Source organism: Streptomyces sp. NPDC002730 (genome assembly GCF_042888805.1).
In the GTDB taxonomy this organism is placed as follows: Bacteria; Actinomycetota; Actinomycetes; order Streptomycetales; family Streptomycetaceae; genus Streptomyces.
Map to the genome: position 1 here is coordinate 115,344 of NZ_JBIAQG010000011.1, position 54,493 is coordinate 169,836.

At 69.6% G+C, this 54,493-nt stretch carries 55 protein-coding genes, 2 tRNA genes, 1 pseudogene and 1 riboswitch (2 of these 59 only partly in view); of the genes and pseudogenes, 39 read left to right on the top strand and 19 right to left on the bottom strand.

All coding sequences use genetic code 11. The features are described from left to right. A protein-coding gene (locus ACFYXH_RS27085; RefSeq protein ID WP_389567985.1) for a PQQ-binding-like beta-propeller repeat protein crosses the window boundary here: on the bottom strand, positions 1-1,501 show its 5' portion. 704 nt of this gene lie to the left of the window's left edge; only the first 1,501 of its 2,205 coding nucleotides appear in the window; its start codon is at positions 1,499-1,501; its stop codon lies off the left edge, out of view. Between the two features lie 653 nt (positions 1,502-2,154). Here ACFYXH_RS27085 and ACFYXH_RS27090 point away from each other — a divergent pair. From ACFYXH_RS27090 to ACFYXH_RS27110, 5 genes and pseudogenes are all read left to right on the top strand, one after another. Beyond that, the gene (locus tag ACFYXH_RS27090) at positions 2,155-2,697 is read left to right on the top strand and encodes a hypothetical protein (protein WP_389567987.1); all 543 of its coding nucleotides are present in this window, start codon (positions 2,155-2,157) and stop codon (positions 2,695-2,697) included. A 17-nt stretch (positions 2,698-2,714) separates the two neighbouring features. Beyond that, positions 2,715-2,909: a hypothetical protein gene (locus ACFYXH_RS27095; protein WP_389567989.1), complete on the top strand. Its 195-nt coding sequence runs from the start codon at positions 2,715-2,717 to the stop codon at positions 2,907-2,909. Positions 2,910-3,119: 210 nt separating this feature from the next. Then, positions 3,120-3,590 carry a VOC family protein gene (locus ACFYXH_RS27100; protein ID WP_389567991.1) on the top strand — a complete coding sequence of 157 codons (471 nt, stop codon included), beginning with the start codon at positions 3,120-3,122 and terminating at the stop codon, positions 3,588-3,590. A gap of 15 nt (positions 3,591-3,605) precedes the next feature. After that, a pseudogene (locus ACFYXH_RS27105) lies at positions 3,606-4,085 on the top strand (phosphotransferase); the annotation flags it as partial. A 487-nt stretch (positions 4,086-4,572) separates the two neighbouring features. Beyond that, the gene (locus ACFYXH_RS27110; RefSeq protein WP_389567994.1) at positions 4,573-5,526 is read left to right on the top strand and encodes an alpha/beta hydrolase; all 954 of its coding nucleotides are present in this window, start codon (positions 4,573-4,575) and stop codon (positions 5,524-5,526) included. Positions 5,527-5,764: 238 nt separating this feature from the next. On the opposite strand, the gene ACFYXH_RS27115 is transcribed toward ACFYXH_RS27110, so the two are convergent. Then, positions 5,765-5,839: transfer RNA gene (locus tag ACFYXH_RS27115), tRNA-Cys, on the bottom strand. A 170-nt stretch (positions 5,840-6,009) separates the two neighbouring features. Between ACFYXH_RS27115 and ACFYXH_RS27120 the strand changes: the two genes are divergently transcribed. The 4 genes from ACFYXH_RS27120 (at position 6,010) to ACFYXH_RS27135 (ending at position 11,840) form a co-directional block, all read left to right on the top strand. Beyond that, entirely contained in the window at positions 6,010-7,479 is a 1,470-nt protein-coding gene (locus tag ACFYXH_RS27120) for an MFS transporter (protein WP_389567997.1), read from the top strand. Between the two features lie 115 nt (positions 7,480-7,594). After that, a complete protein-coding gene (locus ACFYXH_RS27125) occupies positions 7,595-9,379 on the top strand; it encodes a DEAD/DEAH box helicase (RefSeq protein ID WP_327323879.1) in 1,785 nt (594 codons plus the stop codon). A gap of 376 nt (positions 9,380-9,755) precedes the next feature. After that, positions 9,756-10,397, top strand: coding sequence for a helix-turn-helix domain-containing protein (locus ACFYXH_RS27130; protein WP_362687300.1), 642 nt, complete (start codon positions 9,756-9,758; stop codon positions 10,395-10,397). A gap of 654 nt (positions 10,398-11,051) precedes the next feature. Next, positions 11,052-11,840, top strand: coding sequence for a S16 family serine protease (locus ACFYXH_RS27135; protein ID WP_389568001.1), 789 nt, complete (start codon positions 11,052-11,054; stop codon positions 11,838-11,840). 69 nt (positions 11,841-11,909) lie between these two features. On the opposite strand, the gene ACFYXH_RS27140 is transcribed toward ACFYXH_RS27135, so the two are convergent. Genes ACFYXH_RS27140 through ACFYXH_RS27160 form a run of 5 tightly spaced genes read right to left on the bottom strand, consistent with a single transcriptional unit; the run spans position 11,910 to position 16,084 of the window. Next, complete coding sequence (locus ACFYXH_RS27140; protein WP_389568003.1) at positions 11,910-12,902, bottom strand: glycine betaine ABC transporter substrate-binding protein; 993 nt, start codon at positions 12,900-12,902, stop codon at positions 11,910-11,912. Continuing rightward, positions 12,902-13,732 carry an ABC transporter permease gene (locus ACFYXH_RS27145; protein WP_389568005.1) on the bottom strand — a complete coding sequence of 277 codons (831 nt, stop codon included), beginning with the start codon at positions 13,730-13,732 and terminating at the stop codon, positions 12,902-12,904. Before ACFYXH_RS27145 ends, ACFYXH_RS27140 begins: the two co-directional genes overlap by 1 nt. Then, positions 13,729-14,958, bottom strand: coding sequence for a betaine/proline/choline family ABC transporter ATP-binding protein (locus tag ACFYXH_RS27150; protein ID WP_389568008.1), 1,230 nt, complete (start codon positions 14,956-14,958; stop codon positions 13,729-13,731). Before ACFYXH_RS27150 ends, ACFYXH_RS27145 begins: the two co-directional genes overlap by 4 nt. Continuing rightward, entirely contained in the window at positions 14,951-15,598 is a 648-nt protein-coding gene (locus ACFYXH_RS27155) for an ABC transporter permease (RefSeq protein WP_389568011.1), read from the bottom strand. Before ACFYXH_RS27155 ends, ACFYXH_RS27150 begins: the two co-directional genes overlap by 8 nt. Positions 15,599-15,607: 9 nt before the next feature. Then, complete coding sequence (locus tag ACFYXH_RS27160; RefSeq protein WP_385309179.1) at positions 15,608-16,084, bottom strand: Lrp/AsnC family transcriptional regulator; 477 nt, start codon at positions 16,082-16,084, stop codon at positions 15,608-15,610. A gap of 121 nt (positions 16,085-16,205) precedes the next feature. Here ACFYXH_RS27160 and hppD point away from each other — a divergent pair, with 121 nt between their 5' ends. The 4 genes from hppD to nthA all read left to right on the top strand — a co-directional run bounded on the left by hppD (position 16,206) and on the right by nthA (position 18,642). Next, positions 16,206-17,351 carry a 4-hydroxyphenylpyruvate dioxygenase gene (hppD, locus tag ACFYXH_RS27165; RefSeq protein ID WP_389568014.1) on the top strand — a complete coding sequence of 382 codons (1,146 nt, stop codon included), beginning with the start codon at positions 16,206-16,208 and terminating at the stop codon, positions 17,349-17,351. Positions 17,352-17,493: 142 nt separating this feature from the next. Continuing rightward, positions 17,494-17,775 (top strand): hypothetical protein, encoded by a 282-nt coding sequence (locus tag ACFYXH_RS27170; RefSeq protein WP_327323868.1) that lies wholly within the window; start codon positions 17,494-17,496, stop codon positions 17,773-17,775. Beyond that, on the top strand, positions 17,768-18,058 hold the full coding sequence (locus tag ACFYXH_RS27175) for an SH3-like domain-containing protein (protein WP_389568017.1): 291 nt from the start codon (positions 17,768-17,770) through the stop codon (positions 18,056-18,058). Before ACFYXH_RS27170 ends, ACFYXH_RS27175 begins: the two co-directional genes overlap by 8 nt. Next, complete coding sequence (gene nthA, locus ACFYXH_RS27180; protein WP_389568020.1) at positions 18,055-18,642, top strand: nitrile hydratase subunit alpha; 588 nt, start codon at positions 18,055-18,057, stop codon at positions 18,640-18,642. Before ACFYXH_RS27175 ends, nthA begins: the two co-directional genes overlap by 4 nt. Positions 18,643-18,792: 150 nt before the next feature. Here nthA and ACFYXH_RS27185 read toward each other — a convergent pair whose 3' ends face one another. Continuing rightward, positions 18,793-20,436, bottom strand: coding sequence for a hypothetical protein (locus tag ACFYXH_RS27185; protein ID WP_389568024.1), 1,644 nt, complete (start codon positions 20,434-20,436; stop codon positions 18,793-18,795). Between the two features lie 108 nt (positions 20,437-20,544). On the opposite strand from ACFYXH_RS27185, the gene ACFYXH_RS27190 reads away from it, so the two are divergent. Continuing rightward, the gene (locus ACFYXH_RS27190; RefSeq protein ID WP_389568026.1) at positions 20,545-21,912 is read left to right on the top strand and encodes an FAD-binding oxidoreductase; all 1,368 of its coding nucleotides are present in this window, start codon (positions 20,545-20,547) and stop codon (positions 21,910-21,912) included. 133 nt (positions 21,913-22,045) lie between these two features. Then, entirely contained in the window at positions 22,046-22,426 is a 381-nt protein-coding gene (locus ACFYXH_RS27195) for a VOC family protein (RefSeq protein WP_389568029.1), read from the top strand. A 47-nt stretch (positions 22,427-22,473) separates the two neighbouring features. Here ACFYXH_RS27195 and ACFYXH_RS27200 read toward each other — a convergent pair whose 3' ends face one another. Then, a complete protein-coding gene (locus ACFYXH_RS27200; protein WP_389568031.1) occupies positions 22,474-22,950 on the bottom strand; it encodes an SsgA family sporulation/cell division regulator in 477 nt (158 codons plus the stop codon). Positions 22,951-23,168: 218 nt separating this feature from the next. Here ACFYXH_RS27200 and ACFYXH_RS27205 point away from each other — a divergent pair, with 218 nt between their 5' ends. Both ACFYXH_RS27205 and ACFYXH_RS27210 read left to right on the top strand, forming a co-directional pair. Then, the gene (locus ACFYXH_RS27205) at positions 23,169-24,617 is read left to right on the top strand and encodes an RDD family protein (protein WP_389568033.1); all 1,449 of its coding nucleotides are present in this window, start codon (positions 23,169-23,171) and stop codon (positions 24,615-24,617) included. Between the two features lie 87 nt (positions 24,618-24,704). After that, positions 24,705-25,460 (top strand): RDD family protein, encoded by a 756-nt coding sequence (locus ACFYXH_RS27210; RefSeq protein ID WP_389568036.1) that lies wholly within the window; start codon positions 24,705-24,707, stop codon positions 25,458-25,460. Here the strand turns inward: ACFYXH_RS27210 and ACFYXH_RS27215 are convergent. Next, positions 25,446-25,787 carry a hypothetical protein gene (locus ACFYXH_RS27215; RefSeq protein WP_389568039.1) on the bottom strand — a complete coding sequence of 114 codons (342 nt, stop codon included), beginning with the start codon at positions 25,785-25,787 and terminating at the stop codon, positions 25,446-25,448. The two genes, ACFYXH_RS27210 and ACFYXH_RS27215, sit on opposite strands and share 15 nt — an antisense overlap. 373 nt (positions 25,788-26,160) lie before the next feature. On the opposite strand from ACFYXH_RS27215, the gene ACFYXH_RS27220 reads away from it, so the two are divergent. Together ACFYXH_RS27220 and ACFYXH_RS27225 are read left to right on the top strand one after the other, a co-directional pair. Then, positions 26,161-28,578: an immune inhibitor A domain-containing protein gene (locus tag ACFYXH_RS27220; protein ID WP_389568042.1), complete on the top strand. Its 2,418-nt coding sequence runs from the start codon at positions 26,161-26,163 to the stop codon at positions 28,576-28,578. Positions 28,579-28,700: 122 nt separating this feature from the next. Further along, complete coding sequence (locus tag ACFYXH_RS27225; RefSeq protein ID WP_389568044.1) at positions 28,701-28,997, top strand: hypothetical protein; 297 nt, start codon at positions 28,701-28,703, stop codon at positions 28,995-28,997. Between the two features lie 450 nt (positions 28,998-29,447). Here the strand turns inward: ACFYXH_RS27225 and ACFYXH_RS27230 are convergent, their stop codons facing one another. Both ACFYXH_RS27230 and ACFYXH_RS27235 read right to left on the bottom strand, forming a co-directional pair. Further along, positions 29,448-30,032, bottom strand: coding sequence for an isochorismatase family protein (locus ACFYXH_RS27230; RefSeq protein ID WP_389568047.1), 585 nt, complete (start codon positions 30,030-30,032; stop codon positions 29,448-29,450). A 99-nt stretch (positions 30,033-30,131) separates the two neighbouring features. After that, the gene (locus tag ACFYXH_RS27235) at positions 30,132-31,460 is read right to left on the bottom strand and encodes a nicotinate phosphoribosyltransferase (RefSeq protein WP_389568523.1); all 1,329 of its coding nucleotides are present in this window, start codon (positions 31,458-31,460) and stop codon (positions 30,132-30,134) included. 183 nt (positions 31,461-31,643) lie between these two features. Between ACFYXH_RS27235 and clpS the strand changes: the two genes are divergently transcribed. The 7 genes from clpS to ACFYXH_RS27270 all read left to right on the top strand — a co-directional run bounded on the left by clpS (position 31,644) and on the right by ACFYXH_RS27270 (position 36,461). Next, positions 31,644-31,958 (top strand): ATP-dependent Clp protease adapter ClpS, encoded by a 315-nt coding sequence (clpS, locus tag ACFYXH_RS27240; RefSeq protein ID WP_326650151.1) that lies wholly within the window; start codon positions 31,644-31,646, stop codon positions 31,956-31,958. Then, on the top strand, positions 31,958-32,551 hold the full coding sequence (locus tag ACFYXH_RS27245; RefSeq protein WP_327323854.1) for a DUF2017 domain-containing protein: 594 nt from the start codon (positions 31,958-31,960) through the stop codon (positions 32,549-32,551). The genes clpS and ACFYXH_RS27245 overlap by 1 nt, the downstream gene beginning before the upstream one ends. A 343-nt stretch (positions 32,552-32,894) precedes the next feature. Further along, positions 32,895-34,325: an amino acid permease gene (locus ACFYXH_RS27250; RefSeq protein WP_327328337.1), complete on the top strand. Its 1,431-nt coding sequence runs from the start codon at positions 32,895-32,897 to the stop codon at positions 34,323-34,325. Between the two features lie 125 nt (positions 34,326-34,450). Next, positions 34,451-34,873, top strand: coding sequence for a Mov34/MPN/PAD-1 family protein (locus ACFYXH_RS27255; RefSeq protein WP_385309151.1), 423 nt, complete (start codon positions 34,451-34,453; stop codon positions 34,871-34,873). Between the two features lie 119 nt (positions 34,874-34,992). Further along, entirely contained in the window at positions 34,993-35,109 is a 117-nt protein-coding gene (locus ACFYXH_RS27260) for a putative leader peptide (protein WP_327323852.1), read from the top strand. Between the two features lie 123 nt (positions 35,110-35,232). Then, positions 35,233-35,511, top strand: coding sequence for a MoaD/ThiS family protein (locus ACFYXH_RS27265; protein WP_327323851.1), 279 nt, complete (start codon positions 35,233-35,235; stop codon positions 35,509-35,511). Next, the gene (locus ACFYXH_RS27270) at positions 35,511-36,461 is read left to right on the top strand and encodes a PLP-dependent cysteine synthase family protein (protein WP_389568053.1); all 951 of its coding nucleotides are present in this window, start codon (positions 35,511-35,513) and stop codon (positions 36,459-36,461) included. Before ACFYXH_RS27265 ends, ACFYXH_RS27270 begins: the two co-directional genes overlap by 1 nt. A gap of 177 nt (positions 36,462-36,638) precedes the next feature. Here the strand turns inward: ACFYXH_RS27270 and ACFYXH_RS27275 are convergent, their stop codons facing one another. Next, complete coding sequence (locus ACFYXH_RS27275) at positions 36,639-37,103, bottom strand: type II toxin-antitoxin system PemK/MazF family toxin (protein WP_389568055.1); 465 nt, start codon at positions 37,101-37,103, stop codon at positions 36,639-36,641. Positions 37,104-37,472: 369 nt separating this feature from the next. Here ACFYXH_RS27275 and ACFYXH_RS27280 point away from each other — a divergent pair, with 369 nt between their 5' ends. Next, positions 37,473-38,225, top strand: coding sequence for an MBL fold metallo-hydrolase (locus tag ACFYXH_RS27280; protein ID WP_389568057.1), 753 nt, complete (start codon positions 37,473-37,475; stop codon positions 38,223-38,225). A gap of 70 nt (positions 38,226-38,295) precedes the next feature. Here ACFYXH_RS27280 and ACFYXH_RS27285 read toward each other — a convergent pair whose 3' ends face one another. Then, positions 38,296-39,564: a PTS transporter subunit EIIC gene (locus tag ACFYXH_RS27285; RefSeq protein ID WP_389568060.1), complete on the bottom strand. Its 1,269-nt coding sequence runs from the start codon at positions 39,562-39,564 to the stop codon at positions 38,296-38,298. Positions 39,565-39,831: 267 nt separating this feature from the next. Then, the gene (locus tag ACFYXH_RS27290; protein ID WP_389568062.1) at positions 39,832-41,091 is read right to left on the bottom strand and encodes a PTS transporter subunit EIIC; all 1,260 of its coding nucleotides are present in this window, start codon (positions 41,089-41,091) and stop codon (positions 39,832-39,834) included. 231 nt (positions 41,092-41,322) lie between these two features. Between ACFYXH_RS27290 and ACFYXH_RS27295 the strand changes: the two genes are divergently transcribed. From ACFYXH_RS27295 to rdgB, 4 genes are all read left to right on the top strand, one after another. Continuing rightward, positions 41,323-41,556, top strand: a complete 234-nt coding sequence (locus ACFYXH_RS27295) for a glucose PTS transporter subunit EIIB (protein ID WP_142217368.1) — start codon at positions 41,323-41,325, stop codon at positions 41,554-41,556. A 127-nt stretch (positions 41,557-41,683) separates the two neighbouring features. Continuing rightward, positions 41,684-42,421 (top strand): ribonuclease PH, encoded by a 738-nt coding sequence (rph, locus tag ACFYXH_RS27300; RefSeq protein ID WP_362687204.1) that lies wholly within the window; start codon positions 41,684-41,686, stop codon positions 42,419-42,421. A 93-nt stretch (positions 42,422-42,514) separates the two neighbouring features. After that, positions 42,515-42,904: a hypothetical protein gene (locus tag ACFYXH_RS27305; protein ID WP_389568066.1), complete on the top strand. Its 390-nt coding sequence runs from the start codon at positions 42,515-42,517 to the stop codon at positions 42,902-42,904. Positions 42,905-42,912: 8 nt separating this feature from the next. Then, positions 42,913-43,515 (top strand): RdgB/HAM1 family non-canonical purine NTP pyrophosphatase, encoded by a 603-nt coding sequence (rdgB, locus tag ACFYXH_RS27310; protein ID WP_389568068.1) that lies wholly within the window; start codon positions 42,913-42,915, stop codon positions 43,513-43,515. A gap of 62 nt (positions 43,516-43,577) precedes the next feature. Here the strand turns inward: rdgB and ACFYXH_RS27315 are convergent. After that, positions 43,578-43,662, bottom strand: a tRNA-Leu gene (locus ACFYXH_RS27315). A gap of 268 nt (positions 43,663-43,930) precedes the next feature. Continuing rightward, entirely contained in the window at positions 43,931-44,398 is a 468-nt protein-coding gene (bcp, locus tag ACFYXH_RS27320; protein WP_389568071.1) for a thioredoxin-dependent thiol peroxidase, read from the bottom strand. A 127-nt stretch (positions 44,399-44,525) separates the two neighbouring features. Here bcp and ACFYXH_RS27325 point away from each other — a divergent pair, with 127 nt between their 5' ends. From ACFYXH_RS27325 to ACFYXH_RS27335, 3 genes are all read left to right on the top strand, one after another. After that, positions 44,526-44,846, top strand: a complete 321-nt coding sequence (locus ACFYXH_RS27325) for a DUF3618 domain-containing protein (RefSeq protein WP_389568074.1) — start codon at positions 44,526-44,528, stop codon at positions 44,844-44,846. 82 nt (positions 44,847-44,928) lie between these two features. Continuing rightward, positions 44,929-45,231 carry a co-chaperone GroES gene (locus tag ACFYXH_RS27330; protein WP_153485104.1) on the top strand — a complete coding sequence of 101 codons (303 nt, stop codon included), beginning with the start codon at positions 44,929-44,931 and terminating at the stop codon, positions 45,229-45,231. A gap of 107 nt (positions 45,232-45,338) precedes the next feature. Further along, positions 45,339-45,404: riboswitch (guanidine-III (ykkC-III) riboswitch) on the top strand. A 32-nt stretch (positions 45,405-45,436) separates the two neighbouring features. Then, on the top strand, positions 45,437-45,757 hold the full coding sequence (locus ACFYXH_RS27335; protein ID WP_389568076.1) for a DMT family transporter: 321 nt from the start codon (positions 45,437-45,439) through the stop codon (positions 45,755-45,757). On the opposite strand, the gene ACFYXH_RS27340 is transcribed toward ACFYXH_RS27335, so the two are convergent. Then, positions 45,751-48,144, bottom strand: a complete 2,394-nt coding sequence (locus tag ACFYXH_RS27340) for a transglycosylase domain-containing protein (RefSeq protein WP_389568079.1) — start codon at positions 48,142-48,144, stop codon at positions 45,751-45,753. The two genes, ACFYXH_RS27335 and ACFYXH_RS27340, sit on opposite strands and share 7 nt — an antisense overlap. A gap of 125 nt (positions 48,145-48,269) precedes the next feature. On the opposite strand from ACFYXH_RS27340, the gene ACFYXH_RS27345 reads away from it, so the two are divergent. From ACFYXH_RS27345 to ACFYXH_RS27360, 4 genes are all read left to right on the top strand, one after another. Then, positions 48,270-49,070 carry an ABC transporter permease gene (locus ACFYXH_RS27345; RefSeq protein ID WP_389568082.1) on the top strand — a complete coding sequence of 267 codons (801 nt, stop codon included), beginning with the start codon at positions 48,270-48,272 and terminating at the stop codon, positions 49,068-49,070. 52 nt (positions 49,071-49,122) lie between these two features. Continuing rightward, positions 49,123-49,887 carry an ABC transporter permease gene (locus ACFYXH_RS27350; protein WP_389568527.1) on the top strand — a complete coding sequence of 255 codons (765 nt, stop codon included), beginning with the start codon at positions 49,123-49,125 and terminating at the stop codon, positions 49,885-49,887. 11 nt (positions 49,888-49,898) lie between these two features. Next, the gene (locus ACFYXH_RS27355; protein ID WP_362687183.1) at positions 49,899-50,858 is read left to right on the top strand and encodes an ATP-binding cassette domain-containing protein; all 960 of its coding nucleotides are present in this window, start codon (positions 49,899-49,901) and stop codon (positions 50,856-50,858) included. 82 nt (positions 50,859-50,940) lie between these two features. Next, entirely contained in the window at positions 50,941-51,660 is a 720-nt protein-coding gene (locus ACFYXH_RS27360) for a DUF1707 domain-containing protein (protein ID WP_389568085.1), read from the top strand. 16 nt (positions 51,661-51,676) lie between these two features. On the opposite strand, the gene ACFYXH_RS27365 is transcribed toward ACFYXH_RS27360, so the two are convergent. Further along, positions 51,677-52,912 (bottom strand): SGNH/GDSL hydrolase family protein, encoded by a 1,236-nt coding sequence (locus tag ACFYXH_RS27365; protein WP_389568087.1) that lies wholly within the window; start codon positions 52,910-52,912, stop codon positions 51,677-51,679. A 1,096-nt stretch (positions 52,913-54,008) separates the two neighbouring features. Between ACFYXH_RS27365 and ACFYXH_RS27370 the strand changes: the two genes are divergently transcribed. Continuing rightward, on the top strand, positions 54,009-54,493 hold the start of the coding sequence (locus tag ACFYXH_RS27370) for a DUF445 domain-containing protein (protein WP_389568530.1). The gene runs 931 nt beyond the window's last position; the window shows 485 of its 1,416 coding nt (coding positions 1-485); it begins with the start codon at positions 54,009-54,011; its stop codon lies beyond the right edge, outside the window.

Below are 54,493 nucleotides of genomic sequence, written 5' to 3' on the forward strand. Positions count from 1 at the left end.
GCCAGCTCTTCTCCTGCACCGGGCCGGGGTCGCCGGGCGCTCCCTTCCGGGCGGCGAGATAGAGCGTGCCGTCGGCGACGTCCAGCAAGTGGGCCTGCTGGACGGGCTTGTCGAACTTCCCGAACGCGGCGAGCGGCGTTGTGCGGCCATTGGTGACGTTCACGGTGTGCGGGGACAGCTGGTGGCCGTGCGAACCGCCGGGGAGCAGCGCGTAGATCCGGGCTTCGTCCGAGTGAAGCTGCCAGGCCTGCTTGAGGTCCTTGTTGAGCCACCGCTGCTTTCCGCTCGTGGCGTCCAGGCTCAGGAGCCCCTCGTCGGTAGGCAGTACGACGCTGTCGCCCACTGCCATCGGAGGGACCCTCGTCACCTCGCTCTTGATCGTCCGGCGCCAGGCCTCGCGTGGGTCGATGGTCCGCGGGGGTGGCGTGCTGGACGGGGTGTCCGGGGCTGTGGGGCTTGTGTCCGGGGCGTCGTTGCTGAGCCAGGTCCAGGCGCCGAAGGCTGCGGTGGCTGTGCCGAGGATCGAGCCCCCACCGATGGTGAGGAGTTTGCGGCGGGTCATGCCGGGGCTTGTCGGTGAGGGGACCGTGGCTGCGTATGGATCGCTCCCCGGGGTGGGGAGGCGATGGGGCTGGTACAGCCAGACGTCTGACGCCCGGCGGACGATCTCCGTGAGGAGGGTCTCGGGGAGATGGTCGGCGAATTGGCCCTGGCCGTCGTGGAGTTGGGCGGCAAGTTCCAACGTGGTGGGGCGGTGGGTCGGGTCCTTGGAGAGGCAGCGGGTCAGGATCGGGACCAGGGCATCGGGGGCACCCGTCAGATCAGGATCTGCGTAGCGGACGCGGTAGAGGAGGTCGGCGGGCCGGCCGGTGCCGAAGGGGCCGTGGCCCGTGGCGGCGTACGTCAGGACGCCTGCGAGGGCGAAGAGGTCTCCGGCGGGGGTGTGTTCCTGGCCGGTGGCCTGCTCCGGTGACATGAAGGCGGGGGTGCCGGCCGCTGCTCCCGTACGGGTCAGGCGGTCGTCGCCTGCAGCTCTGGCGATGCCGAAGTCGATGATTTTGGGGCCGTACGCCGTGACCATCACGTTGGAGGGCTTGAGATCGCGGTGCACGACGTCGGAGGAATGCAGCTGAGCAAGGGCTGCGGCGAGGGCTGCGCCCAGTGCTCGGACCGAGGCTTCAGGGAGTGGTCCGGCGATGGAGACGGCGTCGTCGAGGGGCGGGCCGAGGACGTACTCCGTTGCCAGCCAGGGGGTTTCGGCGAGTGGGTCCGCGTCGACGACCGTTGCGCCGTGGTGCCCGCCGATGATCCGGGCGGCGTCGGTCTCGAGGCGAAAGCGGGTACGCGAGGCCGGATCCGATGCGATGCCCGCGTGCATCGTCTTCAGTGCGACGGTGCGGCCGCCGTGAGAGCGGGCCAGGTAGACGGTTCCCATACCGCCGCTGCCCAGGCGGGCGATCAGACGGTACGCGGCGATCGCGAAGGGATCATGGTGCGTCAATGGGGAGAGCACTGGTCAGATCCCGGGAAGCCGGTCATGCGCAGCAGCACATTGCGGCAGGGCTGTGCGCAGTCGTCCCATGTGTGAATCCCCCTAGGTGTCCCCAACAGCATCAGGAGCTTACTCAGCGGCCAGACAGACGTTTGGCCGGGTTGCCTCCGCTCGGAAGGAGTTGTGGATCACCTTGCTGCCCGGGCGGGCTCGGCAGGGAGGGTAGACGTACTCAATTGCATACGTAATCAAGGGCGGTGGCGCGAGTGGTGCGGCTGAGCACCCGAATAAGTGCGGGTGCTCAGGGAAGCTGGTGATCCATACTCATCCGGGCCCGTGTCCTGAGCGGCAGGGTTGGTACGAGATCCCCCACGTGCGGGTGGCATGCCCGCGGAATGAGGTGCGCACCGATGACTCAGCCGCCGTATCAGGGTCCTCAGGACTGGCCCGGGCAGTATGGGCAACCGGGACCGCAGGATGCGCGGCCGGGGGTGCCGCCGGTTCCGCCTCCGCCGCCTCCGCCGCCGGCGCAGGCTCCGCAGTATCCGCCGAACCAGCCTGCGCAGTACGGCGCGCCCTACGGTCCGTACGGTCAGCAGCCTTCGCCGTACGGGACTTATCCGCCTCCTCCGCCCGCCCCATCCGGTGGCCGTAAGACCCCTTTGATCGTCGCTGCGGCAGTCGTGGCCGTCGCCGTCGTCGGTGGTGTCGTCTGGTTTGCCACGTCGGGCGGAGGCGACGACGACAAGCCTTCGGCCAACGGGAGTTCACAGGCCGGCGCGAGCCCGTCCGTCAGCGTGCCGGAGAGCGAGGACCCGGCGGTCGAGCCCAGCGCGACCCCGAGTGAGGAAGAGTCCGACATCGGTGCCAAGCCGACCGGGACCGGCATGGAGGGTATGTGGAGGTCCGACTCCGGCGGCGGGGTCCTCGGGCTGAAGGAGAGCGTGGACACCGAGAAGCCGGACAAGGTCTCGGTCATCCTGGTCTCCGGCGGACTGCAGTGCCGGGGTATCCGGAAGGTCGAGGAGCCCGAGAAGAAGTACCAGATCGCCTTGCTCTGCGAGCGGGACGGCAAGCCCGTCAAGAACGAGGACCGTGCCGGGGACCTCACGTACGGCGGCGGGGACTCGGTCAGCGTCAGCTGGTTCAAGGGCAAGAGCGGTACAGAGACGTTCACGCGTTACGGCGACTGGCCCAAGAGCTGAGATCGCATGAGCGGCGGGTGGATGGCACACGCAAGAGCGTCCGCGCCCCGAAGGTTGAGGGGGAGCTCTCTGGTCGCGCCGTAACAGCCCTGCGCATCACACAGGCCAGGTCGGACGAGGGCGGGGTGTACGTCCCGGGCGTCGGCGATCGGCCGGGCACGGCCATTCCGGTGTACGACCTGACGGCCACCGCGGACGAGGACTCCTGCTGACGCGCGCGCCCGCGCACGGGTGAGAGTGCAGGACGCGCATGCCCGAGCCCGCGCCCGCGCCTGCGGCCGCGGCGCCGGTCCGGTCCGGTCAGGTCCAGCCGGGTTCGATTCGGTCCGGTCCGGTCCGGTCCGGTCCGAGCGATGAGTTTCGCCGGCCCTGGCGGTCTACCTCGGTGAGGCAGTCGCCCCGACCGGCAAAGGAGAACCCTCATGCAGAAGATCACGACCTTCCTGTGGTTCGACAACCAGGCTGAGGAAGCCGCGCAGCACTACACGTCGATCTTTGACGACTCCCGCGTGACCGACGTACAGCGGTACGGAGAAGCCGGACCGGGCGAGCCGGGAACAGCCATGATCGTCAACTTCGAGCTCGCGGGACAGAAGTTCATCGCGCTCAACGGCGGCCCGCAGTTCACCTTCAACGAAGCCATCTCGCTCTACGTGGACTGCGCGTCGCAGGAAGAGGTGGACGCGCTGTGGGCGAAGCTCAGCGCCGGTGGGGAGGAAGGGCCGTGCGGCTGGCTCAAGGACAAGTTCGGACTGTCGTGGCAGATCATTCCGAAGGCGCTGACCGAGCTGCTGAGCGACCCTGATCCGGTCAAGTCCCAGCAGGTCATGAAGGCCATGCTCGGGATGAAGAAGATCGACGTCCAGGGGCTGAAGGACGCGTACGGGCAGTGAACGGGCGCGAGGGGCGCCCAGGCTCTCGCCGAGCGACTGCCCCGGGCCGCGCATGTCCGGGGTGATGCCTTCCGCCGCATGATGGTCTCCGGCCGCGCGGACATGGTGTCCGGGGCGCGGGTGGAGGCCGTCGCGCAACTGCGGTTGAGGTACCGGCTGTCGGCGATGACGGTCGACACGTACGCCGCCGACGGCTGGACCTCGGTGCTGCAGGATGTCGTCATCGGCAAGGAGCTGGGCTCGTACATCGATCTCGTGCGCACCCGTCCGCTGTACGTCGTCGTCCTCGCCCCGGACCAACGGGCCGTCGCTGCCCGGGAGTCGGGCCGTGTCAAGAGCGGTTACGGGGCGGGCTGGACCGGCGAGGCTCTGGACCGGGTGCTGCGGGAGGAGACGCCCCGTCTCGGGCTCTGGCTGGACTCGTCCGAGCGGACGCCGGAGGAGACGGTGGACGCGATCCTGGCGGGGCTGGACCGGGCGCGCGTCCCGGGGTGACGTCGGACGGTGGCGCTCCACATGTCAGCCACAGGCGGCGGGAGCGGCGCGCGGGCGCTGACGCGCAGACATGACGGCGGTCGCCCTGCGCCATGGGGGCACCCGGCGTCGGCGTACTCGGAGGCCGTGACCGGAATCGAACCGGCGTAACTCGCTTTGCAGGTTTGTCTGCGCTGATCAGGGCATAATTCCGGACGCGTTCGCGGGCGTTCAATCCCGCGCAGGCGCCGTGATCACTGAGGCAGAGTGAACGGGTCCGGACGGCCGCGTACGGGGATGAACGAGACGGAAACTGAGACGGGCGCGGCCTACTCCAGGAAGCCGAGCGCACTGTCCGGCCGGCAGTACGGGCACGCCTTCACCCGCTGGCGATCGCGGACGCGACTGCCAAGCGGGTGACACGGCCGCTGCACTTCCCGGCTCGGCAGAGTTTCCTCTGGTGAGATACCGACAGATCTCCGAATAACTCACCGAAAAGAGTCGACTCGTGGCTAAGCACATCCTTGAGCCGGAGGCGCAGGAGTTCGCGGACGCGACTGCCAACCCGCCCTTCCTGTACGAACTCGGTCCGGAGGGTGCCCGCAAGGTGCTCGACGACGTTCAGGCCGCGCCGGTCGCTAAGGTCGAGGTCGGCGAAGACAAGTGGTTCACGGTGCCGGCCGAGGTGGGCGACGTCCGAGTCCGCCTCATCAAGCCGCTGGGAGCCGCGGGCCCCCTGCCCGTCATCCTGTACATCCACGGAGGCGGGTGGGTCCTCGGCAACTCGGGCACCCACGACCGGCTCATCCGCGAACTGTGCGACGGCGCCAAGGCCGCGATCGCCTTCGTCGAGTACGACCGCTCGCCCGAGGCCCACTACCCCGTGGCGATCGAGCAGGCGTACGCGACCGCGCAGTGGATCACCGAGAACGGGGCGAGCGAAGGCCTCGACGCCAGCCGCATGTCGGTGGCCGGCGACTCGGTCGGAGGGAACATGACGGCCGCCGTGGCGATCATGGCCAAGCAGCGGGGTGACGTGAGCTTCGTGCACCAGTCGATGTACTACCCAGTCACGGACGCCGCCCAGGACACCGCAAGCTATCAGGAGTTCGCCGACGGCCCGTTCCTCACAGCCAGGGCCATGGCGTGGTTCTGGGACTCCTACATCCCCGACCACGAGCAGCGCAACGAGATCACAGCCTCACCGCTGCGCGCCAAGCTGGACGAGCTTCGCGACCTGCCCCCGGCCCTCGTGATCGTCGACGAAAACGACGTCCTCCGCGACGAGGGCGAGGCCTACGCTGCCAAGCTCACCCAGGCCGGCGTTCCGACCACGAGTGTTCGCTACAACGGCATCATCCACGACTTCATGATGCTCAACCCGGTCCGCTCCACCAAGGCCACAACGGCAGCCATCGAACAAGCCATCCATGTCCTGCGAAAAGCACTCGGCACCCTCTGACCCATACCCTCGGCCAAGCACTGCCGAGAAAGCCGACACCTTCTCAGTAGGGCCTCGGTCTGCACCAAGCCTCCATAGCCCCGGCGGGGGACCACACTCAGCACGCCCCGTTCGTACAGCGATCTGACGCTAGGTGACGCTGACCGGAGGCCGGAGAAGCGAAGTGGCTCACCATCCGCAAGGCATTTGTGGCACCCCCTTGAGGGTGCCGCCCTGCTGTTGTGCCTGGTGAAGGCAGTGGAGGCCGTGACCGGAATCGAACCGGCGTAACTCGCTTTGCAGGCGAGTCCCTCAACCACTCGGGCACACGGCCGTGTGACTCCAATGCCTCGACCGTAGGCGGGGCGGTGGCACGGCTCAAGGGCCCCGCGCGGGCTGCAACGCGACTGCCATACCGCGTTCATGGTCGTACGACCAACGGACGAGCGGAGTCCCGTCCAGCGACAGGGGCCATCCCGCTCCACGCCCCTTACTCTGAGGCCCATGACCGCCCTGGAACCCAGTGACGCCGAGGTCACGCCGCCGCCCACGGACAGAGCCGAAGCCCCCGCCGCCCCGGACGACGACCGGGGCGGCGTTCTCGGCAGATCGCATCGCGCGCTCAGTGTCGGCATCGTCTCCGTCGTCGTGCTGATCGCCTTCGAGGCGACCGCCGTCGGCACCGCGATGCCGGTCGCGGCGCGGGAGCTGCACGGCATCCCGCTCTACGCCTTCGCCTTCTCCGCGTACTTCACCACCAGCCTCTTCGCGATGGTGCTCTCGGGGCAGTGGGCCGACCGCGACGGGCCGCTGCGGCCGCTCTCCACCGGGATAGCGGCCTTCGGCGCGGGGCTGCTGCTGTCCGGGACCGCGAGTGCGATGTGGCTGTTCATCGTCGGGCGGGCGGTCCAGGGGCTCGGCGGCGGGCTGGTGATCGTCGCGCTGTACGTGGTCGTCAGCCGCGCCTACTCGGAACGGCTGCGGCCGTCGATCATGGCCGCGTTCGCCGCGAGCTGGGTGGTCCCCTCGGTCGTGGGCCCGCTCGCCTCCGGGACCGTCACCGAACACCTCGGCTGGCGCTGGGTGTTCATCGGCATCCCGGTACTCGTCGTCTTCCCGCTGGCGCTCGCGCTGCCCGCGATCCGGCGGATGGCGTCCGGGCCCGCCGATCCCTCCGCGCCGCCGCAGCCCTTCGACGGACGGCGGATCCGGCTGGCGCTGGGCATCTCGGTGGGTGCCGGACTGCTGCAGTACGCAGGCCAGGATTTGAGGTGGCTCTCGCTGCTCCCGGCTGCGGCAGGCGCGGCGCTGCTGGTGCCGGCGGTGCTCGGGCTGCTGCCGCGCGGGACGCACCGGGCGGTGCGCGGGCTGCCGTCCGTCGTGCTGCTGCGGGGTGTCGCGGCCGGGTCCTTCATTGCGGCGGAATCCTTCGTACCGCTGATGCTGGTCGCTGAGCGCGGGCTGTCGCCGACCATGGCCGGGTTGTCGCTGGCGGTCGGCGGGGTGACCTGGGCCCTGGGCTCGTACGTACAGGCCCGGCCGCGTCTCGAGCCGCACCGGGAGCGGCTGATGGTGCTGGGCATGGTGCTGGTCGCGGCGGCGATCGCGACCGCGCCGAGCGTGCTGATCGCCTCGGTTCCGGTGTGGATCGTCGGGGTCGCGTGGGGGGTCGGCTGCCTCGGCATGGGCATGGTGCTCGCTTCGACGAGCGTGCTGCTGCTGAAGCTGTCGGCGCCGGACGAGGCGGGCGCGAACTCGGCGGCGCTGCAGATCTCGGACGGGCTGTCGAGCGTCCTGCTGCTGGCGGCGGGCGGCGCGGCGTTCGCGGCGATCGGCGGGGGAGCGGTGGGGACCGCGCACGTTGCGGTGGGGGCTTCGGGCTCGCACCCGGGGGCGTTCGCGGCGGTGTTCCTGCCGATGGCGGCGGTGGCGCTGGTGGGGGCGTGGGTCGGGACGAGGTGCGATGTGAGCTGAGTCGCACCCTGGGCGGACCCGGCCTCGTTTGGCCGGGCCCGCCCGTCGCTCCCCGGTAGGGTGGCCCGGTTGTCGTATCTGATCCCGTGCTGCCGAGAGCCTTGAACCGGAGACCGTGACTACTACCGCCTCCCACCACCTCTCACCCGCCTTCCCCGGGCGTGCGCCCTGGGGTACCGCCAACAAGCTGCGTGCCTGGCAGCAGGGCGCCATGGAGCGCTATCTCCAGGAGCAGCCACGGGACTTCCTCGCCGTCGCCACCCCCGGCGCCGGCAAGACCACCTTCGCGCTCACCCTCGCCTCCTGGCTGCTGCACCACCACGTCGTGCAGCAAGTGACCGTCGTCGCCCCCACCGAGCACCTCAAGAAGCAGTGGGCGGCCGCGGCGGCGCGGGTAGGGATCAAGCTGGACCCGGAGTACAGCGCCGGGCCGCTGAGCAAGGAGTACCAGGGGGTGGCGGTGACGTACGCCGGTGTCGGCGTACGGCCCATGCTGCACCGCAACCGCTGTGAGCAGCGCAAGACCCTCGTCATCCTCGACGAGATCCACCACGCCGGTGACTCCAAGTCCTGGGGCGAGGCGTGCCTGGAGGCGTTCGATCCCGCGACCCGGCGGCTCGCGCTGACCGGTACGCCCTTCAGGTCCGACACCAATCCCATTCCCTTTGTGCAGTACGAGGAGGGGAACGACGGGATTCGGCGGTCCGCCGCGGACTACACGTACGGCTATGGCAATGCGCTGGGCGACGGCGTCGTCCGCCCCGTGATCTTTCTGAGCTACAGCGGCAATATGCGCTGGCGCACCAAGGCCGGTGACGAGATCGCCGCTCGCCTCGGCGAGCCGATGACCAAGGACGCCATCTCCCAGGCCTGGCGCACCGCGCTCGACCCGCGCGGCGACTGGATGCCGAATGTGCTCCGGGCTGCCGACAAGCGGCTGACGGAAGTCAGGAAGGGCATCCCGGACGCCGGCGGTCTCGTCATCGCCTCCGACCAGGACTCGGCTCGTGCGTACGCCAAGCTGATCCGCGAGATCACCGGCACCAAGGCCACCATCGTCCTCTCCGACGAAGCCGCCTCCTCCCAGCGGATCGAGGAGTTCAGCGAGAACGAGGACCGCTGGATGGTCGCGGTCCGCATGGTGTCCGAGGGCGTCGACGTGCCGCGCCTCGCGGTGGGGGTGTACGCCACCACCATCTCGACGCCGCTCTTCTTCGCGCAGGCCGTGGGGCGTTTTGTGCGGTCCCGGCGGCGCGGCGAGACCGCGTCCGTCTTCCTGCCGACCATCCCGAACCTCCTCGGCTTCGCAGGCGAGATGGAGGTCGAGCGCGACCACGTGCTCGACAAGCCGAAGAAGGACGGCGACGAGGACCCGTACGCCGAGTCCGAGAAGGAGATGGCGGAGGCCGAGAAGCAGCAGGACGAGGACACCGGGGAGCAGGACATGCTCCCCTTCGAGGCCCTCGAGTCCGACGCGGTCTTCGACCGCGTGCTGTACGACGGCGCCGAGTTCGGCATGCAGGCGCACCCGGGAAGCGAGGAGGAGCAGGACTACCTCGGCATCCCCGGGCTCCTCGAACCCGACCAGGTGCAGCTGCTCCTCCAGAAGCGCCAGGCACGGCAGATCGCGCACAGCCGCAAGAAGCCCGACGACGAGGCCGACCTGCTGGAACTGCCCGCCGAGCGGCGGCCCGTGGTCTCCCACAAGGAGCTCCTCGAACTGCGCAAGCAGCTGAACACGATGGTCGGCGCGTACGTCCACCAGAGCGGAAAGCCGCACGGCGTCATTCATACGGAGCTGCGGCGGGTGTGCGGCGGGCCGCCGAGCGCGGAGGCGACGGCCGGGCAGATCCGGGAGCGGATCAAGAAGGTGCAGGAGTGGGCCACGCGTATGCGGTGAGCCGGTGGGCGGCCGGTGGGCTCGTGGGTCGGTGACCTCGTGGGTCGGTGAGCCGGCGGGTCGATGGGCCGGCGGGTCGATGGGCCGGTACGCGGTGTCGCGTGTACGGATGTCGAACAGGGCCCGGTGCACGAGTGTGCCCGTGCCCCGCTCATCCCGCGGGACAAGGGAGCGGCGCCCGGATTCTGGACGAGGTCTTCCGCTGAGCGAACCTGGTCGCTACTGTCCCCGCATTGCATACGCCCCGTGGCAGCGCCGCCGCGGAGCGCAGCCGGTGTGCCTGTCCTGCCGGCGGCCTCTGGGGTGCGTCGCCATGGGACCGGTGTCGCAGTTTCCGTCGAGGACCGCCGTCACTCACTCCGAAGGAGAGGGCGTCGTGACCGCGGAAACCTCCCAGACGCTCGACAGAGGACTACGTGTCCTCAAGCTGCTCGCCGACACCGACCACGGGCTGACCGTCACCGAGTTGTCCACCAAACTCGGCGTCAACCGCACCGTCGTCTACCGTCTGCTCGCCACCCTGGAGCAGCATGCCCTCGTCCGCCGCGACTTGGGCGGCCGCGCCAGGGTGGGTCTCGGCGTGCTGCGCCTGGGCCGCCAGGTGCACCCGCTGGTGCGGGAGGCCGCGATGCCGGCCCTGCGCTCGCTCGCGGAGGACATAGGGGCCACGGCTCATCTCACCCTCGTCGACGGCGCGGAGGCCCTTGCGGTCGCCGTCGTCGAGCCGACCTGGACGGACTACCACGTCGCCTACCGGGCGGGCTTCCGCCATCCGCTGGACCGGGGCGCGGCGGGCAAGGCGATCCTCGCGGCCCGGCAGAGCAAGTCGAACGAGCCCGGGTACACGCTCACCCACGGCGAACTGGAGGCGGGCGCGAGTGGTGCGGCCGCGGCGCTGGTGGGGGTGACGGGGATAGAGGGCAGCGTGGGCGTGGTGATGCTGGCGGACTCGGTGCCGGAGAGGGTGGGGCCGAGGGTGGTGGACGCGGCGCGCGAGGTGGCGGACGCGTTGCGCTGACGCGGGTCCCTTTGCGGGGTGCGCGCTGGGGTGGCCCGGGGTGCGGGTTGCTTACGGGGTGCGCGCTGGGTCGCCCCGGGGTGCGGGTTCCCTCGCGGGGTGCGGCTGTGGTGCGCGGGTTTGCCCGGGGTGCGGGTTCCCTTGCGGGGTGCGACATCGGGCGTGCCCGGTCTTGCGCGGTGGCCGCCGCTCCGGGGCTCGTATCCGGGACTGCGCTGCATCCGATATGCGGCTCCGCCGCGTGGCACCGCGCTTCGCGCGAGCTGCGACGCTGAAGTTCCCGGACACGACCCCTGCGCGTCCCCTGTACCGGTGAACGTTTCCACGCACCCGGCAGGAGCGGCGCCCCGGCCGGGGTGCGGCTGTGGTGCGCGGGTTGCCCGGGGCGCGGGTCCCTTACGGGGTGCGACACCGGTGCCCGGTCTTGCGCGGTGGCCGCCCGGGTCCGCTCCGGGGCTCGTATCCGGGACTGCGCTGCATCCGATATGCGGCTCCGCCGCGTGGTCACCGCGCTTCGCGCGAGCTGCGACGCTTTACGCCCCGGACACGACCCCTGCGCGCCCCCTGAACCGGTGAACGTTCCCACGCACCCGGCAGGAGCCGCGCCCTGCGGCGGCCCCGCGCCCCCACTCCGGCGGCAGATAGATTGACACCGTGCTCTCCAGTCTCACGCGCCCCCGCGCCATCGCCCTCTGCGCCCTCCCCGTCGTCGCGCTCTTCGCCGTCGCCGGGCTCGCGCCGCTGCCGTATGCCGTGGCGGAGCCCGGGATGACCGCGAACGTGCTCGGCAAGGACCAGGGCAAGCCGGTCATCACCGTCTCCGGCGCGCCCACACGTAAGACCGAAGGTGCGCTGCGGATGACGACGATCGTGGCGACCGGGCCGTCCGCCGAGGTCGGCCTCGGCGATGTCGTCGACGCATGGTTCAGCACGAACCGCGCGGTCCTGCCGCACGACTCCGTCTATCCGTCCGGCAAGTCCGACGAGGAGATCGCCCGGCACAATGTCGAGGACATGGAGAAGTCGCAGGACGTCGCCACCCAGGCGGCGCTCTCCTACCTCCACAAGGACCCGTCGAAGGTGAAGGTCAAGCTCCATCTCGCCGATGTCGGCGGGCCCAGTGCCGGGCTGCTCTTCTCGCTCGGCATCGTTGACAAGCTCGCCGGCGACGGCGCGGGCGGCGATCTCACCGGTGGCCGCAATATCGCCGGTACGGGCACGATCACCGCCGACGGCAAGGTCGGCGCGGTCGGCGGAGTTTCGCTGAAGACTCAGGCCGCCAAGCGCGACGGGGCGAGCGTCTTCCTCGTTCCCAAGGACGAGTGCACCGACGCGAAGGCCGAACTGCCCGGCGGGCTGCGGCTGATCCCCGTCACGACGCTGAAGGGCGCGGTGGACTCCCTTCGGGCGCTGGAGAAGGGCGGGAAGGTTCCGAGCTGCTGAGGTCCGCGACCAGACCCTTGCAGCCTGGGGCCCGGCGGCCCTGGAGCCGGCGACCTTGAGGCCGGGCGGCTAGCCGTTCTTGATGAAGCCCTCCTGGATCAGCCAGTCCTTCGCCACCTTGTGCGGGTCCTCGCCCTCCACATCCACCTTCCCGTTGAGCTCCTGCGCGATCTGCGTCGTCAGCCTCGCGCTCAGCGGGTTGAGCAGGCTCGCGATCGCCGGCCACTTCTCGATCGTCTTGCTGTGGATCTCCGGCGCCGCGTTGTAGTTGGGGAAGAAGTGCTTGTCGTCCGCGAGGGTGTCCAGATCCATCGCCTTGATCCGGCCGTCCGTGGTGTACGCCTCGCCGAGCAGGCACGAGTTGGACTTCGACACCTGCGTGTAGATGATCCCGGCGTCCATCTTCATGATGTTCCCGGCCGGGATCCGCATCCCGTACGCCTTCTCCATGCCCGTCAGCCCGTCCTCGCGCGAGGCGAACTCGTTCTCCACGCAGAGCGTTACCGCCGACGGGTCCTTCTTCGACAGCTCCGCCAGGTCCGACATCGTCTTGAGGTGGTACTTCGCGTTGTTCTTCTTGCTGATCGCCAGCGTGTAGGTGTTGTCGAGCGTGGACTGCGGCAGCCAGGTGACGCCGTTCTTCAGATCCTCGTTGTGCACCGCCTGCCACTGCGCCTGCGGGCTGACGATCGGCTTCTGGTGCCCCAGATACGTGATCCAGGCGGTGCCGGTGTAGTCGTACATCGCGTCCGCGTCGCCGCCGACGATCGCCTCGCGCGCACTGATCGAGCCGGGCAGATTCGTACGGTCCAGAACCTCCGCGCCCGCCGCCTTGAAGATCAGGCCGATCATCTGGCCGAGGACGATGTTCTCGCTGAAGTTCTTGGAAGTGACGGTCAGCGAGGCGCCCTTGAGCGGTGCGCCTTTGCCGACCGAACCCGGTGCCACATCGTCCACCAGCGGCGAACCGCTCTTGAGGCCGCAGCCGGTCAGGCCCGTCAGGCCGGTCACGGTCAGCGCCAGTGCCGCCGCCCCGCTCAGCGCCGCGCGTACGCAGCGCATCACGCCTCCAGCCCGTGCGGCGTGAGCAGCAGCTCGGCCAGCGAGGCCAGCCAGTCCACCAGCAGCGCAAGCGCCACGGTCAGCACCGAGCCGAGGATCAGCACCGGCATCCGCTGGGTCTGGATACCCGAGGTGATCAGGTCGCCCAGGCCGCCGCCACCGCCGAAGGTGGCCAGCGTGGCCGTGCCGACATTGAGGACCAGGGCCGTACGTACGCCGGCGAGGATCAGCGGTACGGCGAGCGGCAGTTCGACCTTGCTCAGCGTGCCCATCGCCGACATGCCGATCCCGCGCGAGGCCTCCACCAGCTGCGGATCGATCGCCTTCAGACCCGCCACCGTGTTGGAGAGCACCGGCAGCACCGCGTAGATCACCATGCCGACGATCGCCGTCGACGGGCCGATGCCCAGCCAGATCACCAGCAGTGCCAGCAGGCCGATGGCCGGGGTCGCCTGTCCGATGTTGGCGATCGCGGTGACGAGCGGCGAGGCCCTGCTCAGGCGCCGCCGGGTCAGCGCGATGCCCAGCGGGATCGCGATGATCAGCACCCAGAAGGTGGAGATGGCGGTGAGCTGGATCTGCTGCCACAGCCGCAGCTGCACATTGCCGCCCGACAGGGAGTTCTCGGCGATCGCGTCGAGGTGGATGTTGGAGATCCACAGGAAGGTCACCAGCAGGACGACGACGACCACGGCCGGCAGCACCACCAGCTTCTGCCAGGTGATCCGCCGCCTCGGCGCCGGAGCCGGTGGCGGGGGCTCCTCCTCGTCCGGGAAGGCATGGCCCAGGACGTCGTGCTCGCCGGGCGGGCCGGCGGGAGCTGTACTCATCCGCCCGCACCGCCCTCCAGCTCCACCTCTGTCTGGTGGTGGCGCAGCTCCTCCAGATCGTGCTGGTGCTCGATGGCGGTGAGCCGGTCGGCCTCGAGCATCTCGTGTACGGAGTTCATCAGCGTCTCCATGTCGACGACCCCGATGTACTCGCCGCGCCGCCCGGTCACCGCGACCCGCCCGCTGGAGTCCAGGAGCACCGCCTCCAGCGCGTCGTGCAGTGTCGCGTCCCGGGTCACCGTGTCGTGCACCAGCTGCCCCGCCCTGGCCAGCGACCCCTTGGCGCGCATCAGATCGCCGCGCCGCAGCCATTTGTACGGACGGTTCCGCCGGTCCAGCATCAGCACCTCGTTGTGCGGGCCCTTGCGCAGCTTGTTGAAGACGATCTGGAGCGGATCGTCCACGGTCACCGTCGGGAACTCCGCGATCTCGACATCTCGCACCCGGGTGAGATTGAGCCGCTTGAGTGCCGCACCCGCGCCGACGAAACCGGAGACGAAGTCGTCCGCCGGATTGGTGAGGATCGCCTCCGGAGTGTCGAACTGCGCGATGTGCGAACGCTCCCGCAGCACCGCGATCCGGTCCCCGAGCTTGATCGCCTCGTCGAAGTCGTGCGTGACGAAGACGATCGTCTTGTGCAACTCGTGCTGCAGCCTGATCAGTTCGTCCTGCAGATGATCGCGGGTGATCGGGTCGACGGCCCCGAACGGCTCGTCCATCAGCAGTACGGGAGGATCCGCGGCGAGCGCCCGCGCGACGCCCACCCGCTGCTGCTGGCCGCCCGACAGCTGCCGCGGATAGCGCCCGTGGAACTCCCGCGGGTCCAGCCCCACCAGATCGAGCATCTCCTCGACCCGGTCCTTCACCTTCGACTTCGGCCAGCCGACCATCTTCGGTACGAGGGCGATGTTCTCCGCGACCGTCATATGCGGGAAGAGACCGGAGGACTGGATCGCGTATCCGACCTTCCGCCGCAGCTTCACCGGGTCGATGTCGGTGACGTCCTCGTCGCCGATCCTGATGCGGCCGGACGTCGGCTCGATCAGCCGGTTGATCATCTTCAGCGTGGTCGACTTGCCGCAGCCGGAGGGACCCACGAGGATCACCGTCTCGCCCGCCTTGATCTCCATCGACACGTTGTCCACCGCCGGGTCGGGGCTCCCCGGATAGCGCTTGGTCAGGTTCTCCAGCTCGATGGAGGCCCCGGAAGCGGCGGACTCAGGCACGGATCCCCCTCGAGATGGTGAGACGGCCGATGCCCACGTACGCGGAGTCGAAGAGCAGGGCGAGGATCACGATGCCGATCGTCCCCGCGAGCACCTGGTTGAGCGCGTTGGCGCTGCCCAGCGAGGCGATGCCGCGGAAGATCTCATTGCCGAGGCCGGGCCCGGAGGCGTACGCGGCGATCGCGGCGATGCCCATCAGCATCTGCGTGGAGACCCGGATGCCGGTCAGGATCGGTGGCCAGGCGAGCGCCAGCTCCACTCTGAGGAGCCGGGAGACCCGGGCCATCCCGATCCCCTTGGCGGCGTCCACGAGTGAGGGGTCCACGCCGCGCAGCCCGACGACGGAGTTACGGACGATCGGCAGCAGCCCGTACAGCGTCAGGGTGATCACGGTCGGCGGCACCCCGAGGCCCACGATCGGGATCAGCAGACCGATCAGGGCGAGCGAGGGGATGGTGAGGAACATCGATGTCGACGTCATGGCGAGGTTGCCGCCCCAGCCGCTGTGATAGGTGACGAGGCCGATCAGCACGCCGAGAAGCGTGGCGATCACCATGCACTGGAAGACGACGCTGGCGTGCTGGTAGGCGTCGGTGAGCAGCTGCTGGTGGTTGGTGACCAAGTAGTCCCAGAAGCTCACACCGTCACCTCAGACGCTTTTGTCCTCCGCGGCCTGCTCCACCAGCGGAATGATCCGCAAGGGCACGGGATTCTCCATGACGATCGCTGTCGAGGCCCGCACGATGCCATCAAAACCGACAACACGGTCGATCACACGTTGGAGATCGGCGTTGGAGCGGGCGACGAGCCGGCACAGCATGTCGCCGTGGCCGGTGGTGGTGTGCAGCTCGAGCACCTCGGGGACGCCCGCCAAATGGGCGCGTACATCGGCCCCTTGCCCCTGCTTGATCTCCAGCGTGGCGAAGGCGGTCACCGGGTAGCCGAGAGCCGCCGGATCGACGTTCGGGCCGAAACCGCGGATGACTCCATTGGACTGAAGGCGGTCCAGCCGCGCCTGCACGGTCCCACGGGCCACGCCGAGGCGGCGGGACGCCTCGAGCACGCCGATCCTCGGCTCACGCGCGAGCAGCACGATGAGCCGGCCGTCCAGATGATCGATCGCCATGGCGTCTCCCGAATGGTCATCATGTACAGATAGCCCCGTCATGGTCCCTGATTGCTATGCACATTGCCCAGCGGAAACACAAACTATTGCGCACCTTGTGGATCGGGGGGAGCCTGCCCGTATGACTGAGACCATCGATCACACCCCGACCACCGCGCGTGAGGCCGACCCCTTCCCGGTGAAGGGAATGGACGCGGTCGTCTTCGCCGTCGGCAATGCCAAGCAGGCCGCGCACTACTACTCCACGGCCTTCGGCATGAAGCTCGTCGCCTACTCCGGACCGGAGAACGGCAGCCGCGAGACCGCGAGTTACGTCCTCACCAACGGCGCCGCCCGCTTTGTGCTGACCTCCGTGATCAAGCCCGCCACCGAATGGGGCCGCTTCCTCGCCGACCATGTCGCCGAGCACGGCGACGGCGTCGTCGACCTGGCCATCGAGGTGCCGGACGCGCGCGCCGCGTACGCGTACGCCACCGAGCACGGCGCCCACGGCATCACCGAGCCGTACGAGATCAAGGACGAGCACGGCACGGTGGTGCTGGCCGTGATCGCCACGTACGGCAAGACCCGGCACACCCTCGTCGACCGCTCCGGCTACGACGGTCCGTACCTGCCCGGCTTCGTCGCCGCCGACCCGATCGTCGAGCCGCCGGCCAAGCGCACCTTCCAGGCCATCGACCACTGCGTCGGCAATGTCGAGCTCGGCAGGATGAACGAGTGGGTGGCCTTCTACAACAAGGTCATGGGCTTCACCAACATGAAGGAGTTCGTGGGCGACGACATCGCCACCGAGTACTCCGCGCTCATGTCGAAGGTCGTCGCCGACGGCACGCTGAAGGTGAAGTTCCCGATCAACGAGCCGGCGATCGCGAAGAAGAAGTCGCAGATCGACGAGTATCTGGAGTTCTACGGCGGGGCCGGCGTCCAGCACATCGCGCTCGCCACGAACGACATCGTCGCGACCGTACGTTCCATGCGGGCGGCGGGAGTCGCGTTCCTGGACACCCCCGACTCGTACTACGACACGCTCGGCGAGTGGGCGGGCGAGACCCGGGTGCCCGTCGAGACGCTGCGCGAGCTGAAGATCCTCGTCGACCGTGACGAGGACGGCTATCTGCTACAGATCTTCACCAAGCCGGTCCAGGACCGGCCGACGGTCTTCTTCGAGATGATCGAGCGGCACGGCTCGATGGGCTTCGGCAAGGGCAACTTCAAGGCGCTCTTCGAGGCGATCGAGCGCGAGCAGGAGAAGCGCGGAAACCTGTAGCCGGGGCTCCGCCCCGAACCCCGCGCCTCAAACGCCGGCCAGGCTGGATTTCCGCCTGTCCGGCGTTTGAGGTCATGCGGCCGAAGGTCGACAGCCCGCCGCAGGCGCGTCACGATCCGCCGGACGCCCCTACGCTGGACGCATGGCCAGGATGAATGACGTCGGCGGCATGCAAGGCTTCGGGCCCATCGACACCACCGACGACGCCGAGCCCTTCCACGCCGACTGGGAAGCCAGGGTCTTCGCCCTGAACCGCGCCCTCATCGTCGGAAAGGTCTTCAACCTCGACGAGTTCCGCGACGCGATCGAGTCCATGCCGCCCGCCGAATACCTCGCGGCCTCGTACTACGAGCGCTGGTTCCACGCCATTGTCAGCCTCCTGGAGCGCAAGGGCGTCATTGCGGCGGGTGAGCTCGATGACTGACGCGACCACCGACCGCTTCGCGCCGGGCGCGCGGGTGCGGACCGTGCACCACGATCCGCCGCACCACACCCGGCTGCCCCGCTACGCCCGCGGCAAGCACGGCACGGTCGTCGAACCCGAGGGCCGCGAGCCGCTCGCCGACGTGCGCTCCCAGGGGCGCGAGGACGCCCCCGTCCAGCAGGTCTACGCCGTACGGTTCGCGGCCCGGGAGCTGTGGGGCGACGGCGACCACCACGTCGTACTGGACCTGTTCGAGAGCTACTTGGAGGACGACCAGCCGTGACCGGGACCCACTCCGACGCCCTGATCTCCCGCCGCGTACGCCGCCTCGAGACGCTCCTGGAGGAGCGCGGCCTCGTCGCGGGCGCCGCGCTCGACGAAGCCCTCGACGCCTTCCTGAGCGGCGCCTCCCCGGCCAACGGGGCGCGGGTGACGGCCCGGGCCTGGGTCGACGCGGACTTCCGCACCCGGCTGCTCGCCGACGGGACCGCGGCCGTCGCCGAACTCGGCCTGTCCTCGGGAGGAGTCCAGCCACAGCGGCTGCACGTCGTCGAGAACACCGAGCGCACGCACAACGTCATCGTCTGCACGCTCTGCTCCTGCTACCCGATCCGGCTGCTGGGCCCGTCCCCGAGCTGGTACAAGAGCGAGGCCTACCGCTCCCGGGTGGTCCGCGAGCCCCGCGCCGTACTGGAGGAGTTCGGCCTGCGTCTGCCGCCCGACACGGAGATCACAGTCTGGGACTCCACGGCGGAAACCCGCTACATGGTCCTGCCCCGCCGCCCGGCCGGCACGGAGTCCCTGACGGAACCGGAACTGGCGGCACTGGTGACCCGCAACGCCCTGATCGGCACGGCGGCGGTCTAGGACGGGGCGCACAGGCCACTGCCCCAGCCAGGCAGGTGCCGGACTCGCCCGCCGACGGGCGGGGTGAGGGAATGGCCCGCCGCGGGCGACCCGCCCGCATTGCACCTGCGCCCGCGCCCCCGACCCGTCCCCCCAACCGCGCCCGCCGCGTCAGTCCCGCACCGGCTTTGACGCCCCCGGGCTCGCCGACGGCACCGTCCCGGCCTCCGCCGACGGCTTGCGCGGAGCCGGATTCGTCGACGGCTGCTGCCCCGGCGGCGACTGCTCCGGTGGCGCCGACTGGTCCGGCGACGGCTGCTCCGGCGGCGACGCCTGCCCCGGCGAAGGCTGCTGCCCCGGCGGCGACTGCTCCGGTGGCGCCGACTGCTCCGGCGCAGGCTGCTCCGCCCCGCCCGCAGCTGCCGATTCGTCCACCCCGGTCACGTCATTCGGTCCGCCCGGCGGCGGCTCCCCGAGCGCGTTCAGTGCGTCCTGCGCCACCGGGGCCAGCAGCGGTGAGAAGTACGGGTTGATCCGCAGCGCCTCCCCCAGGTGCCGCCGGGCCGCGCCGGACTGCTCCAGCGCGCGCTCGATCTCGCCCCGGTGGTACGCGAACAGCGCGCTCCGCAGCCCCGGTCCGGTCGCCCTCCTGGCGTACGGCAACGCCTCCTTCGCCCTGCCCGCCCGGTACAGCGCCCACCCCAGCGCGTCCGCGACGTACACGCTCCGGTGCTGCCGGACCCACTCGCCCGACAGCCGCCGTACGGCCGACTCCGGGTCCCCGTGGTCCGCCTCGAAGCGGCCGAGCACCAGCTCCTCGTTCACCCCGTCCTTCTCCGCCTCCGCCGCGCGGGCACGCAGTCGCCCGTACTCCGTGCTGGCATCCCCGTCCAGCCCCAGCGACTCGTACAACTCGCCCGCCTCCAGCGCGTATTCGGGCAGCGGCGCCAGCCCGAGGGCCGACTGGTAGTCGCGGAAGGCCTCCTCCGTACGTCCCAGCGCCGCCAGCGCCCGCGCCCGCCCCGCCAGCGACGGATGGTGATCGCTCACGAACCGCAGTGCAGCGTCGTACTGCTCCAGCGCCTCCTGTGGTTCGCCGCGCTCCCAGGCCAGTTCGCCGAGCCGCTGCAGCGCGGCCGCCTTCTCCGCGGGTGCGTCGGCGGACTTGGCCGCGCTGTACGCCACCGACGCCGCGTCCTCGCGCCAGCCCCGCTCCCGCATGACCTGCGAGGCGAGCTCCAGCGTCTGCCCGCCCGAGTACAGCTTCTGGAGCTTGTCCAACGCCTTGCCGGCGGCCTTGTAGTCGCCGAGGCCGTTGTAGGCGTCGATCAGCACCGGATACACCGTCCACCGCTCCGGCTTCTGCTTCCTCGCGCGCTCGCCCCAGGTACGCGCCGCGCCGAAGTCGCGCCGGGCGTTGGCCAGCGCCGCGAGACCCACCAGCGCGTCGACGTTCCCCTCGTGGTCCGGGAGCACCTCCAGCGAGCGCCGCAGCGCGCTCTCCGCCCGCGAGTAGTACGTCGGATCCGCCAGCTGCGTGCCCCGCTCCACATACGCCGACCCCAGCATTGCCCACGACTCCCCATCGAGGGGGTGGGCCCCCAGCCATTTCTCGCGGTCGCGGATGAGCGCGGTCAGATCGGGGAGGGAGGCGGGAGCGCCCGCGCCCACCGCGGCCATCGCCCGCGCGGCCGGTCCCGGCGCCGGCGGTGGGCCGTCCTCCCCCCAGCCCGGCGCGAGCATGACCACCCCGATGACCAGCGTCGCGCCGACGAGCGTGCTGACCGCGGCGTTCTTCATGGTTTCGCTCTTCATGGCGCTCACTGTGCGTCAGCAAGCAGTCGATACGAAGAACACACTCGGTAGTGCGAAGCGGAATGCGGACGGGTTCACACCGATGGCCCCTGGTGCGAGGCTTGGAGCATGGACGATCTTCTCGACCGGCTGCGCGCCGGTCTGCCCGCCGAGGCCCTGATCACCGACCCGGACATCACGGCCTCGTATGCGAACGACATGGCGAGCTTCTGCGAGGCGGGCACCCCCGCCGTCGTCGTCCTGCCGCGCACCGTGGAGCAGGTCCAGCACGTCATGCGCACCGCGACCGCGCTGCGGGTCCCCGTCGTCCCGCAGGGCGCCCGTACCGGGCTGTCCGGCGCCGCCAATGCCTCGGACGGCTGCATCGTGCTGTCCCTGACCAAGATGGACCGGATCCTGGAGATCAGCCCGGTCGACCGGATCGCGGTCGTCGAGCCGGGCGTCGTCAACGCCGTCCTCTCCCGTGCCGTCAACGAACACGGGCTCTACTACCCGCCCGACCCCTCCAGCTGGGAGATGTGCACCATCGGCGGGAACATCGGCACCGCGTCCGGCGGCCTGTGCTGCGTCAAGTACGGAGTGACCGCGGAGTACGTGCTCGGCCTGGACGTCGTCCTCGCCGACGGACGCCTGCTCACCACCGGCCGCCGCACCGCGAAGGGCGTCGCCGGCTACGACCTCACCCGGCTCTTCGTCGGCTCCGAAGGCAGCCTCGGCATCGTTGTCAAAGCCGTGCTCGCACTCCGGCCGCAGCCGCCGGCGCAGCTGGTCCTGGCCGCCGAGTTCGACTCCGCGGCGGCAGCCTGCGAGGCCGTCTGCGCGATCATGGAGCGCGGCCACACGCCCTCGCTCCTCGAGCTCATGGACCGTACGACCGTCCGGGCCGTCAACGCCATGGCGAACATGGGTCTGCCGGATACCACCGAGGCACTGCTCCTCGCCGCCTTCGACACCCCGGACCCGGCAGCCGATCTGGCCGCCGTCGGCGAGCTGTGCAGCGCGGCGGGCGCCACCGAGGTCGTCCCCGCGGACACCGTCGCCGAGTCCGAACTGCTCCTCCAGGCAAGGAGGTTGTCACTCACCGCCCTGGAGACCGTCAAATCGGCCACGATGATCGACGACGTCTGTGTGCCGCGCTCGAAGCTCGGCGCGATGATCGAGGGCACGGCGGCCATCGCCGAGAAGTACGGCCTCACCATCGGCGTTTGCGCGCACGCGGGCGACGGCAATACCCACCCCGTCGTCTGCTTCGACCACGCCGACCCGGACGAGTCCCGGCGCGCCCGCGAGTCCTTCGACGAGATCATGGCCCTCGGTCTGGAACTCGACGGCACGATCACCGGCGAGCACGGCGTCGGCGTACTGAAAAAGGAGTGGCTGGCGCGCGAACTGGGCCCGGTGGGCGTGGAGATGCAGCGCGGCATCAAGCAGACCTTCGACCCGCTCGGCCTGCTCAACCCCGGCAAGATCTTCTGAGGCCGATGCGGCACCGAAGTGGGACCAGAGGCCTAAGGCCAATGCCCGATGGCCCGGGCACCGGCTCCCCGCATAGCGTGGAGACGTCGATGAAAGTCGACGAAGGCCGATGAAGGCCGATGAAGGAGGAGCCGTGCCGGCACGTCTTGACCACACCATCGTCCACAGCCGCGACCGCTTCGCCGGCGCCCGTTTTCTCGCCGAACTGATCGGTGAGCCCGATCCCAAGCCCTTCGGCCCCTTCGCGAGCCTGCCGCTGGCGGGCGGCGTCACTCTCGACTATCTCGACGTACGGGAGCGCATCGTCTCCCAGCACCTCGCCTTCCTGGTCTCGGAGGAGGAGTTCGACGAGATCTTCGGCCGGATAACCGAGCGCGAACTCCCGTACTGGGCCGACCCGATGCACGACAAGCCGCAGCAGATCAACCACCACTACGGGGGCCGCGGGGTCTACATCGACGACCCCGATGGCCACTCCCTAGAGTTCCTTACGCACACGTACGTCACCTCCTAGGCGCCTCCCAGGCCTCCTGGGCACCTCCCAGGCCTCCTGGGCGCCTCCTAGGCATCGCCGTCCAGGGACTCGTCCGAGGGCCGCAGGTCCCCCAGCCGCAGATCGTCGGCGGGGGTGGGCGCGAGCAGCTCGGCGAGGCCGTCGTCGATGCCGAGCTGTTCCGACTCGGAGCCGGGAGGAACCACCCGCAGCGTCCGCTCCAGCCACCCGGACACCGCCGCGGCGGACGCCTCGACGAGCGCGTCGCCGTCGGGGGAGCTGAGCGCCATCAGGACCACGCTGCGGCCCTCGACCTCGGTCGGTGTGATCCGGACATCTCCCTGCCCACACGGGCGGAACACCCCTTCGACCAGCAGCTCGCGGGCGAAGTTCCACTTCACGGGGCTGTCGGAGCCGATGTGAAAGGCTATGTGCACGGCGTACGGGTCGTCAGTGCGGTAGGTCAGCCGGGCCGGGACGGGGATGCTGAGCTCGGGCGACAGCACCAGTCGGAGCTCCAGCTCGCGTTCCACCACGGTGTGCATGAGAGTGCTCTCCTTCCTTTTGCGAGGCCTTGTGAGTGGGCCGTGCAAGGAGAGAGCGCGTCGCACCGCGGCTATGACGCGACTTTCGGAAACAACTTTCTGTGGCGCATTCATGACCGGAAAGTAGTCGTTACGGCAGGACCGCCCCAGGGGCGCTCGAGGGTCTGATAGATGTGGAGCCTTGAATTGAGGCCTCGAGGAGATACGGGACCACGGTGATGAGCGCCCCAACCCCGGCCACCGGAGACGGCAGCCCCACGCCCGGCTATTACCCGGATCCATCCATTCCTGGATATGTCCGGTACTGGAACGGTGCTTCATGGGTGCCCGGTACGAGTCGGCCCGCGCCGGAGACGGGCGAGGCGATGCCCTCGGCACCCGGCTCGACGGCGCCCGAGTTCGCGTCGGCCGGTCCGGCCGCGTCCGCGTACACCCCTGCCCCGATGGAGGAGACCGGCCCGGTCTTTCTCGACGAGGGGCCGGTCGACGAGCCGTCCCGCCCGGAGCCGGCCACCGCCTGGCAGGCGGACACCTCGCGCCAGGGCGGCTTCGGCGGCGAGCGCGACAACCGCGTCGGGTGGGGCGGCGGCCAGGACCCCCGTACGCCGTCCCAGGGCGGCGCGTCCGGTGCATCCGGTTCGCCCCCCGACCCACGCCGGCCCGCCGATCCGACGGGCGGCGCCCTGCCCGGCGTGCGCTCGCTCGGGCCGTCGAACACCGGCGAGCCCCCGGTGGACGGTACGGTCGCGATCCGCGCACTGCGCCCCGGCGCGGCCAAGCGAGCGTCGGCCGGCCCGGGTGCCCCCGCCGCCGATCCCGCATCAGCCGCTCCGGCGGGCGAGACACCGGCCGGCCTGCCCCAGCGCCCGCCTCAGGACGGTACGGGCGGGATCGCCGCACAGCGCCTCGGCGGCAGCGCGCCCACTCCCACCGCACCCGCGCAGCCGCAGGCCCCGGCCCAGCGTCAGCCGCAGCCGCGGACCTCAAAACCCCAGCAGCAGTTCCAGCCGCAGGTGCCCGCGCAGGCCCAGGCTCCCGTCACCAACGGCCCCGGCGGCGGCTCCGCCTCCTGGGCCCAGCAGGTCCACCAGCTCGCCGCCACCGCCGTCGAGGGCGAGCCGCCCGTCGTGCCCTGGAAGCCCCCGGTCAACGACCCGTTCCTGCAGGCCGCGCAGGCTCAGGCCGCGGCCCGTCCCGCGTCGCTGGGCAAGCGGTTCGCGGCGCGGCTGATCGACTTCGTGCTGCTCGGCGCGCTCGTCGGCGCCGTCGCCGTACCGGTCGTCTCCCAGGCGCGCGCCCATATCGACGAGAAGATCGAGGCGGCGAAGCAGTCGGGCGAGACGGTCACCGTCTGGCTCGTCGACGGCACCACCGCCGTTCACCTGGGCATCATCCTCGGCGCCCTGCTGGTCCTCGGTGTGCTGTACGAGGCACTGCCTACCGCCAAATGGGGCCGCACTCTCGGCAAGAAGCTCTGCGGCCTGACGGTCTGGGACATCGAGTCCCACGAGCCGCCGTCCTTCGGGGCCGCGCTGCGCCGCTGGCTGGTCTACGGAGTGCTCGGCGTCCTCGTCGTCGGGGTGTTCAACGTGCTCTGGTGCCTGTTCGACCGGCCGTGGCGGCAGTGCTGGCACGACAAGGCCGCACACACCTTTGTGACCGGCTGACCCGCCACCCGAAGAATTCCCGGGAGGGTTCCCCCGAACGGCACGCGAGCCGTTGCGGGGGCCCTCGGGGCGGGGTGCACTGCCCCCATGAGCAACGACCAGCCGACGCCCGGCGAGCCGCCAGAGAACGACCCCTTCCGCAAGAGGCCGCAGGAACCCACGCCTCCGTCGGGCGGCGGTCAGGAACCCCCACAGGGCCCCCCGCAAGGCCCGCCGTCGGACTCTCCGTACGGCTCCGGGCAGGGCGGCGGCTCTCCGTACGACGGTCCACCGGGCGGCGGCTCGCCGTACGGCGGCGGTCAGCCCCCTCCGCACGGTCCGAACGCCTACGGCGGCCAGTACGGAGGAGCCGACCCGCTCGCCGGGATGCCGCCGCTCGCGGACTTCGGCAGGCGGTTCCTGGCCCGTGTCATCGACGTGCTCATCATCCTCGTGCCGCTGTTCCTGATCTCGCTGGCCTTCGGCGGCTGGGGCGACATGACGAACGGCGGCGACGACTGGGACGACTTCACCAGCCAGGTGAACACCGGCAGGCAGTGGATCTGGTCGCTGGTCTCCCTGATCGCGTACGTCGGCTACGACACCATCATGATCGCCAAGAGGAACGGTCAGACCGTCGGCAAGCGCCTGATGAAGATCCGGGTCGCGATGCTCAACGACGGCACCGTGCCGGACACCAGCTCCTCGCTGTTGCGCGCCGTGGTGCTCTGGGTGCCCGCGCTGGTCTGCTGCTTCTGCATCTGGTGGCTCGTCATCATCCTGACGATCCTGCTGGACAAGCCGTACAAACAGGGTCTGCACGACAAGGCGGGCAAGACGGTGGTGGTGTCAGCGGCGCAGTGAGTGCTCGCCGACCCTGGCCTCGGCCCCCGCATGCGCGCGGAGTGTGGGCACACGCGTGGTGAGACCGTCGGCGGAGGCGGCCGAGGCAGGGTTGCCGGAGGCGGCGGCACGGTTCGTACGGACCGTGTACGTCGCCTTCGTCGTTCCGCGCAGGGTCCTGCTCATGGGCAGGGCGACCGCGACGACCAGACCGAGGGCCATCGAGGCGACGCCGATCACGCCGACGGCGATGCCATTGGTGGTACGGGTCAGCAGCAGCAGGGCGAGGGTCGAGAAGACGACGGTGGCTGAACCGTAGGCGAGTTGTGCGGCAGTCGGACGCGGCATGACGGTATCCGTCCTCGGGACATTGGTCAGGGGGTGTCTCTCAGCGAGGTCGCACTGTCAACTGACTCTACGACGGTGGATGCCCTGGAGGAACCGGTAGTAAGCGTGACCTAACCCACGGTGCCGTTGCACGGGGGGCGCACGGAGTCATTTGGGCGCTCGACTGGCCGATTCAATGCGCCTGTTGTCCGGTTTGGGGATCGTCCGGATAGCGGAACTGTACTCCTGCATAGTGCAGTTGGTCTGTTCAAGTCAAGGACTGTCTTTTCTCCGGTAACTCCGGTCGAATGTCGTCACTTGTGACGCGACACCGCGCGCGGACGACCCCACATTCCGGTCCGCTGCGACGGAGCGCGGGGGAGGACACCATCAAGTGACCATCAAGCGACGGACGATCAGAGCGTCCGCGGTGATTGCGGCCCTGGCCGCGACCACCGCGTCGGCCTCGGCGTTCACCAGCGCTCAGGCCGACACTCCGAGGACCACGGATCCGGCCGCCATCGAGCGCCACGACCCGGCGCCGCAGAAGGGGCAGCCCGAGCACGACCTCGACGGCCCGTTCAGCAAGCAGCAGGACCAGCAGCGCCAAGCCGCGCTGGAACAGGTCATATCCGGCGACGCGACCGTGCAGAAGCGCGGCGCGTCCAAGGTCGTGAAGCTCGGCGACAAGAAGTACGTCGAGCTCGGCCGGGAGAAGACGGACAAGATCTTCACGATCCTGGTGGAGTTCGGCGACAAGGTCGACGACACCACGATGTTCGACCCGGACGGTCCGGACGGTCCCGAGCCGCCCGTCAAGAAGTACGGCGGCACGCCCGGCCCGCTGCACAACAAGATCGCCCAGCCCGACCGTAAGAACGACAACTCCACGGCCTGGCAGGCGGACTACAACCGGCAGCACTTCCAGGACCTGTACTTCGGTACCGGCAAGGACGCGAAGGGCCGTCCGAAGGACTCGCTGAAGACCTACTACGAGAAGACCTCCTCGGGCCGCTACTCGGTCGACGGCGAGGTCGCCGACTGGGTCAAGGTCGACTACAACGAGGGTCGCTACGGCTCGAACTACTGCGGCGACACCAACTGCCCCAACGTCTGGGACACGGTCAAGGACGGCGTCACCGCCTGGGCCGCGGACCAGAAGGCGAAGGGCCGCACGGACGAGCAGATCAAGGCGGACCTGTCGAAGTACGACCTGTGGGACCGCTACGACTTCGACAACGACGGCAACTTCAACGAGCCCGACGGCTACATCGACCACTTCCAGATCGTCCACGCCGGTGAGGACGAGTCGGCGGGCGGCGGCGCCGAAGGCACCAACGCCCTGTGGGCGCACCGCTGGTACGCGTACGGCCAGGACGCCGGCAGGACCGGCCCGGCGAACAACAAGGCCGGCGGCACCCAGATCGGCTCCACCGGCATCTGGGTCGGCGACTACACCATGCAGCCCGAGAACGGCGGCCTCGGTGTCTTCGCCCACGAGTACGGCCACGACCTCGGTCTGCCCGACCACTACGACACCTCGGGCAAGGGCGAGAACTCGACCGGCTTCTGGACCCTGATGTCGGCCGGCTCCTGGCTCGGCACCGGCAAGGACTCCATCGGCGACCTGCCGGGCGACATGAGCGCCTGGGACAAGCTGCAGCTGGGCTGGCTCAACTACACCAAGGGCAAGGCGGCGACGAAGTCCACCCACAAGCTGGGTGTGGCGGAGTACAACACCAAGCTGCCGCAGGCCCTCGTCGTCGAGCTGCCGAAGAAGCCGGTCACCACGACTGTCGTGAAGCCCGCCGAGGGCTCCAAGCAGTGGTGGAGCGACATGGGTGACGACCTCAAGAACACCCTGTCCCGCCCGGTCGACCTGACCGGCAAGTCCAAGGCGTCCCTGGAGCTTTCGGGCTGGTGGGACATCGAGGCCAACTACGACTACCTGTACGCCGAGGTGTCGACGGACGGCGGCGCCAACTGGTCGCCGGTGGACGGTACGGCCGACGGCAAGCCGATCACCCGTGACGCGGGCGACAAGCCGGCGCTGACCGGTGTCTCGGGCGCGTACAAGAAGCTGGCGTACTCGCTGGACGCGTACGCGGGCAAGAAGGTCGACGTCCGCTTCCGCTACCAGACGGACGGCGGCGCGGGCGGCAAGGGCTTCGCGGCGGACGCGCTGAGCGTGGTGGCGGACGGTACGCCGCTGTTCACCGACAACGCCGAGGGTGACGACGCGGGCTGGACCTCGAAGGGCTTCTCGCGCATCGGTGAGTCCTTCACCAAGGAGTACGAGCAGTACTACCTGGCCGAGAACCGTCAGTACGTGTCGTACGACAAGACCCTCAAGGTCGGCCCGTACAACTTCGGCTTCAAGGCGCCGAAGGACGCGTGGGTCGAGCACTACCCGTACCAGAACGGCCTGGTGGTATGGCTCTGGGACACCTCCCAGAAGGACAACAACACCAGCGCCCACCCGGGCCAGGGTCTTGTCCTTCCCGTGGACGCGCATGCGAAGCCGCTGAAGTGGGCGGACGGCACGCTGCTGCGGAACAAGATCCAGTCGTTCGACTCGGCGTTCAGCCTGCGGCCGACCGACGGCTTCACGCTGCACAAGGCGGACGTGGCGCTGCGGATCAAGCCGCAGGCGGGCAACCCGGTCTTCGACGACCGCAAGGGTGTGTACTGGTTCGCCGAGAACCCGACGGCGGGTGTGAAGGTAACTGACACCAACACCAAGATCTCGATCGTGAGCGAGCCGCTGAACGGCCAGACGATCACGGTCAAGGTTGGTCCGTCGGCCAAGTAATTGGTATCAGTGCAGGTCAGGCCATGATCGGCCGTCGCCCTCTAGCGGGCGGCGGCCGATCGTGTTTAGGTGCGTCTACCAGATCCTTATTGACACGCCATCTCACGGGGGAGTGGTTCAGCATGCCCGGCGGAGGTTTCAGCAAACTGCCGAACGGCAGTGTGGTGGTAGCGCTCAGCCTGCCCAGCCCGTCGGGCGACGGCGGCACGGTCCGCTTCCTGGTCCACGCCGCGAACCGCGCGAGGGCGTTGACGCGGCTGCGGAATCTGGGGCTGCGGGCGGTGTATCTGCGGGGCAATGCGGAGCCGCCGACACCGGACGAAATCACGGCGGTGCTGCACCACCCGGACGGCCTGCTGTGGCGCAGCCGCCCGGAGGAACTCTGGCACCCGATAGAACTGCTCCTACGCCCTGCGTGACGCCTCCGTCGCGTTGCCCGGGGGGTGCGGGGTTGCCTCCGGCGGGGGCGTCCGGCCTTGTCGGGTGCGGGCGCGGGTTGCCTCCGGCGGGGAGCGGGCTCTTGTCGGGTGCGGGCTCCGGTGCCCCTCCGGGCTCGACTCCTCGGGGTCGGCGGCGTACAGGCTCTTGGTGCGTGACCCCGGTTTTGCCGCCAATCCCCTGCGGGGCCGACCCTGCACGGCCCCTCCCCACCCGAACGAGACAAGACCGCTCGCCGCGGGGGTTCAGCGGTTCGCCGGGGGAAACCACCCACCGAAGAGCAACCGACAACGCCCCCGGCCCACGCTCACCACATGACCGAGCACTGACGGGGGCGACACTGCACGGCCCCTCCCCACCAGGACGGGACAAGACCGCTCGCCGCGGGGGTACAGCGGTTCGCCGGAGGAAACCACCCACCGACCCCCAGGTCAGAGCATGGGCTTGCCCGTGAGTTCCACGCCTGCCCCCCGCAGCTCCTCCAGCGCCCGCTCCGTCGTCGCCTCCGCGACCCCCGCCGTCAGGTCCAGCAGCACCGTCGTCGTGAAGCCCTCCCGGACCGCGTCCAGCGCCGTCGCCCGTACGCAGTGGTCCGTCGCGATGCCCACCACGTCGACCTCCGTCACCTCCCGCGCCCGCAGCCACTGCGCCAGCGTCGAGCCGTTCTCGTCCGAGCCCTCGAAGCCGCTGTACGCCGCCGCGTACGCGCCCTTGTCGAAGACCGCGTCGACCGCGCCCGACGCCACCGCCGGCGCGAAGTTCGGGTGGAAGCCCACGCCCTCCGTGCCGGCGACGCAGTGCTCCGGCCAGCTGTTGACGTAGTCCGGCTGCTCGGCGAAGTGGTCGCCCGGCTCGATGTGGTGGTCGCGGGAGGCGACCACATAGCGGTAGCCCGCCTGAGCCTGGCCTATCAGGTCGGTGATGGCCGCAGCGACATCCGCTCCTCCCGCCACCGCGAGGCTGCCGCCTTCGCAGAAGTCGTTCTGAACGTCCACGACGATCAATGCGCGGTGCATGGCGGGTGTCCTTCGATGGAGGGAGATCGGTGGGCGGCGAGCGAATGTACTGAGCGTAGAGACTTCAACCGCCTTGCGGGAGGGGGCCCAAGGCTGCGTTCACACGTACTCCGTCGGGAGGACAGGCTCACCCTTCGACAGCTGGAGCGCCGACATCGGCAGCCCCGCGAGCGCCGCGGTGTGCCTCTCGCGCGCCGTGTCCAGCGGCTCGCGGGCGACGATCTCGCCGCCCTTGACCAGTTCCACCAGCAACTGCCGGTCCACGAGCTCGGGCGGCACCGCGTGGAGGCCGATCACCTCGGCCTCGGCGACGCCGTGCGCGTCCACCCGGCGCGCGGCCCACTTGCGGCCGCCGATCGAGGACTTCGCGCCCAGGGACTTCTTCACCACCGGCTCCAGCGGCGCCTTGGGATCGGCGGACCGCGCGCGGGCGACCAGCTTGTAGACCATCGAGCAGGTGGGGTGCCCGCTGCCGGTGACCAGCTGCGTGCCCACGCCGTACGCGTCGACCGGCGCCGCGGCGAGTGAGGCGATGGCGTACTCGTCCAGGTCAGACGTCACCACGATCTTGGTGTTGGTCGCGCCCAGCTCGTCCAGCTGCTGCCGCACCCGGTGCGCGACCAGCAGCAGGTCCCCGGAGTCGATGCGTACGGCCCCGAGCTCGGGTCCCGCGATCTCCACGGCGGTACGGACGGCCTCGGCCACGTCGTACGTGTCGACCAGCAGCGTCGTACCCCGTCCGAGCGAATCGACCTGCGCCCGGAAGGCGTCGCGCTCGCTGTCGTGCAGCAGTGTGAAGGCGTGCGCGCTGGTGCCGACCGTCGGGATGGCGTAACGGAAGCCCGCCGCCAGGTCCGAGGTGGAGCTGAAGCCGCCGACGTACGCGGCGCGCGCCGAGGCGACCGCGGCGAGCTCGTGCGTACGCCGTGCGCCCATCTCGATCAGCCGGCGCCCGGCCGCGGCCGTCGACATCCGCGAGGCCGCCGCGGCGATCGCCGAGTCGTGGTTGAGGATGGACAGGATCACGGTCTCCAGCAGCACGCACTCGGCGAAGGAGCCCTCGACCCGCAGGATGGGCGAGCCCGGGAAGTACACCTCGCCCTCCGGGTAGCCCCAGATGTCGCCGCCGAAGCGGTACGAGGCGAGCCACTGAAGCGTCGGTTCGTCGACGATCCCCTGATCGCGCAGGAAGCCGATCACGCCCGCGTCGAAGCGGAAGTTCTCGACGGCGTCCAGCACCCGGCCGGTGCCCGCCACTACGCCGTAGCGCCGTCCGTCGGGCAGCCGACGGGTGAAGACCTCGAAGACGGAGCGGCGGTCGGCGGTGCCGGACCTCAGCGCCGCCTGGAGCATCGTGAGCTCGTACTGGTCGGTGAAGAGCGCCGTCGACGGCACATCCACCGGCAGCCCAAGGTCCGCAGCGTTCACAACGGTCAACCTCGCTCTTTCGTCGTGGGCCGCCGACCGGGTCGGTCCGCGGTCCGGCCCGCGGCGGACCGCTGTCGGAAACAGCGCCCCCGCGAGATGCCTCGACGAGGATGCTACCGCACATCTCGTCAAAGTGACGAGATGTAGGCCCCGTTTGTGCGATGAGCCCCCGCGGGTGGCAGCATGGACCGGGTGAGTGTTGCTCCCACAGAGATCGAACGCCCCGAGTCGGCGGAGGAGACCTTCGCCGTGCCCGAGCCCGACGTGCCGTGGGTGACGCTCGTGCACAACGACCCGGTCAATCTGATGAGCTATGTCACCTATGTCTTCCAGGCCTACTTCGGCTACTCCAAGGACAAGGCGCACAAGCTGATGCTCGACGTCCACCACAAGGGCCGGGCCGTCGTCTCCAGCGGCAGCCGCGAGGAGATGGAGCGTGACGTGCAGGCGATGCACGGCTACGGACTGTGGGCGACGCTCTCCCAGGACCGCACCTGATGGCCGGGCACTTCGAGCCCGTTCCGGGGGGCGGCGCGGCCGTCCCGCTCGACGAGGTCGAGATCTCCATTCTGCGCTCGCTCGCCGTACAGCTTCTGGAGCTCATCGGACCCGGCGACGAGCCGGTCGACGGCGAGGACCCGCTGGCCGCGCTGTTCACCGAGGGGCCGAGTGAGCCGCCCACCGACCCGGCGCTCGCCCGCCTCTTCCCCGAGGCGTACGGCGGTCCTGACGCCGATGTCGAGGATGAGGAACTGCGTGCCGCCTCGGCCGAGTTCAGGCGCTTCACGGAGACGGATCTGCGCTCCCGCAAGCGCGACGACGCGGTCGCGGTCGTCCGCACCCTGGACTCGCTGACCGCCACCGGCGAGGGCGGTGCCGTACTCAAGCTCACCCCCGACGACTGTCTGCACTGGCTCGGCGCGCTCAACGACCTGCGCCTCACCATCGGCACCCGTCTCGAGGTCAGCGACGAGGACGAGAGTGGCGAGCTCTACCGGCTGCCGGATTCCGACCCGCGCAAGCCGATGGTGATGGCGTACCTCTGGCTCGGCGCGCTCCAGGAGACGCTCGTCGAGACCCTGATGGCCTGACGCCGACGCCTGGGATTCCGACACTCGGATGTCCCGAGTTGTTCGCTCAACGGACACTCAAATCCGGATAACGATCACGTCACCACATCGGCATGGTTTGTAATGCCGATGGATCTTTGTCCGGTTCTTCTTGTGGTGTGTGCCACAGCCACCTCGGCCGATCAGTGTTGCGGCCGTGATAAATCTTCACGACCACCAGGGGGCGCCACCCATGCCCCCGGGGGCGCTGGGCCGGCTGATCGCCGGTGGCACTCCATTCACATCCGGGGGGATCAGGACCTGATCCGCAGTCGCGCGGCATATGCAGCGGACGCGGATCAGCATGGAGAAAGGGCGCATCACCATGACCTCGGTGCAGGTCGACAAGCACGACGGCAATGAGGCCGCGGGGTCCGCGACAGGCGCGGACGAGGGCTACCAGCGCGGACTGGGTGCCCGGCAGATCCAGATGATCGCGATCGGCGGCGCCATCGGCACCGGCCTCTTCCTCGGCGCGGGCAAGGCCATCTCGAAGGCCGGACCCAGCCTCATCCTGGCCTATGCCATCGCGGGCCTGGTCATCTTCTTCATCATGCGGGCGCTGGGCGAGCTGCTCATGTACCGCCCCGTCTCGGGTTCCTTCTCCGAGTACGCCCGTGAGTTCGTCGGCCCGTTCGCGGGGTTCGTCACCGGTTGGACGTACTGGCTCTTCTGGGTCGTCACCGGCATCACCGAGGTCACCGCGGCCGCCCAGTACATGACGTTCTGGTGGGACATCCCGCAATGGATCTCCGCGCTCGTCTTCACGATCATCCTGTACGCGGTGAACCTGATCTCCGTGAAGCTCTTCGGTGAGCTGGAGTTCTGGTTCTCGATGGTCAAGGTCACGGCCATCATCGGCATGATCCTCATCTGCGCCGGCATCCTCACGCTCGGCTTCTCCGACGCCGGTGACACCGCGTCCGTCACGCACCTCTGGGCCGACGGCGGCTTCTTCCCCAAGGGCATCGGCGGCACGCTGATGACCCTGCAGATCGTGATGTTCGCCTTCCTCGCGGTCGAGCTGGTCGGCGTCACCGCCGGCGAGTCCAAGGACCCGGAGAAGACGCTGCCCAAGGCGATCAACACCGTGCCGTGGCGTATCGCCGTCTTCTACGTCGGCGCGCTGATCATGATCCTTTCGGTGGTGCCCTGGGACGAGTTCCAGCCGGGTGTCTCGCCGTTCGTGGCCGCCTTCCAGAAGATGGGCCTCGGCGTCGGCGCCGCCGTCGTCAACTTCGTCGTGCTGACCGCGGCGCTGTCCTCCTGCAACTCCGGTATGTACTCCACCGGCCGGATGCTGCGCGACCTCGCGCTCAACGGCCAGGGCCCGAAGTTCTTCACCAAGCTCACGAAGAGCGGCACTCCGCTGGTCGGCACCACCGTCTCCGCGGGGCTGATGCTGGTCGGCGTCTGGATCAACTACCAGTGGCCCGGCGACGCGTTCAACTACGTCGTCTCCTTCGCCACGATCTCCGGCATGTGGGCCTGGATCATGATCCTGGTCTGCCAGATCCGCTACCGCGCCAAGGCCGACCGCGGCGAGCTGCCGGAGTCCACCTTCAAGGCGCCCGGCGCCCCGTGGACCAGCTGGTTCGCGCTGCTCTTCATCATCATGGTCATCGTGATGATGGGCGTCGACAAGGACGCGCGGATCTCGCTGTACTGCGCGCCGCTGTGGGCCCTGATCCTCGGTGTCTCGTATCTGGTGCTGAAGCAGCGCAACCCCGAGGGCGCGGCCTTCATCAAGCGCTGAGGCCCCTGAGCCGGCGCTCGATGCCCCTGAGCCTCTGACCGGCAGCCTCTGACTGGCGTCCAGCATTCGGGCCCACCCGTACCACTCTTCGGTACGGGTGGGCCCTTCTGATTATCCTGATCCGCATGCTGACCCTCACCGAGGCCCTGTACGACCAGATCGTCGCGCACGCCCGCGCCGACCACCCCGACGAGGCCTGCGGCATGGTCGCGGGCCCGGAGGGCACCGGCCGCCCCGAGCGCTTCATCCCGATGCTGAACGCGGCCCGCTCGCCCACGTTCTACGAGTTCGACTCGGCGGACCTGCTGAAGCTCTACCGGGAGCTGGACGACCGCGACGAGGAGCCGGTGATCATCTACCACTCGCACACCGCGACCGAGGCCTACCCCTCCCGTACGGACATCAGCTACGCGAACGAGCCGGGCGCCCACTATGTCCTGGTCTCCACCGCCGACGTCGATGAAGCGGGCCCGTTCCAGTTCCGCTCGTACCGCATCGTGGACGGCGTGGTGACGGAGGAAGAGGTGCAGGTCGTAGCGGCGTACTGAGCGCCGGCCCGGTCCCTCGTACGCCTCCGGTGGCCCCGCGGCCCATATGCTGAGCGCATTCCGTCCATCATGCGAGATCACATTCCGGGACCCGGACGGGGAATCGATACGATGACCGCATGGTTCCCCATGACGTGAGCGACAGGACGCCGAGCACTGTGCTGCTCGTGGCGCGGCTGCACGTCGACCTGTGCCGTCTCGCCAGCGCGATGTGTACGGGCCGCGCCGCGTTCTGACGTTCAGACACGGCTCTACGGGCCGAGCGCACCCACAGCACCACCCCTCGCGCGGGGGGCGGAGCCGCGCGCCCCTTGTGTCACACCCGCACCCCCGCCACTCTCCCGACAGGAGCCCACGCCATGGCCATCGAGGTCCGCATCCCGACCATCCTCCGCACCTACACCGGCGGCGCCAAGGCCGTCGAGGGCAGCGGTGACACGCTCGCCGAGCTCTTCGCCGACCTCGAGTCCCGCCACAACGGCATCCAGGAGCGCATCGTCGACGGCGACCAGCTGCGCCGCTTTGTGAACGTGTACCTCAACGACGAGGACGTCCGCTTCCTCGACGGCATCTCCACCAAGCTCGCCGACGGCGACAGCGTCACGATCCTCCCGGCCGTCGCCGGTGGCATGCGCTGATGCGTTACGACTCTCCGCTGGCGGCGGTCGGCAACACACCGCTGGTCCGCCTCCCGCGGCTGTCCCCGTCCGGGGACGTCCGCATCTGGGCCAAACTCGAGGACCGCAACCCGACCGGCTCGATCAAGGACCGCCCGGCGCTCCACATGATCGAACAGGCGGAGAAGGACGGCCGCCTGACGCCGGGCTGCACGATCCTGGAGCCCACCAGCGGCAACACCGGCATCTCGCTGGCCATGGCGGCGAAGCTCAAGGGCTACCGCATGGTGTGCGTGATGCCGGAGAACACGAGCGAGGAGCGTCGGCAGCTGCTCGCCATGTGGGGCGCGGAGATCATCCCGTCGCCTGCGGCGGGCGGCTCCAACACGGCGGTACGCGTGGCCAAGGAGCTGGCGGCCGAGCACCCGGACTGGGTGATGCTCTACCAGTACGGCAACCCGGACAACGCGGGCGCGCACTACGCCACGACAGGCCCGGAGATCCTCGCGGACCTCCCGTCGATCACCCACTTCGTGGCGGGCCTGGGCACGACGGGCACGCTGATGGGCGTCGGCCGCTACCTGCGCGAACATGTCCCGGGCATCCGCATCGTGGCGGCGGAGCCGCGCTACGACGACCTGGTCTACGGCCTGCGCAACCTGGACGAGGGCTTCGTCCCCGAGCTGTACGACGCCTCGGTCCTGACCACCCGCTTCTCGGTCGGCTCGGCGGACGCGGTCACCCGCACCCGTGAACTCCTCCAGCAGGAGGGCATTTTCGCGGGCGTCTCGACGGGAGCGGCGCTGCACGCGGCGATCGGCGTCGGCAAGAAGGCGGTGGCGGCGGGCGAGCCGGCGGACATCGTCTTCGTGGTCGCGGACGGCGGCTGGAAGTACCTGTCGACGGGGGTCTACACGGCGGAGACGACGGAGGCGGCGATCGAGGCGCTGCAGGGCCAGCTCTGGGCGTAGCGGCGTGATGGGTGCGGGTGTCCCGCCGGGGGAGCGGCACGTTTGTGCCGTTCGGCGGGCGCGGGCGTGGGGGCGTCAGCCTCCACGTTCACTCTTCCCCGAGCCCCGGTGGGAAGCTCCCTCCGCCCGGGCAGGGAGTCCGGGCTCCCACGGCCCGGGTCACGGGCACGCCCCGGCTCACGCAGCCAAGTGCCGGACCTGGTCCCATACATTCGGGTCCACCATCCCGACCCGTCGCCTGAAGTCCCACACCCCCAGCTCCCGCAGCTCGTCCGTCTCCAGAAAGCTCGCCCGCCCGCGCGCGTTGCGCACCGTGCCCGGTGGCAGTGAGATCACGCCCGCCCGCTCGTCGTGGTACTTGCTGGTGATCTTCGCGACCTGCACCGTCTCGCCCCGTACCGACAGCACCAGACACGGCCGGTCCTTCGACCCGGGCCCGTCCTCGTACGGCACATTCGCCCACCAGATCTCGCCCGGCTGCGGCTTCCGCTTCGGCCCGCGCCGGGGCCCCGTCGGCCGGCCCGGCGGGCGGGCGCGTCCACCCGGGCGGCGGCCCGCGCCGTGGCCCCGCCCGTCCCTCACCGCAGCGACCAGCGCGATCACCACCACGGCGAGCACCGCGAGCCACCACGACGTGTCCATACCCCCAGACGTTACCGGCGCACCGCCCCCCGCGCGCGCCCCCGGCCCACGTCCACCCGGGACCGGGCACCCCCGGAAGCGGTGGAGGAAACCACCCACCGGAGAGCAACCACCCACGCCCCCGGCCCACCTCGACCACATGACCGGGCACCCCCCGAACCGGTGGAGGAAACCACCCACGGACGGCAACCACCCACGCCCCCGGCCCACGTCCACCCCGGGACCGGGCACCCCCCGAACCGGTGACAGTGCAGGTGAGTTCCCCCACAACAGCCCGCCACCGAGGAGCGACCGGCCCTTTTGCGCCTTACGCTCAACGAACCGCACGACCTTCCCCCAGCCCTCCCCGTCAACGGAGGTTCAAGCTCCATGAAGCTCACCGTCGTCGGCTGCTCGGGGTCGTTTCCGTCCGCGGATTCGGCCTGCTCCAGCTACCTCGTAGAGGCCGACGGCTTCCGGCTGCTCCTCGACATGGGCAATGGCGCCCTGGGCGAGCTGCAGCGCCATGTCGGTCTCTATGACCTCGATGCCATCTTCCTCAGCCATCTCCACGCTGACCACTGCATCGACATGTGCGGATACTTCGTCGCTCGCTACTACCGCCACGACGGCGGCCGCTGCGACGCCCTCCCGGTCTACGGCCCGGAAGGTACCGAGCAGCGTCTGACCACCGCGTACGCGGACACCCCCTCCTCCTCCGCCATGGGCGAGGTCTTCGACTTCCGCACGCTCAAGTCCGGCAGCTTCCACATAGGCCCGTTCGCCGTTCGTACGGAGAAGGTGCGCCACCCGGTCGAGGCGTACGCCATCCGCCTGGAGCAGGCCGGCAAGACGCTCACGTACTCCGGCGACACCGGTGTCAGCGAGGCCCTGCACGAACTCGCCGACGGTGCGGATCTGTTCCTGTGCGAGGCGTCCTTCACGCACGGCAAGGAGGACGTCCCGGACCTCCACCTCAACGGCCGCGAGGCCGGCGCGCACGCGCAGCGTGCGAACGTCGGCCGGCTCGTGCTGACCCACATCCCGCCGTGGACGGACCCCCGGCAGAACCTGGCCGACGCCCGTGCGGTGTACGACGGTCCGACCGAGGTCGCCGTGCCGGGCGCGGTCTATGTGATCTAGGGTCCAGGCACGCCGAAGCCCCTGCCTTTCGTACGGAAAGGCAGGGGCTTCGGTCTTGGATGCGCGAGGCTTACTTCGCCTCGGCCTTCTGCAGCTCGGCGAGCTCCTCGTCGGACTCACGGCCCGGCGTCGGAAGGTTGAACTTGGTGATCGCGAAGCGGAAGACCACGTAGTAGAGCGCCGCGAAACAGAGCCCGACCAGCGCCAGGCCCCATGGGTTGGACGCGATGCCCAGGTTGAGGAAGTAGTCCACCGCACCGGCCGAGAAGCCGAAGCCGTCCTTCATGCCCAGCGACCAGGTCAGGGCCATCGAGACACCGGTCAGCACCGCGTGGACCGCGTACAGCACCGGGGCGATGAACATGAACGTGAACTCGATCGGCTCGGTCACACCGGTGACGAAGGACGTGAGCGCGAGGGAGAACATCATGCCGCCGATGACCTTGCGGCGCTCGGGACGGGCGCAGTGCACGATCGCGAGGCAGGCCGCCGGGAGGGCGAACATCATGATCGGGAAGAAGCCGGTCATGAACTGTCCGGCGCTCGGGTCGCCCTGGAGGAAGCGGGCGATGTCGCCGCTCTTGCCCTCGTAGGAACCGGCCTGGAACCACGGGAAGGAGTTCAGCAGGTGGTGCATGCCGATCGGGATCAGCGCACGGTTGGCGATACCGAAGATGCCCGCGCCGACTGCGCCGGAGCCGACCAGCCACTCACCGAAGTTGTGCAGACCCGTGCCGAGGATCGGCCAGATCAGGCCGAAGACGATGCCGGCGATCAGACCCGCGAAGGCGGAGAGGATCGGGACGAGACGGCGGCCGCCGAAGAAGCCGGCCCAGTCGGGCAGCTTGGTCCGGTAGAACTTCTGGTACAGCAGGGCGACGATGATGCCCATCACCACGCCGCCGAGGACCTTGGCGTCCACCGGGGCCTCGGTCATGACGATCTTGCCGTCGACGACCTTGGCGACCTTGTCCAGGTTCGGGTCGGTGAACGTGGCCAGCACGTTCTTGAAGACCAGGTATCCGGCGACGGCCGCGAGCGCGGTCGAGCCGTCCGACTTCTTGGCGAAGCCGATCGCGATGCCGACGGCGAACAGCAGCGCCATGTTGGCGAGGATCGCGTCGCCACCGGCCGCCATATAGCCGGCGACCTTGGTGACGAAGGTCGGGAACGACTCCCTGCCGAGCATGTCGGGCTGGCCGAAACGGACCAGCAGCGCGGCCGCCGGCAGCACCGCGACCGGCAGCATGAGGCTGCGGCCGATGCGCTGCATAACAGCCATCGCGCCTGCGCCCTTCGTCTTCTTCTCCGCCGCGGGGGCGGCGCTAGCCGTGGACATCAACTTCCTCCAGTGGGCAAGGCACCGCCATGGGGACAGAACACGGGGGAGGGCGGCGTCTCAAGGGGAACGCGGCGACGGCCGCGTGGTCTACACCACTGAGTGGTGTAGACCTGTTTTAGCACGGTGAGGGCGAGATAAGGAACCTTCGATTTTTGCGAGCTGAGCCATGGTGGGAAATGACCGACATAAAGCCCCCGGTTCATGAGGTCCGGGGGCTTTATGGGTGGATACGTGAGCGGACCGCAGGACCCGTCGGTCCGGTGACTACTTGGTGCTCTCCTGCTCCAGCTCCTGCTCGATCTCTTCGGGTTCGCGGCCGGGGGTGCGGATGTTGAACATCGTGATCGCGAAGCGGAAGACCAGGTAGTACACGACCGCGAAGCACAGGCCGATCGGAATGATCAGCCATGGCTTGGTGTCGAGGTGCCAGTTGACGACGTAGTCGATCAGGCCGGCCGAGAAACTGAAGCCCGCGTGCACACCCAGCGCCCAGGTGATCGCCATCGACGCACCCGTCAGCAACGCGTGCACGCCGTACAGCAGCGGAGCCGCGAACATGAAGGAGAACTCCAGCGGCTCGGTCACACCCGTGACGAACGAGGTGAGACCGACGGAAATCATGAGACCCATGACCCGCTTGCGGTGCTCGGGGCGGGCGCAGTGCGCGATGGCGAGGGCTGCGGCAGGGAGGCCGAACATCATGATCGGGAAGAAGCCCGACATGAACTGGCCCGCCGAAGGGTCCTCGGCGAAGAAGCGCGTCAGGTCGCCCTGGACGACCTTGCCGTCCGGCGTCGTGAACTCGCCCGCCTGGAACCAGAAGAACGTATTCAGGAACTGGTGCATGCCGATCGGGATCAGCAGCCGGTTGGCGACACCGAAGATGCCCGAGCCCCACGCGCCCAGATCGATCAGCTGCTTGGAGAAGGCAGTCAGCGCATCGCCCACCGGCTCCCACAGCAGCCCGAAGAGCACACCGAGGATCGTGCAGAGGAACGCCATGATGATCGGCACCAGCCGCCGGCCGTTGAAGAAGCCGAGCCAGTCGACCAGTTTCGTTCGGTGGTAACGCTGCCAGATCATCGCGGTCAGCAGGCCGATCACGATGCCGCCGAGGACGCCGGGATTCTGCGGCTTCCCGTCCGGGAGCAGCTCGGTGACCGTGCCGCCGACGGGGAACGCCTTCAGTACGTTGCTGTAGACCAGGAAGCCGGCGACCGCCGCGAGGGCGGTCGAACCGTCGGCCTTCTTCGCGAAGCCGATCGCGACACCGATGCAGAACAGCAGAGGCAGGCCGAACGCGCCGTCCAGAATTGCCGTGCCGCCCAGCTTGAGGACCTTGGCCGTCTTGTCCCAGAAGGGGCCGTTCAGATACGCCGAGAACAGGGTGCCGAGGCTGACGAGCAGACCGGCCGCCGGCAGCACCGCGACCGGGAGCTGGAGGCTGCGCCCCACCTTCTGCAGCCCCTGGAACAGCCCGTTCCGCCACTTCCGCTGCGGCGCGGCAGCGCTCTCGGAGCTCATCGGCGTCCTCCCGGAAAGGGGCCTGGTTTGGCAGCCGTTGCAGACTGGTGTAGACCAGTTGCGATACGGTCCCGGCGCCCGGTCGCGAGACAGGGCACTGGTGATCGTCATCATTCGGTACGAGGCGGTTACTCGCCCGCGAAGATGGGCCAACCGTGAGTTACCGTGACAAAGCGGACCGACGGTGGGTCGAGGCAGCGCTCAGCGCTCTTGAGACGCAGGGAGAAAGACATGGCCAGCAAGGCTGAGAAGATCGTCGCCGGGCTCGGCGGAATCGACAACATCGAAGAGATCGAAGGCTGTATCACCCGCCTCCGTACCGAAGTTGTGGACCCGAGCAAGGTCGACGAGGCTGCTCTCAAGGCTGCCGGAGCCCACGGCGTCGTGAAGATGGGCACCGCGATCCAGGTCGTCATCGGCACGGACGCCGACCCGATCGCCGCCGACATCGAAGACATGATGTGAGCCAGTGACTCAGTGAGTCGGTGAGCCCTCGGCCCAGTGCGTCGCCGAGCCGCTGAACTCGGCCGTGAGGGGCCCGTTCCACACACCGGAACGGGCCCCTCACACATCTGCCGATAGGCTCCACACCATGTCTCGAATCGACGGCCGCACCCCCGAACAGCTCCGCCCGGTCACCATCGAACGCGGATGGAGCAAGCACGCCGAGGGCTCCGTCCTCATCTCCTTCGGCGACACCAAGGTCTTCTGCACCGCCTCCGTCACCGAAGGCGTGCCGCGCTGGCGCAAGGGCAGCGGCGAAGGCTGGGTCACCGCCGAGTACTCGATGCTGCCGCGCTCCACCAACACCCGCGGCGACCGCGAATCCGTACGCGGCAAGATCGGCGGCCGCACCCACGAGATCAGCCGGCTCATCGGCCGCTCGCTGCGCGCCGTCATCGACTACAAGGCCCTCGGCGAGAACACCATCGTCCTCGACTGCGACGTACTGCAGGCCGACGGCGGCACCCGCACCGCCGCGATCACCGGTGCGTACGTAGCACTCGCCGACGCCGTCGCCTGGGCCCAGGGCAAGAAGCTCGTCAAGGCCGGCCGCAAGCCGCTCACCGGCACCGTCGCCGCCGTCAGCGTCGGCATCGTCGACGGCATCCCGCTCCTCGACCTCTGTTACGAGGAGGACGTGCGCGCCGAGACCGACATGAACGTCGTCTGCACCGGCGACGGCCGCTTCGTCGAGGTCCAGGGCACCGCCGAGGCCGAGCCCTTCGACCGCAAGGAGCTCAACGCCCTCCTCGACCTGGCCACCGGCGGCTGCGCCGACCTCGTCGCGCTCCAGACCCTCGCCCTTGAGAACACACTCGAAAAGTAAAGAGGCAACCAAGAACGACCCACAGAGCGTCGTTACACTCACGGGCGCACGGGCCGAACCGTGCGTCCGTCCGTATCCGGGGAGGACCGTTCCATGCCTGCGCGTCGCCGCCTAGCAGCACTCACGCTCGCCACCGCCGCACTGGTCGTACCGATCACCGTCGGCTGCGGCGCCATCGACAAGGCCCTCGACTGCGTCGAGACCGCCGACGCGATCGCCACCAGCGTCGACAAGCTCCAGCAGGCGGTCTCCAGCGCCGCCGACGACCCGACAAAGGCCCGGCAAGCCCTCGACGACATCGACAAGGAACTGAAGAGCCTCGGCGACAAGACCGACAACGCCGACCTCAGCAAGGCCGTCGACGATCTCAACGCCGGCGTCGCCAACGTCCGCAAGTCGATCGAGGGCGGCGACAACACCCCGGACATCACGCCGATCACCAAGGCGGCGGGCGAAGTCGGCAAGGTCTGCACGCCCGGATAATCGGGGGCATGACCCGACTGATCCTCGCCACCCGCAACGCCGGGAAAATCACCGAACTCAAGGCCATCCTCGCCGACGCGGGCCTCACCCACGACCTCGTCGGCGCGGATGCCTATCCCGACATTCCCGACGTCAAGGAAACCGGCGTCACCTTCGCCGAGAACGCACTCCTCAAGGCCCACGCCCTGGCCAGGGCCACCGGCCTGCCGGCGGTCGCCGACGACTCCGGCCTCTGCGTCGACGTCCTCGGCGGCGCGCCCGGCATCTTCTCCGCGAGGTGGGCAGGCACCCACGGCGACGACACCGCCAACCTCAACCTGCTCCTGGCCCAGCTCTCCGACATCGACGAGGCCCACCGCGGCGCGCACTTCGCCTGCGCGGCGGCCCTGGCACTCCCGGACGGCACGGAGCGTGTCGTCGAGGGCCGACTGCTCGGCACACTGCGCCACACCCCCACGGGCACCGGCGGCTTCGGCTATGACCCGATCCTCCAGCCGGAGGGCGAGACGCGTACCTGCGCGGAGATGACCCCGGCGGAGAAGAACGCGATCAGCCACCGCGGCAAGGCGTTCCGGGCGCTGGTCCCGGTGGTGCGGGAGCTCTTGGGCTGACACCCCGCAACGGGGTACGCCGAAGGCCCGGACTCCGAGTCCGGGCCTTCGGTCCAAAGGTGTGCGGCCGGTGGGACTCGAACCCACACGGGTATAAACCCACTGGGACCTAAACCCAGCTCGTCTCGCCAGTTCCGACACGGCCGCCGACCGACAGTCATCGTACCGGGCTGCGGGATGTGGCGGAGGGTGCCCTGCCCCTGTGGGACAGGTCGTTCCTTCGTGCGGTTCCGACACCACGTGTCGGTCAAGGCGGGGCAGTTGGGGCAGAGGTAGCGCGCCCGGTGGAGACGGGAGCGATGTGTGCGAGGCGAACCCTCGGACAGAACGATGAGGGTGTCCGTCGCGACCGGCTTCGGTTCGCGGAAGGGCCCGCACGGCCTGCCGGCGCGGGCCCTTCCGGGAACACGGGACCTCAGACGCCCAGGTCCTTGATGATTTTGGCTACATGGCCGGTCGCCTTCACGTTGTACAGCGCGCGCTCGACCTTGCCCTCCTCGTCGACCACGATCGTCGAGCGGATCACGCCGGTCACCGTCTTGCCGTACAGCTTCTTCTCGCCGAAGGCGCCGTACGCCTCCAGCGTCTCCTTGGACGGGTCGCCCACCAGCGTGACCTTCAGGCTTTCCTTCTCGCGGAACTTCGCCAGCTTCTCCGGCTTGTCCGGGGACACGCCGATCACGTCGTAGCCGGCGCCCGTCAGCAGCTCCAGATTGTCCGTGAAGTCGCAGGCCTGCTTGGTGCAGCCGGGGGTCAGAGCCGCCGGGTAGAAGTAGACGATCACCTTCCGGCCCTTGTGCTCCGCGAGCGAGACCTCGTTGCCGTCCGCGTCGGGCAGAGTGAAGTCGGGGGCGGGGTCGCCGGGCTGGAGTCGCTCGCTCATGGTTCTCCTTGAGGGGACGTGACGGTGTACGCCGTCGAGCGTAATAGGGGTGCCGTTGGGTGCGGTGGCGGCCGAGCTGACAGACTGTCGAGGAAGGACTACCGGAAACGACCACGGAGGCAGCGCGGTGTCGGATGCCAGGACCCCTGCGCAGATCGAGGCGGATATCGTCCGCAGGCGCGACCAGCTTGCCGAGACGCTCGACGAGATCGGGGTGCGCGTTCACCCGAAGACGGTCATCGGCGACGCGAAGGCGAGGCTCGCCTCGACCGTGGATCACACCGCAGGGCGCGCGGTCGTCGTCGTGAACCGCGCCGTTTCCGACGTTAAGGCGCAGTTCGTCTCGGAGGACGGCGGGCCGCGGCTGGAGCGGCTGGTGCCGGTGGCTCTGGTGACCGTGGCGGTTGTGGGGCTGCTCGCCTTCTCGGTGAGAAGGCGCCGGGCGTGACACAGCGGCGTACGGAACGGTCCCAGGCAGGTAGGTTCGACGCGTGAGCGACAACACCACCCATGACAAGCTGCCCATCCGCATGCTGCACGACCGCGTGCTGGTGAGGACCGACATCCCGGAGGGTGAGCGGCGTTCCAGCGGCGGCATCGTCATTCCGGCGACCGCCGCGGTCGGCCGGCGCCTCGCCTGGGCCGGGGTGGTCGCGGTGGGGCAGAACGTACGGACCGTGGAGCCGGGCGACCGGGTGCTGTACGACCCCGAGGACCGCGCCGAGGTCGAGGTGCGCGGTGTGGCGTACGTACTGATGCGGGAGCGCGATCTGCACGCGGTCGCCGCGGACCGTTTCCAGGGGTCCGAGGATTCCACCGGGCTGTACTTGTAGGGCGCGCGAAAGGCCTGGTCAGAGGCCGGGCAGCAGGCAGAAAGAGGGCCGGAAAGAGGGCTGGTGACAGACGTCGCCAGCCCTTTTCTGATGGGTCTTTTACGCCGCCTTTGCTATGTTTGGCCGATCCCCGACGAGACGCGTCGTACCGGGTTACGCAAAGACGACGCACCCCGCTGAAAGTCCGCGTCTCGGAGGTGCCGTCATGGCCTGGGTTCTGCTTGTTGTCGCCGGTCTGCTCGAGGTCGGCTGGTCGATCGGAATGAAGTTCACCGACGGGTTCACCCGGCTGTGGCCGAGTCTGTTCACCGGGCTCGGGATCGTCGCGAGCATGCTGCTGCTGTCGCAGGCCGCCAGGACCCTGCCGATCGGTACCGCCTACGGCGTCTGGGTCGGTATTGGTGCGGCCGGTGCGGCGGTGGTCGGCATGCTGGTGCTGAACGAGCCGCTGACCGCCGCCCGGATCTTCTTCGTCTGTCTGCTGCTGGTCGCTGTGGTGGGGCTGAAGGCGACCTCGGGTCACTGACGACGGGCCGCGCGGGTGGGCTTGCTGCCCGCCCGGCCATCGGCCGTACCGCCGGTGTCCGTACCGCCGTCGCTCATCCTTCTACGGGTCGTGGTGCCGCCGCCGTCCGTGCCGCCGCTGTCCGTGCCGCCGTCGGTCTCGCCGCCGCTGTCCGTGCCGCCGTCGGTCTCGCCGCCGGCGTCCGTGCCGCCGTCGGTCTCCTCGTCGGTCTCCGTGCTGCCCTCGGTCGGTTCCTGCGTGTCCGAAGTCTCCGGTGTCTCGGACGGTTCCTCCGAAGACTCGGTCGGCTCCGAGGATTCCTCGGGCTCCTCCGATTCCCACGGGTGCTGCACCTCTTCCGCGCCCTCCTGCAGCTCCAGGTCGAACTCCTCGACCTCGGAGCCCTCGAGCGCAGCACCCGTGAACTGGCCCCAGATCTTCGCCGGCGCGCCGCCGCCGTTGATCCGTGGCAGCCCCAGCGCCCCGTACAGCGGCTTGTGCACGCCCGTGACCGGGTCCTGGCCCATCACCGCGACCACCGTCGCGAGATCCGGGGTGTAGCCGGCGAACCAGGCGGCCTGGTCCTCTTCCGCCGTGCCGGTCTTGCCTGCCGCGGGGCGTCCCGCGGACTGTGCCGCGGTGCCGGTGCCGCCGTTGACCACGCTCTGCAGCATCGAGGTTGTCGTGTCGGCGGCCTCCCGGCTGACGGCATGCTTCTCGGCCGCCTTGGGGACCGGTACGTTCTCGCCGCCCTTGGTCACCTTCTCGACCAGTGTGTATGTGCCGTGCCTGCCGTGGTTGGCGAGGGTCGCGTACGCCTCCGTCATATCGAGGACGCTGGCGGTGGCCGGGCCCAGCGCGATGGAGGGGGAGGCAGTCAGGTCCGGGGTGTTCTCGGGGATTCCGAGGTTGATCGCGGTCTGCTTGACCTTGCCGGGGCCGACGTCCATGGCCATCTGCGCGTAGACCGCGTTGACGGACTTGTCGGTGGCGGTGCGCACGGTGATGGGGCCGTACGAGAACTCGTCCTCGTTGGCGGGGCTGTACGGCTTGCCGCTCCAGCCCCGCACGTAACGCCGGTTGGTGCCGTCGTAGACGGTGTTGGGGGTGATGGTTTCGTCGTCCTGGGTGGTGGACTCGTTCTGGACGGCGGCGGTGAAGACGAACGGCTTGAAGGTGGAGCCGACTTGGTAGTCGCGGCGGGTGGCGTTGTTGACGTACTGCTTGGTGTAGTCGACGCCGCCGTACATGGCGACGACCTTGCCGGTGGCCGGGTCGATGGAAGCCCCGCCGACGCGGACGTTGCGGTCGGCTTCGCGGTCCTTGTCGAGCTTGGACATCACCTGGTCGTCGACGGCTTTGGCGAAGGCTTTCTGCTTCTTGCGCTCGAGCGTGGTGGTGATCCGGTAGCCCCCGGCGGCCAGGGTGTTCTCGTCGATGATCTTGTTGTTGGTGAGGTAGTCCTCGACGGCCTGGACGATGTAGCCGCGCTGGCCGGAGAGGTTCGTCGCGGGCTTCGCCGTCTGCGGCACGGGGAACTTCATGGCCGCGCGGTCGGCGGGGCTGAGCCACTTCTCCTTGACCATGCCGTCGAGCACATAGTGCCAGCGGCTCAGCGCCGCGGCCCTGTTCTCGGGGTGGGTGGCGACGTCGTACGCGCTCGGGGCGTTGAGGAGCGAGGCGAGATAGGCGCCCTTCGCGGTGTCGATGTCCTTGATGTCCTGGCCGTAGTACGCCTGGGCCGCGGCTTGGATGCCGTACGCGTTCCGTCCGAAGTAGCTGGTGTTGAGATAGCCCTCGAGGATGTCGCTCTTGCTCTCCTCACGGCCCAGCTTGATCGAGATGAAGAACTCCTTGACCTTCCGGGAGACGGTCTGCTCCTGACCCAGGTAGTAGTTCTTGACGTACTGCTGGGTGATGGTGGAGCCGGACTGCTTGCCCTTGCCGGTCAGCGTGTTCCAGCCGGCGCGGACCATCGCCTGGGGGTCGACGGCGCGTTCGGAGTAGAACTCCCGGTCCTCGGCGGCGAGTACGGTCCGCTGTACCGTCAGCGGAATCTGCGCGAGCTTGACGTTCTCGCGGTTGATCTCGCCGTCGCGGGCGATCTGTGTGCCGTCCTTGAAGAGGTAGACATTGGACTGGCCGGTGGCCGCGGCGTTGGCGGGTGGGATGTCGACGAGCATGTAGCCGGCCAGGAAGCCGCCGATCAGCAGCAGTGCGACGATCAGGAATGTGCCGAGCACCATCCGCCAGGTCGGGATGACACGGCGCCAGCCGGTGCGCCCGGTGCGGCCCTTGCCGGCGTTCTTGCCTTTCTTCTCCTGCTTCCCGGGGGCGGACGCGGGCCCCAGTCCGACGACGGTCGCGTCCTTGGGTGTCCAGCCCTGTTGCTGTGGCTCGTCGCTCATGTCACTCATATTGCCCGTTTCCCCGGCGCAACCCCTGGACCTTGGCGGCCGTAAAGCGGTCGCGGCGGCCGCCCGCCCTGGGCTAGGGTCGTGCGCTTTGGTGCCCGGCGGCGGAGGGGGGCGACATGCGGCTTTACGCGGTTGTCGCGGCGGGTGCGTTCCGGCGCTATGCGACGTACCGGGTGGCCACGGCGGCAGGCGTGTTCACCAATACCGTCTTCGGCTTCATCATGGCGTACACCTATATCGCCCTGTGGGACGAGCGCCCGCACCTCGGCGGGTACGACCTCTCCCAGGCTCTCACCTATGTCTGGCTGGGACAGGCACTGCTGATGACCTGCGCCATGATGGGCGGCGGTTTCGAGGACGAGTTGGTCGAGCGGATCCGTACCGGCGATGTCGCGATCGACCTGTACCGGCCCGCCGACCTTCAACTGTGGTGGTTGTCCGGCGACTTGGGGCGGGCGGCCTTCCACCTCATGGGTCGCGGGATCGTGCCGATGGTGCTCGGTGCGCTCGCCTTCGATCTGGCGCTGCCGCTCTCGCCGTTGACGTGGCTCGCCTTCCTGGTGTCGGTGACCCTGGGCGTGGTGGTGAGTTTCGCGGTCAGGTTCCTGGTGGCGCTCTCCGCGTTCTGGCTGATGGACGGGGCCGGGGTGATGCAGATCTGCGGGCTGGCGGGGATGTTCTTCTCCGGGATGCTGCTGCCGCTGAACCTGTTTCCGGGCACGCTGGGTGAGGTGGCGCGGGCGCTGCCGTGGTCGTCGCTGCTGCAGGTGCCGGCGGATGTCTTCCTCGGCAGGCGCACCGGGTGGGGGCTGGTCGAGGCGTACGCCTTCCAGGGCGGCTGGGCGCTGGCGCTGCTGGCCGCGGGGCGGGCGCTGCAGACGGTCGCGACACGCAGGGTGGTGGTCCAGGGTGGCTGAGGCACCGTCGGTGCTGTCGAACGGGCTGCGGGCGTACGGCCTGATCGCGGCGATGTGGATCCGCTCCACGATGACGTACCGCGCGTCGTTTGTGATGACGGCGTTCGGGAACTTCGCGGCGACCGCCTTCGACTTCGTCGCGATCCTGCTGATGTTCTCGCACGTCGATGCGCTGGGCGGCTACTCGCTGCCCGAGATCGCCTTTCTGTACGGGGCGGCGGGCACCTCCTTCGGCCTCGCCGATCTGGTGATGGGGTCGATGGACCGGCTGGGGCGGCGGGTGCGCGACGGGACGCTGGACACGCTGCTGGTGCGGCCCGTTCCGGTGCTCGCGCAGGTGGCCGCGGACCGGTTCGCGCTGCGCCGACTGGGACGGATCACTCAAGGGCTGCTGGTGCTGGGGTACGGCCTGCTCGTCCTGGACATCGACTGGACGCCGCTGCGGGTGCTGATGCTGCCGCTGATGGTGCTCGGCGGCGGGGCGATCTTCTCGGCGGTGTTCGTGGGCGGGGCGGCGTTCCAGTTCATCGCGCAGGACGCCTCGGAGGTGCAGAACTCCTTCACGTACGGCGGGAACACGCTGCTCCAGTATCCGCCGACGATCTTCGCGAAGGACCTGGTGCGTGGCGTGACGTACGTGGTGCCGCTGGCCTTCGTCAACTGGCTGCCCGCGCTGTATGTGCTGGACCGGCCCTATCCGCTGGATCTGCCGCAGTGGCTGGCCTTCCTGCCGCCGGTGGTCGCGGCGGTGTGCTGCTGGCTGGCCGGGCTCGCGTGGCGGGTGGGCCTTCGTTCGTACCGGAGCACGGGGAGCTGAGGGGGGACTTCATGGACTTCATCGAGCTCGAGGGCGTCGAGAAGGTCTTCGACGTACGGCGCAGGACGGGCAGGCTGCGCCGCGAGAAACATCAGGTACGGGCGGTCGACGGGATCAGCTTCCGTGTGCCGCGCGGTGAGATGGTTGGCTACATCGGTCCGAACGGGGCCGGGAAGTCCACCACCATCAAGATGCTGACGGGGATTCTGACGCCGAGCGGCGGGCGGCTGCGGGTCGCGGGCATCGATCCGTCCCGGGAGCGTACGAGGCTGGCCCAGCGGATCGGCGTGGTGTTCGGGCAGCGTACGACGCTGTGGTGGGACCTGCCGCTGAAGGACTCGTACCGGCTGGTGCACCGGATGTACCGGATCCCCGACAAGCGGTTCCGGGAGAACCTGGACCGCTGTGTCGAACTCCTCGATCTGGCCGAGCTGTTGGACGTGCCGGTGCGGCAGCTCTCGCTGGGGCAGCGGATGCGCGGGGACATCGCGGCGGCGCTGCTGCACGATCCCGAGGTGCTGTATCTCGACGAGCCGACGATCGGGCTCGATGTGATCTCCAAGGCGAAGGTGCGGGAATTCCTGCGGGACCTGAATGCCGAGCGGTCGACGACGGTGCTGCTGACCACGCACGATCTGACCGATATCGAGCAGCTGTGCAAGCGCGTGATGGTGATCGACCACGGACGGCTGATGTACGACGGGGCGCTCGCCGGACTGCACGAGGTGGGCGAGAGCGAGCGGACCCTGGTGGTGGACTTCGAGCGCGAACTGCCGCCGGTGGCACTGGACTCCGCCCGCGCGGTGAAGGTGGAGGGGCCTCGGCAGTGGCTGGCCTTCCCCGCCTCCCAGTCGGCGGCGCCACTGGTGGCGGCGCTGGCGGCGGAGTACCCGCTGGTGGATCTGTCGGTGCGGGAGCCGGACATCGAGGCCGTGATCGCGAAAATGTACGCGGAGAGATCAGGTCTGTGACTGCGTGGCTCCGTGACTCTTTGACTGTGTGACTCTGTGACCGGCACTGGGAGGGCGGATCGGCCTTGACTAGGCTGCCGGTATGACGAGCGAACTCCCTGAGATGCGTGCCTCCGACTCCGAGCGCGAACGGGTGGCCGAGCGGCTGCGTGAGGCGGTGGCGGAGGGGCGGCTCGACATGGAGGAGTTCGAGCAGCGCCTGGACGCGGCCTACAGGGCGCGTACGCACGGCGAGTTGGAGCCGCTGGTCAGCGACCTTCCGGTGGGCGGCCTGCCGGTGGTGGGCACGGCGCCGTCGCCGGTGGCCACCGGGTCCGGCGGCTGGGCGCAGCGTGTCGGCGGACCGGCGACGTCGAACGGGGCGTTCGCGTTCTGGGGCGGGTTCGGGCGGAAGGGCACCTGGACGGTGGGCCAAAAGTTCACCACCTTCACTTTGATGGGCGGCGGCGAACTCGACCTGCGCGAGGCCCGTTTCGAGGACCGCGAGACCGTGATCCGCTGCTTCGCGATCATGGGCGGTGTCCACATCGTCGTTCCGCCGGACCTGAACGTCGAGGTCGGCGGTTTCGGCCTGATGGGCGGCTTCGGCGAGCAGGGCCAGAGCGAGGGCCTGCCGGACCCGGCGGCGCCGCGGGTGAGGATCACGGGCTTCGCGATCATGGGCGGCGTGGGCGTGGAGCGCAAGCGCACCCGGGCGGAGAAGCAGCGGCTGAAGGCGGAACGGGCGGAGCGGGAAAAACAGCCGAGGCTGAAGAAGGGTCTGGAGAAGGACGAGCGCGACGAGCGCAAGGAGCTCGGCTGAGGCCGTTCGGCGGGCGTTACAGCCGCGCCGGGTCCACGGCCCTGCCCATCCGCGCGTAGCCGGCGTCGCTGGGGTGGAGATGGTCGCCCGAGTCGTACGCCGGGCGCAGCCGGTCGGGTGCGTACGGATCGCGCAGCGCCCGGTCGAAGTCGACGACCGAGTCGAAGATCCGGCCGGTGCGGATGGCCGCGTTGACCTTGTCGCGTACGGCTTCGAGCGCCCGGGTGCAGCGGCGGTGTCCGGCGCAGGGCATCAGGGTCGCGCCGACGACGCGGAGGCCGCGCGCGTGGGCCTGCCGGGTGAGCTCGGCGTAGCCGGCCGTGAGGTGGTCGGCGCTTGTGTCCGGCCCCCGCAGCAGGTCGTTGATGCCGATCGCGACGATCACCGTCCTGACGCCGGCCTGCGCGAGCACATCGCGGTCGAAGCGGGCCAGCGTGCTGGGGCCGCGGCCGTCGGTCAGCAGGCGGTTCCCGCTGATGCCCTGGTTGAGCACGCCGTAGTGGTGGCTGCCGTGGCGGTTGAGCCGGTCGGCGAGTACGTCCGGCCAGCGGCGGTTGGCGTCGGAGGTGGAGGTGACCCCGTCGGTGATCGAGTCGCCGATGGCGACGATCGCGCCGCGTGTGTCCCGGGTCAGCACGTCGACGCCGCTGAGGTGCTGCCAGGCGCCGGTCCGCCGGGTGTACGCGTCTCCGCCGGCGTCCTGCGTACGGTCGCCGTCCGCGATGTACGAGGTCTGGCGCGCCTGCGGGTGGACGGTGACCGGCTCGCCGGGGGAGGTGGTGGCGACGGTGACCAGGAGATCGCCGTCGTACGGGATCCCGAGCGCGACGGGGTCGCTGACGCGCTGCCCGCCGACCGCGAGGGTGACGGCACCCGCGCCCTGGAACGTCACCCGTCGCAGAGTCCCGGCCACGGCCGCGGGACCGTGGCCCGCGCGCACGGCCAGCGAGACCTGGGCGATCTTGAGCGGCTGCTCGCCGAGGAGGTTGGAGAGGGTGATCCGGGCGGCGGTCCCGCCGATGCTGGTGTGCACCACATTGCGTACGGACCGGCCGGCGTGGCCTCCGACGGCGGGGGCGGCCTTGGCGGGTGCGGCGGCCCAGGTCCCGACCCAGACCGCGGGCGCGGCGACGGGCGTACGGGCGGAGGTCCGGCCCTGGGCGGCCCCGACGCCGAGGTATATCGCGCCGCAGACGAGGGCGACCACGGTGGTGAGGGCGGCGAGGGTCGCGTACCCACGGCGTTTGTTCATGAGCACATCATCCGACACTGGCGCGGGAACTCGATGTGCGCCCCAGGAGTACCTGAGGTAGGGACAATGCGTACGAGGCGCGCGCGGACGGGAGGACCGGATGGAACGTACAGAACCGGATCAGCCGGACCAGCCGAGCGAGCGGGGGCTACCGAGCGGCCAGGGCGATCCGGGCCGCCCCAGCCGACCGGCCCGGTCCCGGCAGGCGGACCAGCCGAGCGGGCCGGGCCTGACGGGCCAGTCGCCCGAGCTGAGGGGGGCGGATCAGCCGGGCGGGTCGGCCGAGCCCGGCGGGGCGGGCGGGGCGGGCGAGTCGGCGCAGCCGCGGCCGACGGATCAGCCGAGCCGGACAGGCGGGCCGGGCGGCCCGGGCCTGACGGGGCAGTCGGCCGAGCCGAGTCAGCTGGGCGAGGCGGGCCAGCCGGGCCTGGCAGACGGCGAGTCGGCGCAGCCGCGGCCGACAGGGCAGCGGATCTGGGCAGGTCGGCCGGGCGGCCCGGGCCAGCCGGGCCTGACGCCCGAGCTGAGCGGGGCAGACCAGCCGAGCCGGTCGGCCGAGCCGAGCCAGGCAGGCCAGCCGGGCGGGGCGGGCGAGTCGGGCCAGCCGGCGCAGCCGCGGCCGACGGATCAGCCGAGCCGGACAGGCCGGCCGGGCGGCCCGGGCGCGGACCAGTCGGGCGTGGCAGACGGCGAGGCGGCGCAGCCGCGGCCGACAGAGCAGCGGATCTGGACAGGTCGGCCGGGCGGGCCGGGCCTGACGGGCCAGTCGCCCGAGCTGAGGGGGGCAGGCCAGCCGGGCCAGTCGGCCGAGCCCGGCGGTGCGGGCGGGGCGGGCGAGGCGGCGCAGCCGCGGCCGACGGATCAGCCGAGCCGGACAGGTCGGTCTAACGGGCCGGGCCTGACGGGCCAGACGCCCGAGCTGAGCGGGGCAGACCAGCCGAGCCGGTCGGCCGAGCCGAGCCAGGCAGGCCAGCCGGGCGAGTCGGGCCAGCCGGCGCAGCCGCGGCCGACGGATCAGCCGGGCCGGACAGGCGGGCCGGGCCGGACAGGCCAGCCGAGCCGGTCGGCCGAGCCGGGCCTGGCAGACCAGTCGGGCGTGGCAGACGGCGAGGCGGCGCAGCCGCAGCCGACGGATCAGCCGAGCCGGACAGGCCGGGCGGACCAGCCGAGCCGGTCGGCCGAGCAGGGCCGGGCGGACCAGCCGGGCCGGACAGGCGGGCCGGGTCCCCGTCCCCGTACCACCCTTCCCTCCTTCGCGTACACCGAGGCCGACGCCGAAAAGCAGCGCGGCGTACGACGCATGAAGCTGACCGCGACCGGCCTGCTCCTCCTCGTCGCGGTGATCTTCGCGCTCGCCACCTGGGCGAAGAACTCCGGCGCCGGCCCCTGGGCCGGCTACATCGCCGCCGCCGCCGAAGCCGGCATGGTCGGCGCCCTGGCCGACTGGTTCGCCGTCACCGCGCTCTTCCGGCATCCCCTCGGCCTGCCCATCCCGCACACCGCGATCATCCCGAACAAGAAGGACCAGCTCGGCGCCTCGCTCGGCTCCTTCGTCGGTGAGAACTTCCTCTCCGGCGACGT

Coding starts and splice junctions, on each gene's coding strand:
- ACFYXH_RS27345 (WP_389568082.1), top strand. CDS start 48,270: ATGCGGCTTTACGCGGTTGTCGCGGCGGGTGCGTTCCGGCGCTATGCG.
- ACFYXH_RS27335 (WP_389568076.1), top strand. CDS start 45,437: ATGGCCTGGGTTCTGCTTGTTGTCGCCGGTCTGCTCGAGGTCGGCTGG.
- ACFYXH_RS27230 (WP_389568047.1), bottom strand. CDS start 30,032: ATGCACCGCGCATTGATCGTCGTGGACGTTCAGAACGACTTCTGCGAA.
- ACFYXH_RS27350 (WP_389568527.1), top strand. CDS start 49,123: ATGTGGATCCGCTCCACGATGACGTACCGCGCGTCGTTTGTGATGACG.
- rdgB (WP_389568068.1), top strand. CDS start 42,913: ATGACCCGACTGATCCTCGCCACCCGCAACGCCGGGAAAATCACCGAA.
- ACFYXH_RS27250 (WP_327328337.1), top strand. CDS start 32,895: ATGACCTCGGTGCAGGTCGACAAGCACGACGGCAATGAGGCCGCGGGG.
- rph (WP_362687204.1), top strand. CDS start 41,684: ATGTCTCGAATCGACGGCCGCACCCCCGAACAGCTCCGCCCGGTCACC.
- ACFYXH_RS27205 (WP_389568033.1), top strand. CDS start 23,169: ATGAGCGCCCCAACCCCGGCCACCGGAGACGGCAGCCCCACGCCCGGC.
- ACFYXH_RS27145 (WP_389568005.1), bottom strand. CDS start 13,732: ATGAGTACAGCTCCCGCCGGCCCGCCCGGCGAGCACGACGTCCTGGGC.
- ACFYXH_RS27365 (WP_389568087.1), bottom strand. CDS start 52,912: ATGAACAAACGCCGTGGGTACGCGACCCTCGCCGCCCTCACCACCGTG.
- bcp (WP_389568071.1), bottom strand. CDS start 44,398: ATGAGCGAGCGACTCCAGCCCGGCGACCCCGCCCCCGACTTCACTCTG.
- ACFYXH_RS27215 (WP_389568039.1), bottom strand. CDS start 25,787: ATGCCGCGTCCGACTGCCGCACAACTCGCCTACGGTTCAGCCACCGTC.
- ACFYXH_RS27140 (WP_389568003.1), bottom strand. CDS start 12,902: ATGCGCTGCGTACGCGCGGCGCTGAGCGGGGCGGCGGCACTGGCGCTG.
- ACFYXH_RS27330 (WP_153485104.1), top strand. CDS start 44,929: ATGCTGCACGACCGCGTGCTGGTGAGGACCGACATCCCGGAGGGTGAG.
- ACFYXH_RS27160 (WP_385309179.1), bottom strand. CDS start 16,084: ATGGCGATCGATCATCTGGACGGCCGGCTCATCGTGCTGCTCGCGCGT.
- ACFYXH_RS27305 (WP_389568066.1), top strand. CDS start 42,515: ATGCCTGCGCGTCGCCGCCTAGCAGCACTCACGCTCGCCACCGCCGCA.
- ACFYXH_RS27270 (WP_389568053.1), top strand. CDS start 35,511: ATGCGTTACGACTCTCCGCTGGCGGCGGTCGGCAACACACCGCTGGTC.
- ACFYXH_RS27120 (WP_389567997.1), top strand. CDS start 6,010: ATGACCGCCCTGGAACCCAGTGACGCCGAGGTCACGCCGCCGCCCACG.
- ACFYXH_RS27275 (WP_389568055.1), bottom strand. CDS start 37,103: ATGGACACGTCGTGGTGGCTCGCGGTGCTCGCCGTGGTGGTGATCGCG.
- ACFYXH_RS27280 (WP_389568057.1), top strand. CDS start 37,473: ATGAAGCTCACCGTCGTCGGCTGCTCGGGGTCGTTTCCGTCCGCGGAT.
- ACFYXH_RS27295 (WP_142217368.1), top strand. CDS start 41,323: ATGGCCAGCAAGGCTGAGAAGATCGTCGCCGGGCTCGGCGGAATCGAC.
- ACFYXH_RS27245 (WP_327323854.1), top strand. CDS start 31,958: ATGGCCGGGCACTTCGAGCCCGTTCCGGGGGGCGGCGCGGCCGTCCCG.
- ACFYXH_RS27260 (WP_327323852.1), top strand. CDS start 34,993: ATGGTTCCCCATGACGTGAGCGACAGGACGCCGAGCACTGTGCTGCTC.
- ACFYXH_RS27265 (WP_327323851.1), top strand. CDS start 35,233: ATGGCCATCGAGGTCCGCATCCCGACCATCCTCCGCACCTACACCGGC.
- ACFYXH_RS27255 (WP_385309151.1), top strand. CDS start 34,451: ATGCTGACCCTCACCGAGGCCCTGTACGACCAGATCGTCGCGCACGCC.
- ACFYXH_RS27360 (WP_389568085.1), top strand. CDS start 50,941: ATGACGAGCGAACTCCCTGAGATGCGTGCCTCCGACTCCGAGCGCGAA.
- ACFYXH_RS27210 (WP_389568036.1), top strand. CDS start 24,705: ATGAGCAACGACCAGCCGACGCCCGGCGAGCCGCCAGAGAACGACCCC.
- ACFYXH_RS27340 (WP_389568079.1), bottom strand. CDS start 48,144: ATGAGCGACGAGCCACAGCAACAGGGCTGGACACCCAAGGACGCGACC.
- ACFYXH_RS27225 (WP_389568044.1), top strand. CDS start 28,701: ATGCCCGGCGGAGGTTTCAGCAAACTGCCGAACGGCAGTGTGGTGGTA.
- ACFYXH_RS27100 (WP_389567991.1), top strand. CDS start 3,120: ATGCAGAAGATCACGACCTTCCTGTGGTTCGACAACCAGGCTGAGGAA.
- ACFYXH_RS27190 (WP_389568026.1), top strand. CDS start 20,545: ATGGACGATCTTCTCGACCGGCTGCGCGCCGGTCTGCCCGCCGAGGCC.
- ACFYXH_RS27200 (WP_389568031.1), bottom strand. CDS start 22,950: ATGCACACCGTGGTGGAACGCGAGCTGGAGCTCCGACTGGTGCTGTCG.
- ACFYXH_RS27170 (WP_327323868.1), top strand. CDS start 17,494: ATGGCCAGGATGAATGACGTCGGCGGCATGCAAGGCTTCGGGCCCATC.
- hppD (WP_389568014.1), top strand. CDS start 16,206: ATGACTGAGACCATCGATCACACCCCGACCACCGCGCGTGAGGCCGAC.
- clpS (WP_326650151.1), top strand. CDS start 31,644: ATGGACCGGGTGAGTGTTGCTCCCACAGAGATCGAACGCCCCGAGTCG.
- ACFYXH_RS27285 (WP_389568060.1), bottom strand. CDS start 39,564: ATGTCCACGGCTAGCGCCGCCCCCGCGGCGGAGAAGAAGACGAAGGGC.
- ACFYXH_RS27290 (WP_389568062.1), bottom strand. CDS start 41,091: ATGAGCTCCGAGAGCGCTGCCGCGCCGCAGCGGAAGTGGCGGAACGGG.
- ACFYXH_RS27175 (WP_389568017.1), top strand. CDS start 17,768: ATGACTGACGCGACCACCGACCGCTTCGCGCCGGGCGCGCGGGTGCGG.
- ACFYXH_RS27185 (WP_389568024.1), bottom strand. CDS start 20,436: ATGAAGAGCGAAACCATGAAGAACGCCGCGGTCAGCACGCTCGTCGGC.
- ACFYXH_RS27355 (WP_362687183.1), top strand. CDS start 49,899: ATGGACTTCATCGAGCTCGAGGGCGTCGAGAAGGTCTTCGACGTACGG.